This window comes from Opitutaceae bacterium (assembly GCA_041395105.1).
Taxonomy (GTDB): domain Bacteria; phylum Verrucomicrobiota; class Verrucomicrobiia; order Opitutales; family Opitutaceae; genus B12-G4.
Map to the genome: position 1 here is coordinate 57,190 of JAWLBB010000001.1, position 57,671 is coordinate 114,860.

The following is a 57,671-nucleotide window of genomic DNA, read 5'->3' on the forward strand; positions in this document are numbered from 1 at the left end:
CCGTCGCGTCAATCTCCCCTTTCATGGCGAGATGGATCACCTTTTCGATGTAGTCGTAACAGGCCTGGCCTGTTTCGGCCGAGATCGTCTTGTGGCGGATGGCGTCCCCATCGATGTTCTTCAGGTCGAGAACATCGATCGTCCCGGGTTCATAGATCCCCTGGTCCGGGCGATCGACCGGGTTGATTTTCAAATCCAGCCCGGAAAAGGCGACGGCATTCCGCATCATCGCCGATTCGGCCACCGCCAATGGGCGACACATCCGGTAGATCTCAGGGTCCGCCAGTGCTTTGGCCGTGATCTCCGGTCCGATTCCCGCCGGGTCTCCGACGCTGATTCCTATGATGGGTTTCATTTTCATGACTTACTTTTCAAAATCCAAATCCGGACCGCAAAGGGTTTCGCGCCGGCGGCATGGTCTCCGGTATCCGTCATACTTTGTGGTGAACCACCATCTGCGCGGCAACATGCACGGCCTCGATCATGCTTTCGGGATTGGCGATGCCCTTTCCGGCGATGTCGAAGGCTGTCCCGTGGTCGACGGATACGCGGATGATGGGAAGACCCGCCGTGATGTTGACTCCGGAGATCGAACCCCAAGCCCCGGTCTTCTCGTCAAAATGAAATCCCCTCAGCTTGGTCGGGATATGGCCCTGGTCATGATACATGACGACGACGATGTCGTACTGGCCTCCCGCCATCTTGGAAAAGACGGTGTCCCCGGGTATCGGACCCGTGGCCTCGATCCCTTCCTCACGGGCCCGTTCGATCGCCGGCAGGATTTCGTCGATCTCCTCCCGCCCGAACAGCCCGTTTTCTCCGGCGTGGGGATTGAGGCCACAGACCCCGATTCTCGGCCTCTCCATTCCCATCTTCTTCAGGGTCGAATCCGCCAGCCGGATGACTGAGAGCACCCGGTCCTTCTTGATGAGATCGCAGGCCTTTCTCAGGGAAACGTGGGTCGTCACGTGAATGACCCGGAAATCCTCATGAGCCAACATCATGGCGTAGTCTTTGGTCCCGGTGAGCTCGCCGAAGATCTCCGTGTGACCCGAATGGATGCAACCCGCGGCAAAGATCGCCTCCTTGTTGATCGGGCCGGTCACGGTCGCATCGATCTTTCCCGCCATGGCCAGCTCAATCACCCTGGCCACATATTCATAGGACGCCCGCCCGGTCTCCGCCGAAACCGTCTGGTGCGCAATCCGCCGTCCATCCACATTCTTGAGGTCCAGCACATTGATCCTCGTGCCGTCATAGACTCCTTGACCGGGCTCATCGATGGCGTGAACCGGCCGGGAGAGGCCCGAAAACAACACCGCCTCCCGCATCAATTCGGCTTCACCGACCGCAAACGGGCGACAGATCCGGTAAAGTCCCGGGTCGTCCAGTGCCTTGGCCGTGATCTCAGGGCCGATTCCGGCCGGATCGCCGACGCTGATGCCGATCAGGGGAAGGGGATTCTCTGTCATGCGCTTCGTGTGGGTGGAAACAATTGCCCCAAGAGAAGAACTCACGTTGCCCCAAAGGTGAATCTTTTTATTTCACTAGTTCATCTCATTTATTTCACTCTATTTCACCCATAAGGCCGGAGCATCGCCCCCGACCCGGACTCCACTTTACCGGAAAATGAAGATCCGCTGGCCGGAACCTGATCGTCGACCGAGAATCATCGCATGGCTTCCCCAAAACCCCGCGTCGGGATACCGACTCTTTTCGGGTTGTTCCTCTTTGTCGTGACTCTCCTGCCCGCCCGCGACCGGGTCATCATCCTGGCTGACATGGGCAACGAGCCCGATGAGGAGCAGCAGATGGTTCACCTGTTGATGTCATGCAACGCCTTCGATCTGGAGGGGCTCATTGCCGTCACCGGCAAGTACCTGCGGGAGGATCCCCGTCCGGAACTGTTTCATCATTTGATCGACGGATACTCCCGCGTGGTCGGGAATCTCGAACTTCACGCCGCCGGGTGGCCTTCCCCGGAGCATCTCCACGCCATCACCGCGGCCGGTCAGCCCGGATACGGCATCGGCGACACCGGACCCGGCCGGGCCAGTGCGGGATCGGCTCTCATCGCCAAAGCACTGCTCAAGGAAGATCCCCGGCCGCTCTACGTGGTCGTCAATGCCGGTTCGAACACACTCGCGCAGGCCCTTATCGATCTACAGGCCGGACAAAGCCCTGACCAGATGGCCCGCGTGGTGGAGCGATTACGGGTGTTCGAGAATGGGTCCCAGGACAATGCGGGAGCCTGGATCTGCCATGAGTTTCCCGAAATCCACTGGGTGCGCAGCAATTACCAGACCTACAGTTACGGCGGCCCGGGCAATGACGGCGGTCCGGACGGAAAGCAGCTCGGTCCGCATACCTGGGAACCCTACGCCTACAGCACCGTCGGGCAGCACCAATGGCTCCTGGAAAATGTCATCGCCGGCCACGGCCCCCTGGGGAAGCTCTACCCGCTGAGGCTGTTCCGGATGGGTGGCCTCGGCTTCCAGGAGGGCGGCGGCACCATCCCGTGGATCGGACTGCTGCATCCCGGACTCTCCGACATCAACCATCCCTCCTGGGGTGGATGGAGCGGCCGCTACAGCCGGGAAAAGTCTGCAAATCCCTGGTCGCGTCACCCCGACATCCGGCCCGACGAGGAGACTTACGGAGGCTTCGCGGCCTTCATCGACGACGCCGACACCTGGACGGACCCGAAAACAGGAATCGGCATGACGAATTCCTACGCCCCGGTCTGGCGCTTTCGCCAGGCCATGTTCAACGATCAGCTCTGCCGGATGGACTGGTGCGGGAAGCCCTTTGAGCAGGCCAATCATCATCCTGTCGCCGTCTTCAACGGCGATGCCACGCCCACCATCGTCCGGATGAGAGCCACCGCCGGAGACGTCCTGGGCCTGGATGCCGGGGGCTCGAGCGATCCTGACGGCGACCCGCTCGCGGTATCCTGGTGGATCTATCCGGAGGCCGGCACTTATCCGGGGGCAATCGCGGTCCCGGAACCCTCTTCCGCAAGGACGTGTCTGGTCATTCCCGGTGATGCGGCCGGGACCCAGATCCACCTGGTCCTCGAAGTCGCCGATCTGAACAAGATCGCTTCCCTCTGCGCCTACCGCCGCATTGTCATCGACGTCCTTTGAATCGAATGTGTCTCCATAATCTCCTGACGCCAATCCCTGCCCTGCGCGACTGCCTCCTCATTGCCGGCGGAATCCTGATGATCGCGGTCGCTCCCGGGCTCCGGGCAGAGGCCCGACCCAATATCGTCCTGATCATGGCCGACGACATGGGCTATTCGGATATCGGATGCTACGGAGGTGAAATCCCGACTCCCAACCTCGATCAACTCGCCGCCGGCGGCCTGCGCTTCACCCAGTTCACCAACACCGCCCGTTGCTCCCAGACCCGGGCGGCGCTGCTGACCGGGCTTCACCCGCACCAGACCGGTGTGGGGATCCTGGCCGAGGATCCCAACCAGACCGCACCCCCTGATGCCGGACCCGGCTATATCCGCTACCTGAACCGCAACTGTGTCACCCTGGCGGAAGTCCTCGGCTGTGCCGGCTACCACACCTACATGGCCGGAAAATGGCACCTCGGGTACCATGATCGCGAAAAGTGGCCACGGCAGCGCGGATTTGACCGCTTCTACGGTATCATCTCCGGAGCCAGCAGCTATTTCCAACCCAGACCGCCCCGCGGATTGACCCTCGACAACGAACCGGTCCCGCCACCCGAGGACCCCGAGTACTACACGACCGACGCCTTCGCCGACTACGCGGTCGAGTTCATCCGCGACCAGGAGGATGATCGTCCGTTTTTCCTCTACCTCGCCTTCAACGCCCCGCATTGGCCGCTCCATGCCCGCGACGAGGATATCGCCAAGTTCGTCGGCCGGTATCGGATGGGCTGGGACAGGTTGCGGGAAGAGCGTTGGGCAAAACAGGTGCAGATGGGTGTCGTGAAAAGGGAATGGGGCCTTTCTCCCCGCGACGACGGGGCCCGCGCCTGGGATGAACTGACCCTCAGCGCACAGGTCCAACTGGATTTCCGCATGGCCGTCTACGCGGCCCAGATCCACCGCATGGACTGGAATATCGGTCGGGTCATCGCGACATTGAAAGAACGCGGCGTCTTTGAGAACACCCTCGTTTTCTTCCTCTCGGACAACGGAGGATGCGCGGAACCATACAGTGATCTGGGTGGTGGCACCTTCGAGGCAATCAACAAGCCCCACGCCGGCGGAGCCGGCGGGCCGGCTCACCCGGAAGACGGATCCTCCTATGGGACCGGTTGGGCCAACGCCTCCAACACGCCATTCCGACGCTACAAGGCCCGGCTGAATGAAGGAGGGATCGCGACTCCGCTGATCGTCAGCTGGCCGGCCGGACTGAAGACAGCCCCGGGCTCGCTGACCGGGGCCCCCGGCTACCTGGCCGACATCATGGCCACGGTCCTCGAGGTCACCGGCGCGACCTATCCGTCATTCTTCCGCGGTGAGCCCATCACGCCACCGGCCGGCCACAGCCTCGTTCCCATTCTGGTGACGGGGGACCGGCCAACCCCCGAGTGGTTTTTCTGGGAACACTATGGCGAGCGGGCCGTTCGCCACGGCGACTGGAAAGCCCTCCGGGCGAAGTCCGGCGATAGATGGGAGCTCTACGATCTGGCCCGGGACCGGAACGAACTCCAGGATGCGGCGGCCACCCACCCGGACCTGCTGGCCGCCATGACCAACCAATGGGAGGCCTGGGCGGCGCAAAGCCAGGTCTACCCGCGAACGACCAACGAAGGTTCACCGACCCCGCCATGAGATTCCATCCACTCATCCTCAACCTGCCCTTCGTTCTTGCCTTCGGTTCGTCTGCTGCCTTGCAGGCGGCCCCCGATGCGCAGGAAAAGACGCCCGCTCAGCCCAACTTCCTCTTCATCGCGGTCGACGATCTCAATACCTGCGTCGGCTATCTCGCCAATGAGCCCGGCAATCTTCTGGGAACCCTCTTCCCGGACCCGGATCGGCGGAACGCCTTTGCCGCGTCCCTGACGCCCAACCTCAACCGCCTCGCTTCGGAAAGCCGCGTATTCAGCCGGTCCTTCACCGCCTCCCCCCTCTGCGGACCATCCCGCACCGCCCTCCTGACCGGCGTGCCGACCCACCGGTCCGGGTATTACCAGCATTCGGAGAGTTTCCGCGATTACCCGAATCTCAGGGAGGTCACCACCCTGCCCCAATACCTCCGGCAAAACGGCTACTTCACCGCCGGCGTCGGAAAGATCTTCCACAAACCGCGGCGTGAGTTCCGGGGCGACCGGGTCATCGACTGGCCCGACTCGACGCTGTCCTGGGACAGCTTTGTCTTCCGTCAACATGGGGTTCAGCGCCATCCCGACGATGTGGCTCCCCGCTACAGCCTGCCCTGGGACACCTATATCCACTACGGGAGGACCCTGACCCAGACCGAGGTGGCGGCGGATTACGTCAACGTCAGCCACATCGCGCGCCTCCTCGGTGAAGGCCGGTCGACCCTGATGGACGATGAGGGAATCGTCCGGGAGGTCACCCTTCCCACCGACCAACCCTTCTTCCTCGCGGCCGGCATCTTCCAGCCCCATCTTCCCTGGAAGACACCGACGGAATTCTTCGACCGGGTCCCGATCGAGGATCTTCAGGTGACCCGCGAATTGATGGATTCCTGGCTGGCCGATCTCGATGATGTCCCCGAAGCCGGGCGGGAGTGGACGACGGCATCGCCGACCGGTGGAAACGAATACCGGCGCTTCCTCGACCGGGCGGTCGCCATGGACGGTGCAGGCGCCGACCTCCAGACCCTGAGAGAGATGATCCAGGCTTACCTCGCCTGCGTGGCCTTTGCCGATCATTGCATCGGCGCCCTGATCGATGCCCTGAACTCCGGTCCCCATGCAGCGGATACAGTGGTCATCCTCTGGAGCGACCACGGCTACCATCTGGGCGAGAAGAGCCGGATGGGCAAGACCGCCCTCTGGGATGAGGCGGACCGGAACGTCCTGCTCATCCGTGATCCGCAGATCGGGGCGAACGACGGCCGCTTCTGCCGCTCCGCCGTTTCCCTCCAGGATCTCTACCCGACCGTTGTGGCCCGTGCCGGTCTGCCTCTTCCCATCCAGGTCTCCGGGGAGGACCTCGCGCCCCTCCTGCAGGACCCGCAGGCCCGGAGAAGGGAACCGGTCCTGACCACCTGGTTGCGGGGAAACCACGCGGTCCGCGACGACCGTTGGTGCCTGATTCACTACGTGAACGGGACGGAGGAATTCTACGATGATCTCAATGATCCGGATCAACACCTCAATCTGGTCGCGCGTTCCGATTACGCCGAAGAGATCGCCCGCCTGAGGAATTCCCTGCCGGATTACGATTCGGTTTCCATGGTGCCGGGGGAAGAGTAGTCTCAGGAAATGGACCTCCGTTCAATGCCCGCACTACCGGCCCGACGACTCGCCGTTGTCCTTCTTGCCCTCATGGCCATTTCCTCTTTCGCCTCAGCCCGGCAGCCGAATATCCTCTGGATCTCCAGCGAGGATCATGGTCCGCAGATGGGGTGCTACGGGGATACCTACGCGACGACCCCGAACATCGACCAACTGGCAAGCCGGGGACTCCGCTACACCCATGTCTGGTCCAATGCCCCGGTCTGTGCGCCGGCCCGGACCACGATCATCTCGGGACTCTATGCGACGTCGACCGGAGCCGAACAGATGCGCAGCGAAGTCGCCCTGCCGGAAGGTTTCCGCATGTTTCCGCAATACCTGCGCGAGGCCGGCTATTACTGCACGAACAACGCAAAGGAAGACTACAATCTGAGGAAGCCCGGGCAGGTCTGGGATGATTCTTCGGCCCAGGCCCATTGGAGGAATCGATCGGGCGACCAGCCCTTCTTTGCCGTCTTCAATTCCACGGTCAGCCATGAGAGCCGGCTCCGGGTCCGTCCCCACGAGGCGGTTCATGATCCGGCCCTGGTTCGCGTGCCCGCCTACCATCCGGATACCCCGGAAGTACGCCAGGACTGGGCACAGTATTATGATACCGTAACGCAGGCGGATGCGGTGGCCGGTGACCGGTTGAAAGAGCTCGAAGAGGCCGGGATGAGCGCGGACACCATTGTCTTCTACTGGGGCGACCACGGCAGCGGGATGCCCCGGAGCAAGCGCTTCGCGGGAAACTCCGGCCTCCAGGTGCCTCTCATCATCTATATCCCGGAAGCCTTTCGGGACCTGCGTCCACCCGAGTATGTCGCGGGCGGCGTTTCCGATCGCCTGGTCGCCTTCGTCGATTTCGCACCCACCGTGCTCAGCCTGGCCGGGATCCAACCACCCCCATGGATGCAGGGAGAAGCCTTTCTCGGACCGTGGCAGACGGACGGCCGCGAGTTCAACTACGGTTTCCGGGGCAGGATGGACGAGCGGATGGATCTGGTCAGGTCCGTGACCGACGGTCGATTTGTCTACCTGCGCAACTACCTTCCCCACCTGCCTCACGGTCAGCATGTCCGCTATCAATTCGAAACCCCGACCACCCGGATCTGGAAGGAACTCTTCGATCAGGGCGCCCTGACTCCCGCCCAGGTTGCGTTCTGGCAACCACGGCCCCCCGAGGAACTCTACGATCTGCAAAGCGATCCCGACGAAGTGATCAACCTGGCCGGATCACCCGCCCATCAGGAGGTGCTCAAGCGCTTCCAAAGGGCCCATCTCGATCAATTGCTTGAAATCCGGGATACCGGATTTCTGCCCGAAGGAGACCGTTTTGAGCGCGCCGTCAACGACTCGCCCTACGCCCTCGGGCACGACCCGGCCCGCTACCCGCTGAAACAGATTTACGACATGGCCGACCTTGCCTCGTCCCTCGATCCCGCGGCGGAACCCGGACTGGTCGAGGGACTGATGGATTCGCATAGCGCAATCCGCTATTGGGCGATCCTCGGTTTGACCATGCGCGGCGAGAACGCAGCCCGCCGCCATGCGGATTCGCTCAGGGTCGCCATCGATGATTTCTCCCCCTATGTGCGCATCGCGGCCGCCGAGGCACTCGGACTTTATGGCGACAGCGAGGATCGATCGACAGCCGTCGATCGGCTCCTCGCCCACGCCGACGGACAAAGTCAGAATCTCTTTGTCGTGTGCGCCGCCCTGAACAGTCTGACCGCCCTCGGGCCGGCGGTCTCCGACCGGGCCGACGCCATCGCCGCCCTCCCCGACGAAGCCGCTCTGCCCGCATCCCGTTACCAGGGGTATGTCGTCCGACTGAAAGAACACCTTCTGGAAACCCTCCAACCCCACCGCAAACACGCCGGTGCCGCCCATTGACTCCGGCCCTGCAACTGACGAATCTGAACCCAAAGTCTACCCCCCTTCCATCAAGAACATGAATCCAAAAACACTGATCGCATCCCTCCTCGCAGCCGCCGGGCTATCCATCGCTTCGGCCACTCCGGCCAGCATCACCCTGCAGTCCTTCGGTCGGACGACCGACGGCACGTCGGTTGAGCTCTACACCCTGAAAAACGCCAACGGCCTGCAAGCCGACATCACCAACTACGGTGGCATCGTTGTGCGGCTCCTCACTCCGGACCGCCTTGGCAACCTCGGTGACATCGTTCTCGGCTACAATTCGTTGGATGACTACATCGCGGAAACCCCCTACTTCGGGGCGATCATCGGCCGCTACGGCAACCGGATCGCCGGCGGAACCTTCACGCTCAACGGTGAGACCTACACCCTGGCCAAGAACAACGACCCGGGCGATATCCCCTGCCACCTTCACGGAGGCATCAGGGGATTCGACAAAGTCGTCTGGAAGGCAAAACCGTCCATCACCGACGGGGAAGCCACCCTTACCCTCCATTACCTGAGCGCCGACGGAGAGGAAGGTTATCCCGGCAACCTGAAGGTCAAGGTCACCTACACCCTGACCAACGACGACGCACTCCGGATCGACTACCACGCCACGACCGACAAGGCCACCCCGGTCAACCTGACCAATCACTCCTACTTCAACCTCAAGGGTGAAGGAGACGGCGACATCCTCGGTCACGTCCTCATGTTCACGGCTGATCGCTACACCCCCGTCAATGCCGGCCTGATCCCGACCGGCCAACTCGCCCCGGTTTCCGGAACCGCCTTCGACTTCACCACCCCCCACGCCATCGGTGAGCGGGTCGACTGGGAGAACGAACAGCTCAAATTCGGCGGCGGATACGATCACAACTGGGTCCTGAACAATCAGGACGGCTCCATGGCGCTGGCCGCCACCGTTTACGAGCCGGTCTCGGGCCGCACCATCGAAGTCCACACCACCGAACCCGGCCTGCAGTTCTACTGCGGCAACTTCCTCGACGGGACCTTGGTCGGCAAGAGCGGGCGCCCCTACCACTTCCGCAATGGTTTCTGCCTGGAAACCCAGCATTACCCGGACTCGCCGAACCAGCCCTTCTTTCCCTCGACCATCCTCAATCCGGGCGAGACCTACCAGACGACCACGATCTACCGTTTCGGCGCCCGCTGAGGCAAGCACCGGTGGCCATGCGATACCTGACAGCGTTTCTTCTGCTCATGTCCCTCACCTCCTCGCAATCCGTGGCCGCCGACCCGGCGGCGGCCGCTCCCGCGAAACGCCCGAACATCCTTCTGGCGGTGGCCGATGACTGGTCCTTCGGCCATGCCGGCGCCTATGGCTGCCAATGGGTGAAGACGCCGGCCTTCGACCGGATCGCGCGGGAAGGCCTCCTCTTCACCCGGGCCTTCACTCCGAATGCGAAATGCGCCCCGTCGCGGGCCGCGGTCCTGACCGGGCGCAACTCCTGGCAACTGAAGGAGGCGGCCAACCACATGTGCTACTTTCCGCCCGAGTTCAAAGTCTATCCTGAGGTCCTGGCCGAGCACGGCTATCATGTCGGTTCAACCGCCAAGGGATGGGCCCCGGGAGTCGCCGTGACCGCGTCGGGCGAACCGCGCGAACTCGCCGGGAAGCCCTGGAACGATCACCATCGGGAACCGCCGACCCCGCACATCTCGAACAACGACTACGCGCGGAATTTCGAGGCCTTCGTCGACGCAGCGCCGGAGGGAAAACCCTGGTGTTTCTGGTACGGGTCCCTTGAGCCGCATCGGGCTTACGAATACGGATCCGGTGCCCGCCTCGCCGGAAAGAAGCCGGATGACATCGACCGTGTCCCCGGCTTCTGGCCGGACAATGAAACCGTGCGCAACGACATGCTCGACTACGCCTACGAGACCGAGCATTTCGACACCCATCTCGGAGGGATGATCGCCCTGCTCGAAGAGCGCGGGGAACTGGACAATACCCTGATCATCGTCACCTCCGACAACGGCATGCCCTTCCCGCGCGCCAAAGGTCAGGGCTACGAATTCTCCAACCACCTGCCCCTGGCCATCCGCTGGCCGGCCGGCATCCCCCATCCCGGGCGCCAAGTCGACGCTTACGTCAGTTTCATCGATTTCGCCCCCACCCTGATCGAAGTGGCCGGATTGAGTTGGGAGGAGACCGGGATGGCCCCCGCCTCCGGCCGCAGCCTGCTCGACCTTCTGGGCGCCGCGCCCGATCAGGCTTTCCCGGAACGCGATCATGTCCTGATCGGGAAGGAACGCCACGATGTCGGCCGACCCGACGATCAGGGCTATCCCATCCGCGGCCTGATCAAGAACGACCTGCTCTTCCTGACCAACTACGAGATCGATCGGTGGCCGGTCGGCAATCCGGAAACCGGTTACCTCAACTGCGACGGCAGCCCGACCAAGACCGAGATCCTCAAGCTGCGCCAGGATTCCGAGAAAAAGCGTTTCTGGGACCTGAGCTTCGGCAAGCGACCCCGGGAAGAGTTCTACAACCTGGCCGTCGACCCCGACTGCCTGGTCAACCTCGCGGAGGACCCCGCCCACCGCGCAACGACCGACCAAATGCGGGCTCAGATGATCGCCGAGCTGACCGCCCAGGAGGATCCGCGGATGCGGGGCGAGGGTGCCGTCTTCGACCACTACAGGGTGGCCAACGAGCAGAACCGGGATTTCTACAATCGCTACAAGGCCGGTGAGATCGGTGTTCCCGGCTGGGTCAACGCCACGGATTTCGAGAACTGGCCGGAGGATTAGTTCCGGCGGTTCAACCGGATTCCCGAACCGCAGGAGAGGCATGCCATCAGCCTGCCGATTCACCCGCGATGGGTTATTCTCCCACATGACGGTCCTGAGAAAAAACGGGGACCGTCATGACATCAGGCTGGATTCCCGCCCGGGATCCGCCCAAGATTCCGCGTTCTTCCGGGCTGACAGCCGGATTTCCCCGACCCCACCGTTCCCCGAATCATGCAATTCATCGACTGGTTCTTCGTCGCCGCCTACTTCATTCTCCTGATCACCATCGTCTGGTGGTCCTCAAGGAAGGTAAAGACTTCGACCGACTACTTTCTTGCCGGTCGCGAGATCAGCTGGTTCGTCGTGGGGTGCTCGCTCCTCGCCTCCAACATCGGCTCCGAGCATATTGTCGGCCTGGCCGGCAACGGTGCTTCCAGCGGCATGGCCATGGCCCATTGGGAACTGCACGCCTGGATCATGCTGATGCTCGGCTGGGTCTTTGTTCCCTTCTACTACCGTTCCGGTGTCTTCACCATGCCGGAGTTTCTGGAACAACGCTTCAGCAGTGCGACGCGCTGGGTCCTCTCAATCGTCTCCCTCGTCGCCTACGTCTTCACCAAGGTCTCGGTTACGGTCTACGCCGGCGCCATCGTCTTCCGGACCCTGCTGCCCGACACCTTCGGCAGCCCGGAAAACGCCTTCTGGGTCGGCGCCCTCACCACCGTCATCCTGACCGGGATCTACACTGTCTTCGGGGGACTTCGGGCGGTCGTCTACACCGAAGTCGCCCAGACCGGCCTCCTCCTCTTCGGCTCGGTCTTCATCACCATCTTCGGTCTGGCGCAACTCGGCGGGTGGGGCGAACTCCAGACCATCGCGTCCGAAAATGCCCGCAGTTTTGCCCTATGGCGTCCGCTCTCCGATCCCGATTTCCCCTGGCTCGGCGTCATGATCGCCTCGCCCATCATCGGCATCTGGTATTGGTGTACGGACCAGTACATCGTGCAACGCACCCTCGCCGCCAAAAGCCTCAGGGACGCACGGCGTGGCGCCATCTTCGGTGGATTCCTCAAGGTTCTTCCCGTATTCATTTTCCTGATTCCCGGAATGATCGGCTACGCTCTCCATCAGAAAGGCATCATCCACATCCCGTCCAAGCTCGACGGTGACCTCGACGGCGACATGGTCTTCCCGACCATGGTGGCCTCACTCCTGCCGGCCGGCCTTCGGGGTATCGTGGTGGCCGGCCTCATGTCCGCCCTGATGAGTTCTCTCGCCTCCCTTTTCAATTCCTGCGCCACCCTCTTCACGGTCGACATCTACGAGAAGTTGCGTCCCGGAAAGTCCGAGGCCCACCTCGTCACGGTCGGACGGTTCGCCACCGGGGTTGTCGTCATCTTCGGGATTCTCTGGATTCCCATCATGCCGATGGTTTCGCAGGGTGGCCTCTACCAGTATCTGCAGTCGGTCCAGGGCTACTTGGCCCCGCCGATCACAGCGGTCTTTCTGCTCGGCCTCTTCTTCAAGCGGATCAACGCCCGCGGCGCCCTCACCGGTCTGCTCGTCGGCTTTGTCCTCGGCATGATCAAACTGGTAGTCCAGGCCCTCGTCGGCGGCGGAGCCATCGCCGGACCGGCCTTCTTCGTCTGGCTCGGAGAATTCAATTTCCTTTATGCCTCAGGCCTCCTCTTCGCCGTCAGCGTGATCATCATCGTGGTGGCCTCGCTGACCGCACCCCAGCAGTCGGACGAAGAGATCTCGGGGCTGACCTACACGGCCATCACCCCCGAACAACGGGCGGAGAACCGGGCCAGTTGGGGCATGCCCGAAGTCGTCGGCTCCTTCGGCGTCCTTGCCCTCGTCATCGGTATCTACCTCTATTTCAGTTTCTGGCTCTGACCGGACGTCGCACCTTGCGTCAGGATCCTTTTTTTCAGACAGGAAAGGCTTTGCGACCGGCTCCGTATTACTGTTCGGGAGGCCGCGCTTGGCCCGTAGACTGGGCAAACCGGGGCGGTTGATCCCAAACCCGTTGGCCGGGCGGGTGCCCGGTCAGGACCGGTCGATCGTTTCGGAAGGGCTCGATCTTAAGCCCGGAAACGTTACCGTAATGGAATTCTCTCGTTCAACCCGTCCCATCCTCAACCCAGGATACCATCGTGTTTACCCTTGGAATTGATTACGGTACCAACTCCGTCCGCTGCCTGATCGTCCGGGCCGCCGACGGTCGCGAAATCAGCAGCTGCGTCGTCAACTACCCGAGCGGCCAGCAGGGCATTCTCCTCGATCCGAAGGACCACAATCTCGCCCGGCAGAGCCCCGCCGACCACCTCTACGGACTCGAGGCGAGCATCAAGGGAGCGCTCAGGAGCGCCGGCCGCAGGAATGGCTTTTCACCGAAGAAGGTCATCGGCATCGGGGTCGACACGACGGGTTCCAGCCCGATCCCGGTTGATCGGACGAACCGTCCGCTCGCCCTCGATCGGAAATGGAAGAAGAACCTCGCCGCCCAGTGCTGGCTCTGGAAAGACCACACCGGCTGGCGCGAAGCGGCCCGGATCACCGAACTGGCCGCCGAGATCCGTCCCCAATACATCGCCAAATGCGGCAACACCTATTCCTCCGAGTGGTTCTGGTCGAAGATCTGGCACTGCCTCAAAACCTCACCCGAGGTCTTTGAGGCGGCTTTTTCCTGGGTCGAATTGAGCGACTGGATTCCCGCCGTCCTCGCCGGGGTGACCGATCCGCTCGCGGTCAAGCGAGGCATCTGCGCCGCCGGCCACAAGGCCCTTTACTGCGATGAATGGGGCGGACTTCCCGACAGGGAATTCCTTGCCAAGCTGGACCCCAAGCTGGCCGACCTGCGCGACCGCCTTTACGAAAAGGCCCATGACGCCACCGAGTCGGCCGGGGTTCTCTCGTCCGAGTGGGCGAAGAAGACCGGCCTGCCCGCCGGCATCCCCATCACCGTCGGCGAGTTCGACGTCCATTACGGCGCGATCGGCTGCGGAGTGGCCGAGGGTGTCCTCGTCAAGGTGATCGGGACTTCGACCTGCGACTGCAGCGTCATCTCCGCCAGAAAGACCGTGGCCGACATCCCCGGGATCTGTGGCATTGTCAAGGGTGCCATCCTTCCCGGTTTCTATGGAATCGAAGCCGGCCAATCCGCGGTCGGCGACATCTTCAAATGGTGGGTCGAGGTCGTCTGTCAGGGGGACGAGAAACTCCATGCCAGGCTGACCCGCCAGGCAGCCAGACTGAAGCCGGGGCAGTCCGGTCTGCTCGCCCTCGACTGGAACAACGGCAACCGCACCATCCTCGTCGATCCCATGCTCTCCGGCCTGCTCATGGGCCAGACCCTGCACACCTCCCAGGCCGAGATCTACCGGACCCTGATCGAGGCGACCGCCTTCGGTGCAAGGGCCATCATCGAACGTTTGAAGGAATACGGCGTCCCGGTCCGCCGGGTGGTCTGCGCCGGCGGTATTGCCGAAAAGAACCCGATGCTCATGCAGATTTACGCCGACGTGACCGGGTGCACCATGCAGGTGGCCGGCTCCAGCCAGGCCTGTGCCCTCGGTTCGGCTGTGGCGGCCGCCGTCCTCGCAGGGAAAGCCAAAGGCGGACACGCCTCGTTCAAGTCCGCCCAGAAGGCCATGACCTCGATCAAGGCCATCGAATACAAGCCGATCAAGGCCAACCAGGCCGTCTACAACCAGCTCTATGGCCTCTACCGCCGGATGCACGACGCCCTTGGCGGGGTCGATGCCACCAGCAACCTCGGCACGGTCATGAAAGATCTGCTCGCCATCAAGGAAGCCGCCTCCTCCTGAAGAACCCGAAAGATGTCGCTTTCTTTCCCCGCAGGTCCGAAGCGCCGGCACAGCAGCGTTGCCGGGCAAAGGCACCGGAGAATCCGGTTGTCGCCGCCACGCCGGGTCGCGGTGCCAATCTCCAAGAACAAATGTTTTCCACCTTCCGCTCCTCACAAAATCCATGATCAAACACCTCGCCTCACCTGAAATCTGGTTCGTCACCGGCAGCCAGCACCTCTACGGACCCGAAGCCCTCAAGCAGGTTGCCGCCAACGCGGCGAAAATCGCGGACTCGCTGTCCGCCTCGAAAAGGATTCCCCTCAAGGTCGTTTTCAAGCCGATCGTGACCCGGACCGAGGAAGTCCGCGCCCGTTGCCTTGAGGCGAACAACGACCCGCAATGCGCCGGTCTCGTCCTCTGGATGCACACCTTTTCGCCCTCGAAAATGTGGATCACCGGCCTGGCCTCTCTGGACAAACCCTTCGTCCACCTCCACACCCAGTTCGGCCGGGATCTGCCCTGGGGCACGATCGACATGGACTTTATGAACCTCAACCAGTCCGCCCACGGGGACCGGGAGGCCGGCTTCATCCATTCCCGGATGCGGATCGAGCGCAAGGTGGTCGTCGGCCACCACGGCGACCCCGAGGTGCAGGACCGCCTCGGGGCCTGGATGCGGGCCGCCCGCGCCCACCATGACATGCAGGGCGCGCGGATCGCCCGGATCGGCGACAATATGCGGGAGGTCGCCGTGACCGACGGCGACAAGGTTGCGGCCGAGCTCCGTTTCGGGTATTCTGTTAATGGATACGGCGTGGGTGACGTGGTCGCCCACGTCGAGGCGGCGTCTCCGAATGCCGTGACGGCTCTCTGCCAGGAATACGAAGCCAGCTACAAGATGGCCAAGGACCTGAGGAAGGGCGGCAGGCGGCACGCCTCCGTCCGCGAAGCGGCCCGGATCGAGCTGGGACTGCGTTCCTTCCTCAACGAGGGCGGCTTCAAGGGGTTCACCACCACGTTTGAAGACCTGCACGGCCTGAAGCAACTGCCCGGCCTGGCCGTCCAGCGGTTGATGGCCGACGGCTACGGCTTCGGAGCGGAGGGGGACTGGAAGACCTGTGCCCTCCTGCGCTCGATGAAGGTGATCGGGGCCGACCTCAAGGGCGGCACTTCCTTCATGGAGGACTACACCTATCATCTCGATCCCAAGGGTCACCTCGTTCTCGGGGCCCACATGCTGGAAATCTGCGAATCGATCGCCGCGGGCAAGCCGTCCCTCGAGGTCCATCCCCTCGGCATCGGCGGGAAGGCCGATCCGGCGCGACTGGTCTTCAACGCACCGGCGGGCCCCGCCCTCAACGCCTCGATGGTGGACCTGGGCAACCGGTTCCGCCTCATTGTCAACGAAGTCACCGCGGTCGTCCCGCCGAAGCCACTGCCCAAGCTCCCGGTGGCCCGGGCCCTCTGGGCCTGCCAGCCCGATTTCAAGACGGCCTGCGCGGCCTGGATCCATGCCGGCGGCGCCCACCATACCGGTTACAGCTACGCCGTCACGACCGAGCATCTGGAAGATTTCGCCGCCATGTCCGGGATCGAGATCGTGGTCATCAACGCGGAGACAAAACTCTCCGAATTCAAGAAGGAACTGCGCTGGAATGACATTGCCTATCACCTTTCCCAGGGCCTGGGGCGGTTGTAGGCATTTTCCTGCAGTGGAGGGTCCATCCCTCGAAAACCGCTGACCTGAATTGCGTTCCAAATCGAGGCGTAAAGCCTCTCCTGCCGATCAACCGATGAGTTCTGCCAATCCGGATGCAACCATCCTGCCGCGTCGAAGTGCCTCCTGCTTCAGAAACGCCGACACAACGGCGTTGCGACACTTCCGATTTGATGGAGCCACTTCGCTGTGCGAAGTTCTGAATCGAGGCGTAAAGCCTCTCCTACCGATCAACCGATGAGTTCTGACAGTCCGGATGCAATATTCCTGCCGTGTCGAAGTGCCCGTAATGACGAACCACCCTCTCACCCGCCATGCTTGAAGAACTGAAACGCGAAGCCTTCGAAGCCAACCTGCTCCTGCCCAGGCTGGGGCTGATCAACCTGACCTTCGGCAATGCCAGCGCGCTTGATCGAAAACGCGGCATCTTTGCGATCAAGCCGAGCGGGGTCGACTACGACGTGCTCAAGGTCGGGGACATGGTCCTGGTCGATCTGGATGGCAAGGTGGTCGAGGGCACGATGAATCCGTCCTCCGACACCCCGACCCACCGCCGCCTCTACCTCGGGTTCGACTCGATCGGCGGAGTGGTTCACACCCATTCCTCCGGCGCCACCGCCTTCGCCCAGGCCGGACGCGCCGTGCCCATCTTCGGGACGACCCACGCCGACTATTTCTACGGGGAGATCCCGGTTACCCGGAAGATGACGGCGGAGGAGATCTCCGGCGCCTACGAGTGGGAGACGGGCAATGTCATTCTCGAGCGTTTCAAGGACATCGATCCACTCGACCGGCCGGCCGTGCTGGTCAACCGTCACGGCCCCTTCACCTGGGGACCGACCGTGGCCAAGGCGGTCGAGGTGGCGGTGGCGGCCGAATGCTGCGCCGACCTGGCCCGGATGTCCCTCCAGCTTGCGCCCGACCTGACCGAGATCGAGCCCGAGCTGCTGAACAAGCACTTCAAGCGCAAGCACGGCCCCGGTGCCTATTACGGCCAGAAGGGTTGACGGACGAAAACAATACGTAGTATAGACCGTAGGGTTTTGAGGGAGAAAACCAAACGTAGCCTGCTACGTAGGGTTCTGCGAACAGACCGATACAGCGGACTGCGGCATGACCTCGTTCTCCATCCGGTCGATTCTCTCCGACCGGGAACGGCTGGAGGCACCCGGCAGGAACTCAGCCCACTCTGGCCGTGGCTGCTTTCCGGGCCAGGCGTTCGGCCTGGAAGCGCGGATCCCTCAGGGTCATGGCGAGAACGGTGGCGGTGACCCCGGCGCCAAAGGCGATGGGAAAGATCATCCGGTAGTCGTTGCCGAGCAGCTTGATCAGGTAGCCTCCTCCGGCCGCCGCCAATGTGCGTCCGACGGCGAAGCAGATATTGTAGGTGCCCGCCACCTGCCCGATGATGTCCCTTGGGATGAACTCGGTGAAGAAGGGTTTCTGGGTCAGGTTGCAGATGAGCATCCCGAAGCCAAAGGCCACGGCGAGTATGGTCAGATCATTCCCGTCGGCCGCGAAGTAGCCGAAGGCGCATCCGGCCAGGCCCAACCCATAGCCGGCGACCAGGGCCCATTGCTTGGGCAGGTACTTTTCCACCGCCAGCCCCATCGGGATGGCGAGAAAGAGCGAAAGCAGGGGAAGGATACTCCAGCTGTTGCCGAAATCGGAAGTGGTGAGGCCGACGGACTCGACGGCGAAGAGAACCACAAAGGTGGTGATCACGCTGAAGAAGAAGGCCTGGAAGAAGGCAGGAAATCCGAATTTTCTCAGGATCCGGTCGCCGAAGAAATCCTTGAAGTAGCGCAGCGGGGTCAGTCGCGGCCGTTCGCTCACTTCGGGACGCTTTTCCTTGAGAAAAAAGGCCGCACCGGCCACGAGGAGGACCTGGGCGAAGGCGGCGATGTAGTAGAGGATTTCGGCCCCGAGATCGTCGCCGGCGACCGCCAGGAGCCAGCCCATCCCTTTCTTCAGGAAAAAGAAGCTGACCACCTGCGAGGAGGTCAGGATGAGGGCGTTGGCCAGAATGCGCTGCCGCGGTGGCACCAGATCGGCCAGCAGGGGATGATCCGACCCCCATAGGATGTCCTGGGAGAACTGGTAAATCACAACCAGAACCACGAAGAACCAGAAAATCCGGGTTTCGGGGATCAGGACCAGGCAGAACGCGACCATCGGCGCACCGACGATGAGAAAGAAGGCCCTTCGCCCGAGCGGCGTCCAGATGCGATCCCCCAGGATGCCGACCAGCGGCTGGGCGATGAATCCGAAAAACGGATTCAGGGCAAGGATCAGGCCGATGACAAAGGGATCGTTGGTAAAACCCTTGATCGTCAGCGGAAGGATACTGGCCGAGATGCCCTCGGTGATGACGAGTCCACTCCAGATCGAACAGAGAATGACAAAGACGGAGATCGGCGCTTTCTCCGGTCGCGGCTTCTGAACGGAGGGGGTGGATTCAGTCATCGGGGGGGGATTGGGTCATGCCGGCGGCGCCGGGGAGGGCGAAGTGGAGCTCTCCAGGCGAGGAGGCTTCATCGGGTCAGAATGGCGGGTCCCGCGGGGCGGGAAACAGCTTTGCGGCTTTACCGTTCTGCGTCCCCCGGGCGATCATTCGATGTCGGGGCGGATCGCACCACAACCTCGGCCCGCCGCACTCCGTCACCATGGCGGTCCCGAACGGTCTTCCCGTGCTTCCAATTGGCGCCAATAAGGGTGGCCCGGGGAAAATCCGGAATACCGGATTCGTTGTTGTGGATCTGACTGATGACCATGTCGACCGCCGCTTCGCCCGCGACGTCATTGTGCTGGTGCATGCCCGCAATTTCCGGTCGGGCGGCCCGCCACTCCAGCTGGATCAGTCCGATATCCTCAGGAATCCGCATCGGGCGATCTTCGAGCCAGTGAAGCACCTGGTTGTAGAGAGTGAAGACCACATCGGGCTGGTGATGGTCGAGCCACCGGTAGAAGACCGACGGATCGGCGCCGGCTTCATCAAAGGCGGTGAAGGCGGGAACCCGCCGTCTCTTGGGCAGGGATTCCTGTCCGATAAGGATGCCCGCGGAAAACCGGCATTCCACCAGCCGGTCAATGATCTCGTCCAGAACCAGGGCCGGTCGCCGATAACCCAGTTCGAGGGCTTTCTCAAAGGCGGCGAGCGAGAGATTGTGATGGTCGACACAACTGAAGGAGAGGGACGGATCACGGGTCCGGACGCCTGTCACCACGGTCGGGAACGCCTCCCAGACCGGTTTCAGGTGCGCCGGCAACCGATTGCGGTCCATCAACCCGACGACCACAATTCCCTTGATTCCCCGAGCCCGCAGAATCCGGATCCAACTCGACGCCTTCAGCTCGGGATCATGCATCCAGAAAGAGTCGAAACTGTAGCCCAGCTTCGCCGCCCGGCGCCGGCAGCCTTCGACGTAGACGGGGATGGTCGGGTGGTCGCTGAACGCCTTCGGATCCAGATTGGCATTCACCAATGCCAGTTTGGCCTGGAACCGGGGGGTCTGGCTGGCCCGGAGTTGCGCCATCAGATGGGAGATGACGGCATTGGGCTGGTAACCGAGATTCTCGGCTGCAGCCTGGATTTTCTCGCGGGTGGCAACCGGTATCTGGGCATCGCCCCGCAGCGCCAGGGATACCGTGTTCTTCGAATAGCCGACGACTGCGGCGACGTCGCTCAGGGTGACCCGTGCCATTGCCTGCATGACTACTTTACCGTCAAGAGACCGGCAAGGCGAATCTCGGGAACGGATCCGGCCGTTTCCCGCTATTCCATCATCTCTTCGATGGATTGAAAGTAGCCGGCATAAAACTGAAGGACCTGCCACGCCATGAAGAGGGCGACGATCAGAAAGAGCAGCTTGGGATACCAGAAAGCAGCCGAGGCCAGGGAGCCGGCCGCCTTGTGCTCGTATTCATCCTGAAGGTAACGAAGCGATTCCTCGAGTTTGCCGGTCTCCTCGCCGGTGCGGTAGACCTCGACAAATTCGGGGGGAAAGAGCCCGAGCTCACCCAGAACACTCGACGGAGGCGATCCTGCCTGGACGGTGGCGGCACAGCGCACTCCCGCCGCAATATAGCGACGGCGGCCGGTGGCCGCACAAGCCCCATACCAGGCCTCGTCCAGCCGGCAACCTGCACTCAGAAAAGCACGAAGGACCAGACAGATGTCGCGAAAAGCCCCGTAGCGTCGGTAGCCCCGGATTCCCGGCAGCCAGTCGCCCAATCCCTCGAGAATGCGGATCCGCGCGCGGACTCCTATGACCAGGAGGGTGATCACCGCCCAGAGGGGAACAAGAAGGTTGAAGACCGAGCGGAAGTAATCGACCGGGCTTCCGGTCATCAATTGTCCGGCCGGAAGCACCAGCACCGCGAAATGGAGGACAAAGAGCGGGTAAACGCAGGCTCCGATCACCGCCCGGATCGCCCTTTGCTTGGATTGGTGTTGACCGGCCAGTTGTCGCAGGATTTCCGGGAGGTTGCCCGAGCCGTGACCCGCGGAGATCAACTGGCGATCGGTTTCCGAAAGCCAGGAAGGAGCGGCCCCGAGGACGGAGTCGAGCCCGTTGCCCGAAGCAAGATTGTCGGCCAGACGTTCCCGGTCCCGCCGGGGAGGACCCTCGATCGTCCGAATGCCCTGAACGAGGGAAAGTCCGGCATCGAGGTGACGGGAGAGGGACAGGTACCAACGGGCCAGTGTGCCGTGACTGGATGAGGACATCTGGTAGGAAGGAACGACTCCGGAAGGGCAATTCTTGAGAAAGGGAAGGGATGAAGGGCAGGAGACAGCGGGTTTCACGGCCGATTCGGCCCGAAACGAACGGAGAAGACCGGATCCGGATCATGGATTTCCCGGGTTCTGACGGCAAGAGGGTTGACAAGCGGATCGGAATAGGTGAATTCGTGTCCCCTTTTCAACATGACTGAAACAAGCGACACGCCCAAAGGGAAGAGCATGACTCCCCAGGAGATGAACCTTCAACACGTTCAGCTCTTCGGCCGCTACGTGACGGATACCGGCAAGATTCTTCCCCGAAAACTCACGGGGCTGAACGCCAAGCAGCAGCGTCACATCACGCGGGTAATCAAGCAGGCTCGGAACATGCTGCTGATGCAGTAGTCCGGTCGCCGGCCGCCTTCCGGCGGTGGCAGCGCACGACCGTGGCTGAAATCCTCGACGATTCTCCGGCGAACATCGAACGCCTGGCCAAGGCGTTGCTGGCGGATCGTCTTGTTGCTGTACCGACGGAAACAGTCTACGGTCTGGCCGGAAACGCCCTGAGTGCGGAAGCCTGCGCCGCGATCTTTGAAGCCAAAGGCCGGCCGGCTCACGATCCGTTGATCGTTCACCTCTCGGATCTGGACATGCTCGGGGAAGTGGCGGTGCCGGACCCTCTGACCCGAACCCTCGCCGAGGCTTTCTGGCCCGGCCCGCTGACCCTCATCCTCAAGAAACGCCCGAAGGTTCCCTCCCTGGTGACCTCCGGTTTGGAGACGGTGGCGGTCCGGATTCCGGCCCATCAGGTCTTCCAAAAACTGATCGCGGCCGCCCGGATACCTCTGGCCGCCCCGAGTGCCAATCCTTTCGGCTACATCAGCCCGACCACCAGCGCCCATGTGGCCGCCCAATTGGGAGACCGGATTGGTTTTATCCTCGAGGGCGGACCCTGTCGGATCGGCATCGAGTCCACCATCCTCGATCTGGTCACTGGGTCGCTTCCCAGAATACTGAGACCCGGCGCTGTATCCGAGGATCAGATACGCGCGGTGCTCGGGCCGATCCAGAAGGGGCCATTCGCGGTCGCCTCCCCTTCCGAAACCCAAGGGCTCATCGCCCCCGGCCTTCTGGATCGTCACTACAGTCCAGGCACACCGCTGGTGCTGAGGACCCGGCCATTTGCGTCCGAGGAACTCATGAATCTTCCGACTGATGTGGCCGCGCTTTGCATCCAAAAACCAGGAGATGCACGGCCCAACATATTCTGGCTATCGGAAGACGGTGATCCACGCGAAGTTGCGCGAAGGCTTTTCTCGATGCTCCGCGACCTCGACCGGGCCGGATTTGGTTCAATTGAGGCAGAGCCCATGACGGACGAGGCTGACTTGGGGCGAGCCATTAATGACCGTCTGCGCCGCGCCGCCGGCCGAGGGAATCAGGTTCGGTGAGTGCGACCGACGCCCGCGTGTCGCATGCCAGAGGTCTTGCGCCTCGACCAACCATCCCAATCGAGGCGTAAAGCCTCTCCTACACATTGGGAACCGGAAAGCCGAGCCGTCCTCTGTCTCTCAATAACGGGCATTGACCGAGAAAGACACGACGTTGCTGTCGAATTCCGCCAACTGCAGGGTCGACGTGTTCATCCGGAAGATATACCCGGCTGACATCGACATGAATTGATTCGGGGAATAACTGACGTCGATATTCCCGGTCCAATAATTGTCGACCCGCGCCGAATCCACATAATCCGCGATCTCGTAGCTAAGGCCCGCCGCGGCGTTCCAACGCTCGGCAAAGCCATAACTCATGTTCAGTCCGACCAGAGTCTGCAGATAGGAAGTACCGGCAATGGCCGAGTTGCCGAAATCGCGGCGGGCGATCGCCGAATAGATCATCCGGGGAGTGGCCACCCAGGTGAGGACACCGTTGACCGGAATGATCGTGCCGCTTTCACCATTGGCCAGTTGCCGGTTGGTCAGGCCCACCTCGATATCGCCTGAGAGAGTCGGCGTGATCTCCCGGGACGTCCCGATTGAGACCGTGTGGTCGACCGAGTCCTGATCCTCAAAGCCACTGATCATGGTAGCCCGGTAAGTGTAACCGGCCCGGACATCCGTCTTGGCCGTTACCTCATACATCACGCGGACCGGCACCGTGATTGACGATTGATTCGAATAACCGTCGGTGCTGTATTCGGTCGTGCTGTAGGTGATACCTCCACTCAGCCGGGTCTTGCCGGTCAGGGCGTAGGTACCGTCGATCGATGCGGTGTAGTTCGTGCTCTTGACCAGCCGACCCAGGCCGATGGCGTCGCGGGAATTGTATTCCGACGGGGTGACCGAGGCCGCGACGGTGACCGAACTCTGTGCCCCGGCCAGAGTCGCACTGCCCGAGAACGCCATATTGTCGGTGTTGTTCTCCGACCGGCTGTTGTAGAAAACGTAGTTCTTGCGGAACATGACATTGGCGCTGTTCCGGGTATCGGGACTGCCAAACTCCATCTGGACGCCCGCAGTCACCGTGGTGACGATGTCGCTCTGCGTATTCAACCGTGACAAATAAAGGTTGTCATCGTAACGAACCGAAAGGCCGCCGAGCAGATAGACATGGATATTTTCACCCACTGCGGCGAAGGGCATCGCCGCTGCCCTGGGGGTCGAGAAAACGGCAGACAGGACCACACCTGCGAGGACAGGAAGGAAAAACCGTCGATTCTGCAGCCGCGCCATCATGAAAAAGTCGATTTCGGGAGCTTTCCCGACTTCCCGAATCTATTTGTAAAAAAGCCTGCTGACAAGAGAAGGTCAGGCAGGGTGGCCTCGATTGAGCCCTAGTGGATTCCCCCATCCCGTGGGGTATTTTACCTATGCCCGCAGCGACCGGAGAAATCCCGGCCCCTTTCAAGCGCTCGGTCCGCCCGGCGGGAGAGGATCAACCGATCGACTCCGACAGGTCGGCCGGGAAGCAAAGCCACTCGACGGGCTCGGGGCATGTCTCTCGTGCACCCGCAAGCAAGATACAGAGTCCCCGGCACCTGGAATGTCCGCCGCAACCGATCAACTGACCCCGAGCCCGTCCTCCATCGCTTCGGGAGACGGCAGCACGGTGACCTCGGTGCTCAGAACCCGGCGTTCGTCCACCTCCCGCACCAGGATCTGCAGCCTCCCCAGGACGACCGTTTCGTTGGCCAGGGGAATCCGGCCGAGTTCGGAGGTGATCAATCCACCGAAGGTCGAAACATCCTCGGCATCGATCGGGATATCCAGAATATCACTGACATCATGGACCGGAGCCAGGCCGTCCACCTGAAACCGATCGTCCCCCAGCACCTGAATGAGGGATTCCTCACGATCAAACTCGTCCTGAATTTCGCCGACCAGTTCCTCGAGGATGTCTTCAAGAGTGATCGCGCCGACCGTGCCGCCGAATTCGTCGGTCACCAGGGCGAAGTGACTCTTCTGTCGGAGGAAACGCTGGAGAACGATCTCCAGGGGCTCATCGGCCGGGAACCTGAGGATCTCGCGCCGCACCGAACGCAGATCGACCAGCTTGTCCGGTCGCGAGGCACGGAAGATATCCTTGATGTGCACAAGGCCGATGCAGTGATCGAGATCGCCCTCGCAAAGGGGAAAACGGGTGTGACCCGTTCTCCTGGTCAGCGCGATATTCTCCGCCGGATCGTCCTCGAGATCGATGAACTGAATCTGGTTGCGGGGAAGCAGGATGTCCTGAGCCACGCGACGTCTCAGCTCGAGAACGTTCTGGAGCATCTTCTCGGCCAACGCCGGCATCGCTTCACCATCGCTGATCTCGGAGCGGATCTGGGCCTCGACATCGATAAGGTTCAAATCGAGCCGGGAAGTCTGGCCGAGGATCCGCAGGACGAGATTCGAGGCCAGACCCAACACCATCAGAAACGGCGCGACAAAGAATGCGGTGATCCGGACCGGCCAGGTCGTCAGCCGGAGGGCCTGAACCGGATACTGGAGGGCGATGGTCCGGGGAACGAGTTCGCCGAGCACAAAATGCAGGGCGACCGCTACAACGAAACTGATGACGAAGGCGCCGCGCACTTCCCACCGGCCCAGGGGCGCATCCAGGGATCCAAGAAGATGGAGGGTGAGCGGCAGAAGGACAAAACCAAGGCCGATCGTGCAAACCGTCACGCCGAGTCGGACCACCTTGAGCGTGGTACCCATTTCATCGAGCATCCTGGCGACCATCGGGTTCTTGCGGGCACGGTCGAGGGCATCGGTCCCGAACCGGGTGAATCGCAGTTTGACCAGACTGAACTCGGTCGCCACAAACAGCGCGTTCAACGCGAGGAGGGCGACCACAACCAGAAAGGTGGTCAGTATTTCGGAGAGCGACAGGTTCACAATGGCAATCGACCGGAGGTCAGGCTACCCGTCCCGGTCCGGCGGGTCAATCCTGCCAATTCGTCGAGAAACCTCTGATTCTCCGGGAGAGTCCCCACCGAGACACGAATCCACTCCCCCATCCCGTATCCGGCCATTGGACGGACGATCACCCCGGCGGCCTGGAGAGCCCGGAAAACGCCGGCCCCATCCCCCACCCTTACAGTGATGAAGTTGGCGACGCTCGGGATGAACTCCAGCCCGAGTCGGGTCAAACCGGCGGCGAGGAACCGCAATCCATCCGCGTTCGATCGGCGGCAACGCTCGACATGCGCGCGGTCGCCGATGGCCGCGATGGCAGCCGCCTGGGCGACGGCGTTCAGATTGAACGGCTGGCGGACCCGATTGAGCAGGGCAATGAGTTCCGGGGCGGCGTAGCCATACCCCACGCGGAGTCCGGCGAGTCCGTGGATCTTGGAAAAGGTCCGGGTGCCGATCACCTTGCGGCCCGCGGCAATCAGCGGGCGCAGGTCGGGCGGGTTCTCCAGATACTCCGCATAGGCTTCGTCAAAGATGAAGACCACGGACTCCGGCAGATCGCGGACAAAGGCCTCGATCTCCGCCTGGGAATTGGCCGTTCCGGTGGGGTTGTTCGGGCTGGGCAGGTAAACCAGCCTGGTCCGCTCGGTCACCGCCGCCGCCAGCCGCGCAAGGTCATGCCGGTGGTCAACCAGGGGCACCTCGACCGGTCGGGCGCCAAAGAGAAGCGTGACCAGCTTGCAGACAACAAAGGCCGGCCACCCCGAAACGACTTCATCCCCGGGTTGGAGAAAAACGTGGCCGAGCAGTTCAAAGATCTCATTGGAACCGTTGCCCAGGATGAACTGATCCGTGCCAAGACCATGCAGTTCGGCCAACCGGTCCCGCAGCGCGCAGCCGCCGCCATCGGGATAGAGGCGGATTTTCTCGAGAGCGCGCCGGCCCGCTTCGACCGCCGCCGGTGAAGGACCCAGCGGATTCTCGTTCGAGGCCAGCTTGATCACGGTGGCCGGGTCCAGACCCAGCTCGCGAGCGACGTCGTCGATCGGCTTGCCCGGCTCGTAAAAGGGCTGGCTGAGGGCCTCGGGACGCGCCAGGTCCGCATAGGTGGGCGCTGTGGTATCGCTGCGCATAGTCGCTGATTGGAAAACCGTCATTAACGCAGACAATTCTCGCCTGTAAAGGAATTCGGTTCTACGCCTGTCCACCGTGAGAACGCTTGTGCTGATTCTTCCGCTCCTGCTTCCACCCATTCTCCACCCGGCTGCGGACGATTTTACAGTCATCGACGGAGTCCTTGACGGGGCGCCCTATCAGATCGCGATTCCCGCCCGGATCAACGGCAACGTCCTGATTCATGCCCATGGTTTCCGCCCTGTGGAAGAACCGCTTGTCGCGGAACTGGAACTCGAGAACACCGCCCATCGTCGATTCCTCGACAATGGGTGGATCATCGCCATGAGCGCCTACCGACGAAACGGGATGATCGTCGAAGACGCGATGACCGATCTACTGAATCTGCGGGACCGGATCGAGGAGGACCAGGGCCCCCTCGCCATGGTTGTGCTGGAAGGACAATCGATGGGCGGAGCGATCGTCACCCACCTTGCCGAGTCCCATCAGGATCGATTTCACGGCGCCCTCGCCCTCGGCGCGGCCCTGGGTGTCACCGATCCCGGACAACCCCTCTCCCTGAGCCATCGTCCCAGGATCCCGCTGCTGTTTGTATCCAACCGGTCCGAGATGGCGGATCCGCTCGACTATGTGGCCGCCGCCGCCGATGCCTCGGTCAGGCCCGTTCTCTGGACGGTTGATCGCGATGGGCACGTCAACCTCAACGAGGACGAGCGATTGATCGCCCTGGACGCACTCGTGGCCTGGATCAGCACCGGCATGATCGATCCCGACCGGGACATCACCGTCGAACACGTCCCGGAGGTTTCGGAAGTCGTCCTTGAGAACGGGACCGGCATCGGCCGGGTCATCAGGATCACGTCGACCCACGGCAACGTTTTCATCAATTTCAACGACCGCGACTTCCGCCGGCTCTCGATCAGTCCCGGAGACGACTTCCGGCTTACGATTGGAGAAACCTCTGTGACTGTCCGCTTCGGGACCACCTTTTCAGACGTGCCCGTCGGGGCGTGGATTGCCTTCCCCACGGCGGACGGAGACACCATCGTGGCGATCAACCGCGGCAACGCCTTCAATCATCTGCAGCCCGGGATCGGCGACCCCGTCAGGATCACCCCGCTGGATCAATAGCCGACTGCCATCGAACGCGGATTCCTCGGGTCGGCCGCCCCCTGGCGGGTTCCCGTGGCGGGATCGACAAGGATGGCCGCGGCGTCACCCCAATACCGCTTGTCACGGGGAGGATCATCAACGAACGGAGACAAGCGGTGACCCCGGGCCTCAAGGGCCCGAGCAACATCGGGAGCCAACGCAAAAGGCTCGAAGCGGATCTCGTCGGGCATCCATTGATGATGGAACCGGGGAAGATCGACCGCCTGCTGGATATTCATGCCGTGGTCGACCACGTTGACCAGGACCTGGAAGACGATATTGATGATCTTTGGCCCCCCCGGACTGCCCAGAACCATGAAAAGCTCATTGTCCCGTAGGACAATCGACGGTGTCATCGAGGAGAGCGGCCGCTTTCCCCCGGCAATGGCATTGGCCTCCCCCTGAATCAACCCGAAGGAATTGGTTATCCCCGGCTTTGAGGTGAAGTCATCCATCTCGTTGTTCAGCAGAACCCCCGTTCCGGGGACGGTCACATTGCAGCCGTATTGCCGGTTCAGCGTGTAGGTGGTCGACACCGCACCACCTTCTTCGTCCACGATCGAGAAATGGGTGGTTTCGGGCGATTCGTAGCCGACGGGCCGGCCGGGGGAGACGGCCTCGCTCTTCGTGGCACGCTCCGGTTCGAAATCGGCCATCCGGTCGACGGCGTAATCCCGGGAAACCAACCCGTCAACCGGAACATCGACAAAGGCGGGATCGCCGGGAAACTGGGCTCGGTCGCGAAAGGCCCGGCGCATCGCCTCCGTCATCAGATGAATCGTTTCCGATCCGCCGAAGCCGAGTGCGCCGAGGTCGTGGGGCTCGACCATCTGGAGCATCTGCAGCAGACAGATCCCGCCCGAACTCGGAGGCGGCATGGTGAGGATTTCCAGACCGCGGTAACGGCCGCGCAGCGGTGCGCGCTCGACCGGACGATAGGCGGCGAGATCCTCCCGGGTGATGAGTCCACCATTCGCCGTCATTGACTCCGCGATCAACCGGGCGGTCTCGCCGGCATAAAACCCTTCCCGTCCGGATTGCTGAATGCGCTCGATCGTCGCGGCGAGATCACTCTGCACAAAACGGTCACCCGCATTCCAATACAAACCGTCGCGCAGGAAAATCCGGCGCGTTTCGGGAAACTGCCCGAGAGCCTCGGCGTGGGTCCGCAGCTTCGCGGCCATCGCCCCGGACATGACAAAACCCTCCGCGGCCAGTCGTCGCGCCGGCTCGAGGACAACGGACCGGTCCAGACGCCCGTACTTTTCGAGCGCCAGCAGGAGACCGGCCACGGTTCCGGGAACCCCGGCCGCCCGGTAACCGTAGAGGGACGCCATGGGAATGACCTGGCCATCCTCATCAAGGTAAAGATCACGTCCCGCGGCCGCCGGGGCGACCTCCCGGAAATCAATCGCGGTGGAACTTCCGTCGGCCATCCGGATCACCATGAAACCGCCTCCGCCTAGATTGCCGGCGATCGGGAAAGTCACGGCCAGCGCAAAGCCGACTCCGACCGCCGCATCCACGGCGTTGCCGCCCTGTCGCAGGATGTCCACCCCGACTTGCGAGGCCAGGGCATCGGCCGCCACCACCATGCCCCGGCGACCTTCGACCGGAAGCCGCTGCGCCCCGCCGGAAGCGGCGAGGAGGACCCAAATGGATACGAAAACGATCGACCGAGGCAACACCATCGGAAAAACGATCAGCGAGAGCCGCGATAGAGGCGGCTCTTGAAGACATTCTTGGGGGGTTCCTCCTGCTGCGCAAAGACAGCCGAGTAGGCGTAGTCGAAATCCTCGAGCTTCTTTCGCTCGATTGATCGACCGATGAAGTGTTCGATGATCTTGGCGTACTTGGTCTCGTCTTCGGCCAGCAGAGTGAAGGCATCGCCCTCGTTCAGGGCTCGCCCGGTCCGTCCGATCCGATGCACGTAATCTTCGGGATGAAGCGGAACATCGTAGTTGACCACATGGCTGATACCCGCGATGTCGAGGCCGCGCGAGGCCACGTCGGTCGCCACGAGAACCTCGTACTTGCCCGACTTGAAGCCGGTCAGTGCTTCCGTCCGCTCCGATTGGGAGCGGTTGGAATGCATGACGGCGACCGGATGGCCCAGCCGCTCCAACTGACGCGAGATCATGTCGGCCCCGATCTTCGTCCGGCAGAATATGAGCACGCTCTCGTAGTTCGTCCGCTCGAGCAGGGCGATCAGGAGATCGAACTTCTGCTTCTGCACGACCGGATAGAACGCATGAGAGACCGTTTCCGCGGGTGACCGGCGACTGATCTCGATGATCTCGGGATCGCGCACCACCCAGGTGGTCAACTGGGCGATGGCCGGAGGGATGGTGGCGGAGAAGAAGAGGGTCTGGCGCTCCTTGCGGACTTTGGAAACGATCCGCTTGACGTCGGGCAGGAAGCCCATGTCGAGCATGCGATCAACCTCGTCGAGACCGAGAATCTCCACTGTATCCAGGTTGATGGTACCCTGTTCCATGTGATCGAGCAAGCGACCCGGTGTTGCCACCACGATATCGGCACCGGCGGCCAGCTCGCTCTTCTGCCGCCCGTATCCGACCCCGCCATAGATCACGCAGATCCGCAGATCGGTGAATTTCGAGTAGGCGACCAGCGCCTCCTCGACCTGGAGCGCAAGTTCCCGGGTCGGCTCCAGGATGAGGCAACGCATGGAACCGTGGGTTTGCAGCTTGTGAATGATGGGCAGGCCGAAGGCGGCCGTCTTGCCCGTTCCCGTCTGGGCCGAACCGATGACGTCCCGGTCGGCCATAATCACGGGGATGGCCTCAGACTGGATCGGGGTCGGCTGTTCAAAACCCAATTCCTGGACCGCCGCCACCACAAAAGGGGCCAGACCCATCAGGGAAAACTCATGGTCCGGGGAGACTTCAGGTATCTCCGCCGCCACCCGGGCGGCTACCGGCCGGATTTCATCATCCCGCGGTTCAGTCCGTTTCTCCGGCTCACGGCGGCGGTCGGAACAGCCGCGACGATCGGAATCCCCTCGACGGCCCCGGCCTTCCCGACGGCCATCGGAATCGCCACGGCGCCCCGATTCGGAGCGACGGGGCGGACGGGAGCGGTGCCCGGAGTCACCGGACGACTCCCGGGGGCGCTCGGTCGACTCCGGACGGTCCGTCCGGTTGTCCCGAACAGCGGATTCACCGGAGGAACCGGGGCGGCTTCGTGACCGGCGACGGCGGCGTTTCGGCCGATCGCCGGGAGAACCGGGAGAAGCATCGCGGGCCGCGGTATCGCCCGGCTTGGCGGGCGAGTCGCCGGATCTCCGGGTCCGCGGTGAGGAAGAGCGCCTCGTGGCCGGCGCGGACTGACTGCCGCCCCCGGGGGAATCCGGGGTGGCTTTCGGCGGCGAGGATTTGGCGGTGCCGCCGATGAGTTTGCCTATGAGTTTCTTGAACATGCGTTGACGGGGTCAGACGGCGGCCGGCCCGGCCCGGAAGGGGCACTTGGGTTTCGGCCCGATCCTGTCCCGGTTATTCGGGAAAGGGGCCTCGGCGACTGCTGACATCTCCATATGGGTCCTTGACGGATTCTTCGTTGGTGACGCCAGGCGTCCGAACCGGATGAGGAGCGGAACTTTGGATCGCCAATCACCTGAAACGAACGGCCGCCCGGCAACCGCCGGACTGGGACCCACGCGGTGGCGTCAGTCCAATACGTCCTCTTCTGTCTGCCCGTCCCCGGTACGGGTGTCAACGGTTTCTAAAGACCGGTCAGAACGACTCTTCCGGTCGGCGATCGCGGCGTGGTCGATGATTCCTCCGTGATGAAGAAGGACAGGTTCTGTGATTGGATCAGATCGGCGGCGGAATCGGTCAGATCGAAGAAAAACATCCCGCCGTCCGATTCGCCGACCGGAATAATCCCGGCCCAGACCGGGGCCTCTCCGGGCTGTCCGTTGGCCCAGATGTGGTAAGAGCGGTTGGGTTTCATCTCCGGCAGGTCATCCAGGGCGATGACTCCGATCCGCAACTCGCGGTCAAAGACGGTGAATCCTTCCGAGCGATTCTCGGTGGCTTCACGCGAGCGCAACCTGGCATCGGCCAGGAGGGCACGGGCGCCACCCCCGGAATCCTCCCCCAGGCGGGAACTCCAGAAAGCCTCGGCCAGATTGGCGAGTTCGAGCACGCGCAGTTCCACCCCGCCGGACGCCGGTCGCGACAGCACGGTCTCAGCCGGGGCGGAGGTCAATTGCGGCCGTGCGGTCGTGAGTTCCGATACGATGATGGAGGAACCGCCGGTTGCCGGTTGGAAGGTTGGCGCAGGAACCAACGGGTTCCGGGCGCGGGTGATGAAGAACGCCACGGCAAAACAGGCGGCGAGGCCCCAGCCCGCCCAGCCGAGGAAAGGAACAATCCTTGATCGACTCGTTGCCGGCTCGACCTCCCCAAAGGCCAGCTGTTCGAGGATGCCGGAGTAGCCGTCGACCGGAGGCGCGGCCGGAGGCGACTCCCGGGCATCCCATTCATTGATCTGCTGGTACTCACTGACCAGATCCTGCAGTTCACCGTCGACCCGGAGTTGGGACTCGAAGTCGGGGACCTGCTTCTTCGGGAGAATGCCAAGGGCATACTGCATGGCCAAATCATTTGTCACTTCGTCAATCATGGCGGGTCGCGAGCATCTCACGCAGGCGTTTGGTTCCCCGGTGCATCGCGGTTTTCACGGTGCCGACGGGGATGTTGAGGGTCGACGCGATTTCGCTCTGGGTCAGTCCACGGTGAATGGCCAACTCAAGGCTCTCGCGTTGGGGAAAAGGGAGGGAAGCCACCAGGTCGTGAAGCATCCCGTAGTCATCACTCTGCCGCAATTGATCGGCGGGATTGGCTGAATCGACCGCTTCCGGAGGCCTCTCGTCCTCCCGAACCAGTTCCGTTTCCGAGACAACCGGCGGTCGGCGGCGGCGCAGGCGATCGAGGCAGAGCCGTTTGGTAATCAGAACCGCCCAGCTGAAAGGCCGTGAAAGGCGCAGGTCGTAGGATCGCGCGTGTTTCCAGATCCTGACAAATGCATCCTGGAGCACCTCCTCGGCCAGCATCCGGTCGCGGACCATGCGCAGGGCGTAGGACATCAGGGGCTGGGAATACATGGAATAAACCCTTTCGAAAGCCGACCGATCACCCAGCGCGACCCGCCGGATCAGCTCCGCTTCAAAAGCCGCGTTGTCTGTGCCTTCGTCCACGGATCCGCTAGAAATTGATCTGCTCGTTCATCCGGTCGGCGAACCGGCTGGCCGCCTTGATCGCGGCCGACTGGTAATTGCGCTCCTCCATCGAACCTGAACCGGCCACAATGGCATTGTCGGTTCCGACAAAGACACCGAGGTTGACCTTCGAACCGGCTTTTTTCAGCTGCACGATGATGCGGGCTTCAATCTCGCCCATTACGTTCCGGTCCCAGCGCATCAGGGTCAGGGTTGCCGTGGTTGCCCCCTTCGGCACGTCGGCTCCCCACCGGACGATCTTGATATTGAGGGGCACTTCCCGTTGGGAGAAGGCCGTTTTGAGGGCGTCGGAAAACTTGAAGAATCGGTCGCTGCTCCCCGAATCCGACCAGCTGAAGCCCGGCTGATGGGTCACCGTGCTCTGAATGATCTCGACGTAAACGGTTTCTCCGGGGATCAGGACGATCGGCTCCTGTTGGGGCCGGCGCGCTTCGGCCGGATCCATCAGCCCGGTCATCACCAGGAAGCCGAGGAAAAGGAAGGCACGCCGATTACGAACGGGATTTCGAGGGTATTCCTGTAGGTTGCCCATGAGTCTCATTGTGGTGTCTGGCTGCGAATCCGTTCCGGTGCCGTCCCTGCGGCCCTATTGTCGGCTACACCACCTAATACGGGGGCCAGCAGAGAAAAGTTTCAGGGGATCCGCAAGCTTCGAAGGTCGGTGACCCGCAACGTGCCTTCAACTCCGACTCGCAAGAGTGACCGTTTCATGTATCTTCCCACCGATGATTGAAACGGAGACCCAGTCTCATCAGATGGACGGAACGACTGATCGGATCGATCCGGATGCGGTCCGGCGGGACTTTCCCATCCTCGATCTCCAGGTTGGGACCAAGCCCTTGATCTACCTCGACAGCGCGGCCACCGCCCAGAAGCCGCAGACCGTCATCGATGCCCTGCAGCGTTATTATATGCTGCAGAACGCCAACATCCACCGCGGCGTCCATTACCTCAGTCAGAGCGCCACCGATGCCTACGAGGAATCGCGACGGAAGATCAGCCGGTTCTTCAATGCCGCCTCCGAGAATGAGATCGTCTTCGTTCGAGGGGCGACCGAGGCGACCAACCTGGTTGCCCGGACCTGGGGCCGACGCAACGTCGGGAAGGGAGACGAAATCCTCGTCACGACTCTGGAGCATCACGCCAATATCGTCCCCTGGCAGATGCTCTGCGAGGAAGTCGGGGCTCAACTTCGGGTCGTTCCCATCGACGACCGCTGCCGGCTGGATCTCGACGCATTCGAGCGACTCCTGACCGATCGGACCCGACTCCTCGCCGTCACCCATGTCTCCAATGCGGTCGGCACCGTCAACCCGATCGAATGGATGATCGGCAAGGCCCACGCCCGGGGCGCCGTTGTCCTGGTCGACGGAGCCCAGTCCGCGCCCCATATGCCGGTCGATCTTCAGGCTCTGGATTGCGATTTCTACGTCTGCTCGGGCCACAAACTCTATGGCCCGACCGGCATCGGAGTTCTCTACGGGAAATACGCCATCCTCGAGAAGATGCCCCCCTACCAGGGCGGTGGCGATATGATCCAGACGGTCACATTCGAGAAGACGACCTACAAGCCGCCTCCGGAGCGCTTCGAGGCGGGTACGCCCCACATCGCCGGAGTGGTCGGACTCGGCGCCGCCATCGACTATGTCACTGCCGTGGGCAGGAACCGCATTGCCCGGCATGAAGCCGACCTCATCGCCTACGCCGAAGAAAGGCTGATCGAGGTTCCGGGACTCAAGATCATCGGCCAGCCCCAGGAACGGGCCGGAGCACTCTCCTTCACCATCGAAGGGGCCCATCCGCATGACATCGGAACCATTCTGGACAGCGAGGGGATCGCCATCCGGGCCGGTCATCACTGTGCCCAACCCCTCATGCAGAGGCTCGGGCTCCCTTCCACCGCGCGCGCCTCATTCGCCTGCTACAACACCCGCGTCGAAATCGATGCGCTGGAGAAGGCCGCCCGCAAGGTCCACAAACTCTTCAACTAGTCATGTCAGAACTCAGCGACCTCTATCAGGAAATCATCCTCGACCATAATCGGCGGCCCCGCAATTACGGCAAGCTCGACCACCCCACCCACCAGGCCCAGGGGCATAACCCCCTCTGCGGCGACGAGATCTCGGTTTTCATCAAGTTGGCGGACGGCCGAATCACGGATATCACCTTCGATGGGCAAGGGTGCGCGATCTCCAAGGCTTCCGCCTCGCTCATGACCTCGCGTCTCAAGGGCAAGACCCTCGAAGAGGTCCGCTCAGTAGCCTCAGACGTGCGCCAATTGTTGACCGGCCCGGAAGGCGAAGCGGTCGACCTGGAGAAACTCGGCGACCTGGCCGCACTCGAAGGAGTCCGGAAATACGCGGTCCGGGTCAAGTGCGCCACCCTGGCCTGGCACGCGCTCGAAGCCGCGCTCGAGGGCAGTCAGGAAACCACGACAGAATGACTCAACGGACGGTCAGTTCCGACAGGACGAGAAGCACATAAGGTCGTCCCTGGTAACTCAAGGGCGCTGCGGACACAGTGAAATTCATCATTCGGTCCAGTCCGGATCGCTCAACCTGGATGGTCACCTGATTGGTGACGGCACGACCGTCGATCGAGGCCAGAACCGCGTTGATGGCGCCGCATTTGCGGCATTCCCGGTTCGTTCCGCAGCCACCGAGGGAATCATTGACCATATCGCAGCCGAGAATCTCGCCCAGACGGAACCCGAGTATCTCCGCCAGCTCCTTCTTTCCCGCGACCTCCGTCATCGCCCGGTTGGCGTAGACGACCTGGCGGCTACCGTTGAGAATCGCCACCGGTCCAGCCATGCTCTCCAGGATGGGAGGAACCAGTTCGGTCCCGGCGATTCTGGCCGAGTCCTGCTCGACCTCGCTGAAGGATGAGCGGTCCGCACTGGCAAAACCACTCCTCGGTGTTAGGCTGAAATCCCGGCTCATGGTGTTCCTCACGACCGAGTATCCCAGAGACTGGAAGATACCGCTCTGCGTCATTTGTCCATCGATCCGCGTAACTTGCCGCAATCTCCAGGGAACTGCCGGGGCCTTCCCCCGTCTTATTCCGCGGGCTCTCCATTTCACTTTCCCGATCAGGAAAGGCTGAAAACGGTTGCATGCCATCCGATAGGAGGTTTGCTGCCAGTGTCTCAAATTGTTCCCTGAGCCCACCGCCGGACAGAATCCCTTCAATTGATAGCCCAAGATGTCACATAAACTCCCTTTCGATCGCGTCAACTGGACCACCAGCGCATTCCTTATTTCGACCGCGATCATCTCGCTGACCGCCGTTCCGGTCTACCTTTGGAATTTCGGCCTCAACGCCTTCCAGGTCAGCCTCTTCCTCTTCTATTTCGCCGCCACCGGTTTCAGCATCACACTGGGTTACCACCGTCTGTTCTCCCATCTGGCCTTCAAGGCCAAATGGCCGGTCAAACTGGCCACCCTGATTTTTGGAGCGGCCGCTTTTGAGAACTCGACCATCGACTGGGTCTCCGACCACCGGAACCACCACAAGCATGTGGATCACGACGATGATCCCTACGACATCTCCAAAGGCTTCTTCCACGCCCATATCGGTTGGCTGCTCTTCAAGCTCCGTCCCGAGCCGCCGCTCGACAACGTGGCTGATCTGCAGCGGGATCCCCTGGTCATGTGGCAGCACCGCTGGTGCCACCTCATCGGACTGACGGTCGGTTTCATTCTTCCTGCCGTCCTCGGCTGGATCTACGGCGGCCCCATCCAGGCGCTGGGCGCCTTCCTGCTCGCCGGCGTCCTCCGGGTTTTCTTCGTCCAGCAGATGACCTTCTTCATCAACTCCCTCTGCCACACGATCGGCCGTCGGCCCTACTCGAGCGCGTGCAGCGCGCGTGACAGCGGATTGATGGCGATCTTCACCTTCGGCGAGGGTTACCACAACTATCACCATGAGTTCCAGCACGACTACCGCAACGGGGTGAAACCCTGGCAGTTCGATCCGACCAAGTGGTTGATCTGGACCCTTTCGAAAATCGGTCTCGCCTCAAACCTCCGCCGCGTTCCCGACGCCAAGATCCTCATGGCCGAAGCCCGCGAGGCCCAGCGCCTCCTCTCGGCCCACCTCGACACTCCCGCCCATCAACTCGCAGAACGGACCCGGCAGATGCTCCAGAACTCCCAGGACAAGCTGACAGAGCTTCTCCAGGCCTTGAGCGATCGCCGAGATCAGGCCATCCGGGCGACCGAGGCGCGCTTCGAATCTTCGAAGGAGCTTATCGCCGAATTGCGGCGTGAAATCCAGATCGCCCTTGAGCGATTGGAGAACGCGGGATCGATGACCCCCGTGCCGGCCTGAAGCCGCGCATCCAGCGCCCGTCGCTGCAGATTTCCCAAAAGAAAAAGGCCACCGGAAAAACGGTGGCCTTTTTCATGCCCTTGAGGCGTAAAGCGCGTCCGCCATCTGCCCAGAAGGTACACTTTACGAGGGGATAAGGACGAACAGACGGCGGACAGAAGTAGACCTAGAGAAAGATCCGGAAGCAAGTCCAGCCTATTTGACGGGAATGGTTCATCCAAGACCGGACTGGACGCTCCGCCGGTCATCAGTCCATATCGTTACATCACCGCCATGCCGCCCCAGAAATCAGAGATCCACCGCACCCGGGGCATCCTGCTCCTCCTACTGGCCGCGCTGCTCTGGAGTCTCGGCGGAGTGCTGATCAAGTCGGTCTCCTGGCATCCGTTGGCCATTGCCGGAGTCCGCAGCGCGTTCTGCGCCATCACGCTTGTCCTTCTCGGCGGACGAATCCCTTTCACCTGGTCACTCTGGGAAATCGGAGGAGGCGTCGCCTACGCAACGACGGTTCTGCTTCTCGTTCTGGCCACCAAGCTGACGACCGCGGCCAACGCCATTTTTCTTCAGTACACCGCCCCGATCTCGATCGCAATCCTCGCCCCATGGATCCTCAAGGAAAAGACCCGCGGGAGTGACTTCATCACCATCCTGATCGTTCTCGGGGGGATGGCCCTCTTCTTCGTCGACGAGGTGGATCTGTCCGGCTTTCTCGGCAATGCCGCCGGGATTGTCAGCGGAGTCAGCTTTGGCCTCATGACCGTTCTTCTGCGCCATCAGAGGGACGCCTCTCCGTTGGCCTCCCTCGTCATCGGCAATGTCCTCGCCGCCATCGTGGGTCTGGCCTTCGTTCGCGCTCCCTTTCCGGAGCCCGGTGCATGGCTCATCCTGGCGGTTCTCGGCGTGGTGCAGCTGGGCCTGCCCTACTTCATCCTGACCAAGGCCATCCGCCATGTCACCGCCATGGAGGCCTGCCTCATTCCCATGATCGAGCCGATTCTCAACCCACTCTGGGTCCTGCTCCTGATCGGCGAACGGCCGGGCCCCTATTCCCTGATCGGCGGAGCGGTCGTTCTCGGGGGCGTCACCCTGCGCGCGATTCTCGCGGTTCGGCGCGATCCGGTCCACCCACCCCTCCCGGCCCGGCCGACCACCGGCGCACCGCTCGATGCGGCTGTGGGGACCTCGTCAACCTCACCTTAGCCCATGCCTCCGCCCATCCGCTACCTCGCCGACGCCAACGTCGATCCCGTGACCGACCGGCAGATCCGGGACCTCCTGACCACCTGCTTCACCAAGGCTGAAGATGAGGTCTTCAAGCACCGCCGCTATTTCATCGAGCCCTATCCCCACCGCTGGATCATCCGGGATCCCGATCCGGCCGGCCCGATCATCGCCCATATCGGAGTCCATGACAGAACGATGCGGGTCGGTTCAGGAACCCGTCGCTTTGCCGGGATTGCCGAAGTCTGTGTTCATCCGGGGCATCGGAGCCGGGGTCATGTTCGATCGATGCTGGCCGTCATCCACCCCTGGCTGGCCGTTCACGGATTTCCTTTCTCGATACTCTTTGGCGACCCGAACGTTTATCGATCCAGCGGCTACCGCGTCATCGACACCATTCGGATGAACAGGGATCCGGCCGACCCGGACAGTCCGCGGAAAACGGTCACCGCCATGATCCGACCACTCACTGACGAGCCCTGGCCGGAAGAATCTGTTTACATTCCAGGCAACCCTTTCTGAGAGTCATCACGGGAACGGACCCGACGAACCGACCCACTTTCCATCAACCCGATCCGAGACCATGCCAACCACCCGCTATCCCACCCCTCTTGCCGGCCTCTGCACCCACGCCGATGGCGCCCGGGCCGGCCTCAGCGTGGACATCACCGTCAACCGGCTCCGGCGATACGTCTACCTCAAGAGCCAGCTTCTCTTTCTTCACGCCTCCCGCTTCAACGAGATACCGGAATGGGAGGTGAAGGGCGCCATTTCGCTGCATCTCTGGCAGGATGCCGAGCACGGCACGTGGTTTCGCAACCGGGTGACCGAGATGCGGACCCCCCCTCACAATCTGGACAAAGTGCCGGACCCCGCCCTCGCCGCTTTCATGGGCGAATTGATGCGTCCCGCTGACACAATTGAGTTTCTCTTCGGGATCTACGGCCTGCTCAAGCCCGCGCTCATCGCGGCCTTCCGGAATCATCTCGCCCAGGCTCACCCCATCGCCGATCAACCGACCCGCCGTCTCCTTCAATTCGTTCTCATCGAGGAGGAGGCTCAGCTGGCCTGGGGACAGGATGCCCTCGAAAAGCTCTTGCACAGTGCCGGCCGCTCGCTGACGGACACCTCTCTCGAAGCGTGGCGGAATCACCTGAATGACTACCTGGCCGCGGCCGGCGGCATCCATGGCGAAGACCCGAGACCGTCGGAGATACGATTGCCGCCCGCCAGGGCCGGCCAGCCTTCCACCCCGTCACCGACCCCCAGGAGGGACGCCCGATTCACGAATGTCTGGCGGTCCCGCGGTGTGGTCCCCGATTCCACCCGACCGGTGCACGAACGCCTCTGGTGGTTGATGAACGTGCGACTGAACGAGATGCACGTCTCCGAACTGATCGCCACCGTCATCGCCGAATGGAAGGATCAACCGTGGGAATTTTATCACGACCTCAGCCGACATCTGTGGGATGAAACGCGGCACTGCATGCTCGGCGAGGTGGCTTTCGCTTCCTCAGGGATCGATTTCACCGCGATCCCCACCCATATCGGCTTTGCGGAATATCCCAATCGGGAGCTCCCGCCCCCCGAGCGCTACGCCTTTCTCTGGGGGATCGAACAGGGCCTGATGGGCAAGACCGGCAAACCGGCCGAGGTCGCTCTCGCCCGCGCCGGTGGAGACGAACGCGCCACCGTCTTCCAGGATTTTGACTGGGCCGACGAAGTCCTCCATGCCGCCATCGGCCGCCGTTGGCTGGAGCCCCATTTCCAGAACCGCGAAGCGATGCTCGACGTCTACCAACGCATTCGACCGGCCTACGACCGGATGAAAGAGGACGACCTCAAGCTTCCGGGCCGTGACTGGTGGCCTGCCTTTTACCGGAAACATCTCGAACCGAAGGACCCCCGGCTTGGTCAGACGACCGAGATGAGCTGATCGTCCGAAACCGGGTTCCCGGGGCCGCCGGCAACGGCGATCTGCATGGGGATCGACGCCGGTCAGGAGAGTTCGCTCTTCAGCTGATCAAAGGCGCGACGCATCGACTCGAAAGCGATCTCTTCGCGCTTCACATTCTGCCACGGCACGACAACCACGGATTCGACTTCCTCAAGCGCCACTGCCCCGTCAAAGGAGGCTACCCGGCAGAGAAAGAAGAGATCGAGGGTCGGGTAGGTGATTCCGCGGTAGACATAGAGATTGGGAAAGGAACCCAGATAACCCGCGATCGTGACATCCAGGCCTGTCTCCTCCCGAATCTCCCGCACCACCGCCTCTTCACCGGTTTCCCCGAAATCCAGGAAACCGCCGGGCGGCGACAGCATGCCCTTGCCCGGATCCCGGGCCCGCCGCACCAGCAAGAGGCGGTCCGTCCCATCAAGGATGTACCCGGCCACGGCCGAAGCCGAATTGAGATAGAAGTGCAATCCGCAAGACCGGCAATCGAGCAATTTCCGGTCCTTGAGATCAAGGTCCTCCGAACCGCATTTGGGACAGAACCGGGCCTGCTCAGTGAGGAACATGAGGCAACTTATGACGGAAGAATCGCTTCTGGCGAGCGCTCCGATCGCCTCCCGGGCCGCGATTCGAACCTGTTCGCCCGGGATGCTGACAATGATGCTCGATTTCCGACGGCGAATCATCAGATTCTCCGACCATTCCCAAAGCCCACACGCCCGTGGGACGGACCGATCGAGAACCTCACCCCTGCCTCCATGCTGCCTCCGGAAAAATTCGCCCAATTCCACCAGAACGGATTTGTCAAAGGCACCCGCGTCCTGAACGAGGACCTTGTCGACCAGCTCCGCTCAGAGCTCGACCGCGTGATTCGCGAAAACGACCTGCCCGGTGAACGAAAAGCGGTCCATTGCAAGAACCTCAGCGGGGATGACTCGGCCCCCGTCTGGCAGATCGTCAATATCTGGGAGGCGAGCGACCCCTTCCACGACCTGATCCGCCATCCCACCATCACGGAGGAGATCGCCCAGCTGACCGGGGCGTCCGAGCTGCGCATCTGGCATGACCAGATCCAGTACAAGCCGGCCGCCCGCGGAGGCGTCAATATGTGGCATCAGGACGCGCCTCTCTGGCCGATTCTGACCCCAATGATCCAGGTGACCGCCTGGATTGCCCTCGACGAAGTGGACGTCGACAACGGGTGCATGAGCATGGTGCCCGGATCCCACCTTTGGGGTGACCACATGAACCATCTGCGAACCTGGAAAGACTACCGCGCGGATGTTCCCGCCACCTTCGATGGACATCAGGTTGAGGTGCGGGCCTGTCCCGTGGCCAAAGGCGAGGTTCATTATCATCACGGCCTGACCTGGCATGGCTCCCACGCCAACACCAGCGGCCGGCCCCGCCGGGCCATCGCCCTGCACTACATGCCCGGAGAGACCCGCTACGTCGCCTCCGGGAATCATGTGATGAAACAATTCGTCGAGGTGGCCGACGGCGAGCCGATGAGCGGCAAGCACTTCCCCAAGGTCTGGCCACGCTAGCCCCTCGGCGATCCGGGTGGTGCGTCCCGCCGTCGTCTGGTCGGCACCCCCTCTGTTTCAGGTTGCCGTAAGCCGCAGTTGGCTGGAAACTTACAACTAATCGAGAGTTTCTGCGACTCCTGACGCCGAAACCGTGTTCTGGTGGTTGATGAGATCAACTCACAGATCAGGGCCCAAAGCCAATGACCGACTCAGCCAAATTCGAAGCTTTCATGCGGAGCTATCAGGACATGGTCTTTACCAGCGCAGTGCGCCTGCTCGGGAATCACGCCGAAGCCCAGGACATCGCCCAGGAAGTCTTTTTGAAGGCCTACGACCGCTTCGCACAACTCAGGACGAGTCCGACCGTCGGAGGCTGGCTCAAGACCGTGACGAGGAATCTCTGCCTGAACCACCTGACGCGTTACCGCAAGAGATGGCGGGTATTTTCGGACATGCGGCGAGAGAGCTCCGAGGAAGAAACGCGGTCCTACGAAGAGACCCTGCCCGCCCCCGACCATTCCGATGCCGACGAACGCACCGCCCATCAACGGGAAATCCTGGAAGCCGCCCTGGCCGGGCTGCCCGAACCCCAAAGGGTGGCGCTCGTTCTCTATCACTACGAGGACATGCCCTACCAGGAAATCGCCGACCGCCTGAAACACTCTTTGAGCAAAGTGAAAACCGACATCGCCCGGGGACGAGAAACCCTGCGTAAGCGCCTGGAAACCCGCCGCCAAGAACTGGAGATCCCCTCGTGACCCCAAACCATCATCTGCCTGACGATCCCGAACTGCACCGGACCCTGCGGGAGCTTCCCTCCCTCCGGGCGCCCGAAGGCCTCATTCCCGGGGTCATGTCGGCGATTGCCCGGCGGCAGACCGCCTGGTACCGGCGTCCCGCCACCAGTTGGCCGCAATCCCTCCAGTTGGCCTTTGTCGCCCTCACTCTTCTGGTTCTCGGCGGAGCCCTCTGGATCGCCCTCCACCATCTTCCCGCCTTCCAGCCAGTCGACCTGCAGAGTCTCTTCGCTGCTCCGATCTCCAAGTTGATGGCCCTTTCCACCACCCTGGAGGCCCTTCTCAACGCCGGCAGCCTGGTTGGCCGGGTCGCCATCGGTCCAGCCCTGCTGATCATCGCCGCCGTCGCCAGCGTCTTCTACCTCGTCCTCTTCGGAATGGGCACAGCCCTCTGGCGAGCCACCCGACGCATCACAAACTGAACGTCATCCGAGACAATTCCAACCGAACAGCCCCGCCATGAACAAATCCACCCACCTGATTCTCCGGAAGCTTCTCCTCGTCCTTACCCTGCTCGCCATCCCGCCTCTGTTTGCCCAGGACGAGCCGGCGGTGAAGGACCCGGCGCCAGTCACCTCGGAAGAGATCGCCCCCGAGGCAGAAGCTGCGCCCGATATTGAAACGGTTTCTCCCGTCGACAAAGCCGCAAACCTGGTTTCGGACCCGATTCCCGAAATGTGGGATGAAAAGGCAGAGGAAGCAAACTCGGACGAAGCCGGGATTGACGAATCCACCTCCGGGGCTCCTTCGCCGCCGGCACCGCCATCAACCGAGGAAATTCGACGGACCGCGATCAATGAAGTCGTCAAGATCTTCGACGACGCCGTTGTCCAGGCCAACGAAGTCGCCAGCGATTTCGTCGTCGTCATCGGCGACGGCCGGGTCGACGGTATGGTCAAGGGGGATGCCGTGGTCGTCCTCGGCAACGCCACCGTCAATGGTCAGGTCCAGGGCGACCTGGTCAATGTCATGGGCACGGCCGTCCTCGGTCCCCAGGCTGTCGTCAACGGTGAGGTCGTCGTCATCGGAGGAAAACTCATCAAGGCCGATGGCGCCGCCATCAAGGGCGCCACCACTCAGGTCTCCTTCCTGCCAAGCTTCCGGGATGGACAATTCGAATGGCTCTCCATCTGGATCCACAAAGGACTTCTCATGGGCCGCCCCCTGCCCCACGATCAAGGCTGGGCCTGGATCACCGCTGGCATTCTCCTGCTCATCGCCCTCGTCATCGCCCTGGTCTTCCGGCGCGCCATCGATGCCACCGTGGCGGTGCTCGAGCACCGCCCCGCCGCCGCTCTCCTGACCGGTCTCCTCGTCTGCATTCTCTCCGGACCGCTCTTCTTTCTCCTGCTCGTCTCGGTCATCGGGATTCCGATCATACCGTTCCTGATCATCGGCGTGAAGATCGCAGCCGTCTTCGGGATCATCGCCCTCTATCGCCATGCCGGGCAGCAGTTCGGGCTGCGCTCGATGCCCGCACTGGCCCTCGTCGTCGGTGGAATTGTCTTCACCCTGCTTTACGCCGTTCCCGTCGTCGGCCTGCTCACCCTCCTGGTCGCCTCCATCCTCGGCACCGGCGCGACCTGCCTCGCCATGGTCCAGGGCCTCCGCCGCGAATCCACCGGGACATCCCCGGGATCGGCTCCAATGAGTCCGATCTCGCCGATCGCGAAAGCGGTCGCGACTCCGACAACGGCTGCATTGACCTCAACCGGGGAGGCAACCACCGGGCCGGGGACGGAAACGTTCGCCCCGGAAACCGACACCCCACTTCCGCTCGCGGCAGAAATCACCGAAGATCCCCTCATGGCGGTCCGGGTCGGTTTCTGGCCCCGCTTCGGCGCGACCGCCCTCGACTTCATCCTCATCGCCGGCCTGACCGCATTGACCGATCTTGACTGGATGCTGGGCTACCTCTGGCTCGGCTACCACCTGGTCTTCTGGGCCTGGCGGCAGACCACGATAGGCGGGATTGTCATGAACCTGAAGGTCGTGCGACTGGACGGGCAGAAACTCAGCTTCGGTGTCGTCGCGGTCCGCTCCCTCGCCAGCATCTTTTCCGGTCTCGTCGTCGGCCTCGGCTTCTTCTGGGCCAGCTGGGATGAAGAACGCCAGTCCTGGCACGACAAGATCGCCGGCACCACCATCGTCCGGGTTCCCAAGGGGACGTCGCTCCTGTAATCCCGACAGCCCCGTGGAGCCGAGGACTCCTGTCCGGCCAGAGGTTCCGTCTCGGCACCCGCCACTACAATCTACAAAGCCAGACCCTGTTCGCATACCCGCGCTTGACGTTATAACTTCTGTGCATACATTGCGGACATGGTCCTGGAATTGAAATTGCGGAAGATCGGCAATTCGGTCGGCGTTATTCTCCCGAAGGAAGCGCTTGCCCATCTCGGAGCGGCCGAAGGTGACACTGTTTCGGTCACAGAGGGACCGGAAGGCAGTCTGCGATTCAGTCCGACCCGGGCGGAGGTCAATCGCCAATTGGAGGCGGTTCAGCAGGTCATGAGGCGTTATCGGCAGACTCTGCGCGAGCTGGCCAAGTGAAAGAGCCCGAATGGCTTTTCCCGGAGGCAGTCGCTGCCGCTCATGAACAGTCTCTGGCCCAATTCGGCGGCCAACCAGGGATTCGAGACCCGGGTATGCTCGACTCGGCCCTCAATAAACCGATCCACCTCTTCGTTTACGGCAAGAGGGATCTCTTCGAACTCGCCGCTGCCTATGGCTTCGGCATCATCGCGAATCATCCGTTTATCGACGGCAACAAACGGACTGGTTTTCTCGCCGCAGTGGTCTTCCTCGAACGCAATGGATACCGTTTCCACGCAAATGAAGCAGCCGCTGCTGTTGAGACGCTCGCCCTGGCCGCAGGAGAAACCTCCGAGACGGCTTATGCGGCCTGGTTGAAGGCGAACGCGAGCCGGATCAATCCAGGAAAACGGAAACCCGGACGATGACCCGTCTTGATGACCCCAAGGGCACGTTCGTGCGGCAAGTTCGAAGCACCGAGGAGTCGCGGGCTCCTGTCCGCCCAGAGGTTCCGTCTTGGCACCCGTCAACCACAATCTACAAAGCCTGACCCTCTCCGTCCCTCCCGACCCTTTGGGATCCCCCTTTCGGTGACGTCGGCCACTGTCTTGATCCGGCCCATGCGATCGTAGGTGTAGGTCACGGCCAGGGTCATGAGCTCAGGGTCAAGGTTGTCGTCGAGGGTTGCCGCCAGGTTCCAGATTACACTAAATCGAGAGTTTCAACCAATGACCCCAGAAGGGCGAAAACCACCGGAATGAAAAAGGCAACTAAACAGCACATTCCCAAGGCAATTCCGAGATTCGCCATACTCTTGCCGGCTGGTTCGGTCGAATCTTGAAAGCGAAGTTTCGACAATCTGCCGAGTTGGATTGCGAGTATCGGCGGGAAAATCAGAATCGTTCCACCCAGAAGGCTAAAGAGACCTAGGATTAAGGACGCAACCGCCAGTGGCATTCCGTTTGGCGTTCCGGGATCCGGGGGAGCAAATATCCCATCCCGGGGAAGATTCCAGAGCCCCCAGGCGGAAATCAACAACGCGCCGACGGCGGTCAGGATCAACAGGCTGAAAACCACATCAAACGCACCATAGGCTGAAAGGGAGATGAAAAACCAAACGATCAGTCCGACGGCGAACAGCGAACCCGTTGCGGCTGTCTTCAGAATTTCCCTCCACTCAGTGATCGAGAGCACCCCTCTCTCGACTCCGCGACGGATCTGCCGGATTCCAAACCAGAACCCGCACCAGAGAATCGGGACCGAGAGCAGAACAACAGGCGATCTCACGCCATGAGCGAGTGACCGAAAAGTCATTTCTCGCGACCGGGTGACACGCTCCATCAGGGAACGTCGAGAAGGCCCATGGTTCCCATCCCTGATCTCCAAGAACGCGAACCAGCGGTCATCGCGCCCCCCAGCGCTGGCCTGTAGAATGACCCCGGTGTCCCATTTCCAGAGCCTGAGATCCCCTCCACATCGGTCCTTAATCCCGGGCTCGATCAGAGGTTCCCCATAGGTGGTTTTCTGCTCGAGACCAAGGGATTCAGCGATGGAGCATGCATCCATCTTGGGCAAATCCGGCGTGTATCCAACCACGGAAACAACGCGACCGTCTTCGTCGGCCTCGACGCTGTATCTCGAGAACCTTGGATCGCGACCGGGGGGCATTCCCCGGCTCCAGTGTCCCACAACGGTCTGCTCCCAACCACCAGAGTCGAAGATCTCTCCAAGGGTGATTCCAAAGAGCCCTTCCGGTGGCTCATATCTGATTTCTTCCGATTGCCCCGACAGAGCGACAAAGAGCAGAAATGCAGCGAATGGAGTTAATGGATGTTTCCTGAAGAAGCAGTTTTTCATGGAAGGGAGAAGGGGAAGGGGTCAGCCCTTACTTTTTGCCGCAAGCCGCTTCTTGTGATCCCTTGCTGTTTTCTGATCGGATCGACCAAATGATCCCGTAAGGCGAGAAACCATGGCCGGTGGGCCCATGTTGAGTTTTTCTCCCAACCACCGGTTGCCGACGCTGGTGCGTCTCTTCATCGACCACGCCAAGGCGGCCTTCCATTCTGCCGATTTCTTGTCGTCGCGGACGTCATCTGCGGTCTTGCCCAATGCTTTCATCTGATCGGTCAGCAGGAGGTCCCATTCGATTTCATTGAGCTCACGCAGTTCTTTACCCCCCCAGTCTTTTGCGAGATCCATCTTCTTGAAGTCCTCCCAGACGGCTCTTCGAAATGAATCCGTTCCCAGAATTGTTCCTTGGGACAGTCCATCGAAGGCTCTTCCCTTTTGGACAGGACTGAGACCATTGAGTTCGTCCAACAGTTTTCGATAACGACGCCAATCTGCAGGGGTGTCCGCCTGACTGGTGATTCCCGGCAACCAATCGCCACACTGCAGGAACGGCGGACGAGTCTTCTTTCGGAGGAACTTCGGGAAGCTGCTCCAGCTATGACTTTCCAGGTTGGCGACGGTGACCAGTCCTGCCCTTACGGGATTCAGGTGAATGTAATTGATCACCCGCAGCCAATGCTCGCCCGGTTCGACCAGGATTGCCTTGTAGCGGCCCTGAAAGACGTGTCCTTGTTCTTTGAAGTAGCTGTTGAACCGGTTGCCGAAGGTGCTCTGCAGCCACTGCATCCCCTCGACCAGATTTCCTTTCGGGGTCGCCAAAGCCAGATGGAAGTGGTTGCGCATGATGCAGTAGGCGCCCAACTCCCATCCACAGCGCTCACAAGTCTCGAAGAGAGTCTTCTCGAATGCCTGCGCCGTCCCGAGACCACTGAAAAGATCCTGTCGGAAGTTGCCCCTGTTGATCACATGATAGAGCGCTCCGGCAAATTGAATCCTTGGTTTGCGCGCCACGATCGAGGGGTAGGAGATAGACCCGATCGGGTCAACAGCAAAGAGTAAGGGCTGACCCCTTTTCTTTGGCCCCTTTTCTTTGGCCCCTGAGGTGCGGGTGAATCACCGAGTCGCCTCCCGGGCATGGCAGGCCCCAGTGGCCTGCCGGCTTGCGCCCGCCATCACTTGGGCACAGATTGATGGCATGAACTTCGACTTGAGGAGGCAGTTGACAGTGGCCCTCGAGAACGAGCCGGGGCGCCTCGCCGCGATCAGCCGGATCCTGGCCGAGGCCGGCCATTCCATCCACGGCCTCTGTGTGATCGACAACATCGAGCAGGGGGTTGTCCGCATGCTCGTCAGCGATCCCGGAAGCTGTGCCGACCTCCTCAACCACCACGGATTCTGCGTGGTTGAATCCGAGGTTCTCGCCATCTCCGTCCCCAATCTCAAGGGCGTCTTTGCCCGGGTGACCCGGGTCCTGGCCGAAAACCGGATCAATGTCGACTACGCCTATCTGACCGCGGGCGAAGGGAGCGACACCAGCCTCATGGTGATGAAAGTCTCCGATCTGGTGGCGGCCGAAAGTGTTCTTGTCGCGCTCAACGAATCCGGCGACGGATCGCCGGTGATCTGATCGGGCGGGCCGTCCGCTTCAGCTGATCCGAAGCACCGGCCACCGGGTCAGGGTATTACCGGCCGCACCCCGTCCCTTCACCCCGATGGTCGCGAAATCGAACTCGAACTCTTTGATCCGCGCCCGGCACCGGCCCGAGAGCCGCACCTTGACCACCGGAGGGCTGGCCTCCTCGCCGACTTCGAAGAAATGGATCTTTGAGCCCGCCTGGCCACGTGTCAGGTCGTAGACCTTGTCCCTGGTGACCCCGGAGATACTGAATCGCTTCACGAGGGTCTTGCCCGAGCCCCCGTCCAGATAAGCCATCGAATAGACCGGAGTCTCGTCCTTCTTGAAGAGGGCGACATGGATGATCTCCTTTCCCATGAAAACCTTGTCGCCGACCCGTGATACCCGGAAGGTGCCGTCCGCCATGAAGCAGACGACATCGTCGAGCGTGGAACAGTCACAGACGAATTCATCCTTGCGCAGACCGGTCCCGATAAAGCCCTCTGCCCGGTTGACGTAGAGCTTCTCCGTCGCGAGGGCGATCTCCGCCGCCGCCACCGCCTCGATTGTCTCGATTTTCGTCCGGCGCTCACAGTTCTTTCCGTACTTCTCCTTCAGACCGGCAAACCAGGCGATGGCGTAGTCGGTCAACTGCCGGAGATTGCGCTTCACATCCTTGATCTCCTTCTCGATCCCCTTGATGTGCTCCTCCGCCTGGAAACGGTTGTAGGCCGAGATCCGTTTGATCCGGATTTCGGTCAGGCGCACGATGTCCTCCTCCGTCACCGGCCGGCGCAGGCGGTCGAGGAAAGGTTCGAGGCCGATCCGGATCTCCTCCAGGACACTTTCCCATGTCTTTGATTTCTCGATACGCCGGTAGATCCGCTCCTCGATGAAGATCCGTTCCAGGGATTCCGCATGCCAGCGATCCTCGAGCTCCCCGAGACGGATCTCCAGTTCCTGTTTGAGCAGGCCCACGGTGCGGGCTGTGCTGCGACGGACGATCTCGCTCACCGTGGTGAAGAACGGCTTGTCGTTGTCGATCACGCAGGCGTTCGGAGCCAGGCTGACCTCGCAGTCGGTGAAGACATAGAGCTGGTCAATCGCGTTCGAAGTGTCGGTCCCCGGCGGAAGATGGACAAGAATCTCGACCTTCTCCGAGGTGTTGTCGTCGATGTGGCGGATCTTGATCTTGCCCTTGGCCGAGGCACTGATGATCGAATCGATCAGCGAGGTGGTCGTCGTGCCGAAGGGAAGCTCGGTAATGGCGAGGACATACTTGGAAGGCTGTTCAATCCGCGCCCGCACCCGCACCCGGGATCCGCGCAGTCCGTCATTGTAGGCTGCGAAATCGGCGAGGCCTCCGCTCGGGAAGTCGGGAAGAAGCTGGAAGGGCTCGCCCCGCAGGCAGGCGATCGAGGCATCGATCAATTCGTTGAAATTGTGTGGAAGAACGCGGGTCGAGAGGCCGACCGCGATCCCTTCGGCACCGTCGACGAGAAGGAGGGGGAACTTGGCGGGCAGGGTGACCGGCTCCTTCTTGCGTCCGTCGTAGGAAGCCTGCCAGACCGTGGTCTTGGGATTGAAGAGCACGTCCTTGGCAAAGGCCGTCAGCCGGGCCTCAATGTAGCGGGAGGCGGCCGCTCCGTCCCCGGTCAGCGAATTGCCGAAATTGCCCTGGGGATCGATGAGCAGACCCCGCTGACCCATCGCGACGAGGGCCGCGCAGATTGATGCATCTCCGTGAGGGTGGAGCGCCATGGCCTGTCCCACGATATTGGCCACCTTGTGAAAGCGGCCGTCGTCCATCTCGAAGAGGGTCTGCAGGATGCGCCGCTGGACCGGCTTCAGGCCGTCATCCAGGTGCGGGACCGCCCGGTCGAGGATGACGTAGCTGGCATACTGGAGAAACCAGTTGCGGTACTGCCCGGCCAAGAGGGCGCCCCCGGTCCCGGTCCCTCCCCGGTCCGCGACCGGGCCATCGTCCTCCCCCGAGAGGTCAGACACCTCCTCCTCCTCACCCGGAAAATCGGTCGGGATGGGCTGATCCGACGCTTCCGGCGGAGCCTGGCCGTCTCCGAAGGGCAACTCGAGCGATTCCTCCCCTTTCTTCGTCCGCTTCCGCTTCATGCGTTGATCAGATCCTTCTCCACCATGAGATTCTCAATGATGAATTCCTGCCGCTCGGCGGAGTTCTTGCCCATGTAGAAGGCGAGCAACCGGTCGACATCATGAACCTGGGCAAGGGTGACCGGGTCGAGTCGGATGTTCTCGCCGATGAAATCCTTGAATTCGCCCGAGGAGATTTCGCCCAGACCCTTGAACCGGGTCACTTCAGCCGTCTTGCCCAAGGCCTCCAGCGCCCGGTCGCGCTCGGTTTCGTTGTAACAGTAAAGCGTCTTCTTCCGGTTGCGGACTCGAAAGAGGGGGGTCTGCAGGATTGAGAGATGACCGTTGCGGATCAGGTCCGGAAAGAACTGGACGAAGAACGAAATCAGGAGCAGCCGGATATGCATGCCGTCGACATCGGCGTCCGTCGCGATGATCACCTTGTTGTAACGCAATGTCTCGAGACCATCCTCGATGTTCAGGGCGGCCTGAAGGAGATTGAACTCCTCGTTCTCGTAGCAGACCCGCTTGCTCAGCCCGTAGGTGTTGAGCGGTTTGCCCTTCAGGGCGAAAACGGCCTGGGTCGCCACATCGCGACAGGCGGTCAGGGAACCTGCAGCCGAATCGCCCTCCACGATGAAGATCGAGGATTCTTCCGCCTTCTTGTCCCTGGTATTCAGGTGAACCCGGCAGTCGCGCAGCTTCTTGTTGTGCAGATTGGCCTTCTTGGCCCGATCCCGGGCGATGTCACGGATCCCGGCCAATTCCTTGCGCTCCCGCTCGGAGGTCTGGATCTTCTTCTGCAGGGCCTCCGCGGTGGCGGGATTACGGTGGAGGTAATTGTCCAGTTCGCTCTTGAGGAAACTGACCACGAAGTTGCGCACACTCGGGCCGCCCGGTCCCATCTCGGCCGACCCGAGCTTGACCTTGGTCTGCGACTCAAAGACCGGCTCCTGAACCCGGATGGAGACCGCGGCCACAATCGAGGCCCGCACATCGGCCGCGTCGTAGTCCTTCTTGAAGAACTCCCTGACCGTCTTGACGATGCCCTCGCGGAATGCCGCCAGATGGGTGCCGCCCTGCGTCGTGTTCTGTCCGTTGACGAAGGAGGCGATGTCCTCGCCGTAGTGGCTTCCGTGGGAGAAGGCGATCTCGATGTCATCCCCCTTGAGGTGGATGGCCGGATAGAGCAGATCACCCGTTTGGTTGTGCTCGAGATAATCGAGAAGGCCGCGCTCCGAACGGAAAGTCTTCCCGTTGAAGACCAGGGTCAGTCCCGTATTGAGGAAGGCGTAGTTCCAGAGCATTTCCTCGATGTATTCACGCTTGTAACTGAAAGGACCGAAAAGCGCCTCGTCCGGGACGAAGGAAATGCAGGTGCCGTCCCGCTCCTTGGTCGGGGCCAGCCGGTGTTCCCGCACCAGGCGCCCTTCCGAGAATTCGGCCTGCTTGACCTTGCCGTCCCGGAAGGATTCGGCCTGGAAACGGGCGGAGAGCGCATTGACCGCCTTGGTCCCGACCCCGTTCAGCCCGACCGATTTCTGAAAGGTCTCGGAATCGTACTTCGCCCCGGTGTTCATCCGGGAGACCGCGTCGACCAGCTTGCCTTGGGGAATTCCCCGTCCGAAATCACGGATGGTCACGGTCTTGTCTGTAAGTGAAATTTCGATACGTTTTCCAAAACCCATGGCGTACTCGTCGATCGAGTTGTCGACCACTTCCTTCAGAAGGACATAGATGCCGTCATCCGGGCTGGTCCCGTCGCCCAGCTTGCCGACATACATGCCGGGACGCAGGCGGATGTGCTCGTGCGATTCGAGGGTTCGGATGCTTTTCTCGTTGTAGGCGTTCGCCATGGATCAATGGAAAGCGAAAAGCCATAACCCACAAGGAAGAACCGGGGACCCGTCAAGCGTTCTCCTGCGAAGTCCCCCTTTCCTCCCTGAGGCGATCACCCCAGTCCAAGGGAGCCTTTTCGACCGATCGATGCGCAACCTGGCCGACCGGTTCATCAGGCCGGTGTTTAGAAATACTGATTCCGAATATTCGTTCATCTTGCGGCAGTCTCCCGCCGATAGGCTCCGGGAAAGGGAGATCTGCACCATGGTATTGACACAAGACACGAAGAAAGACCCGGCCGGCCAGACCTGCGGCCGAACCGAATCCTGCAACGGCCAGTGCCGCTGTCGCCGCCACACGGCGGAGCCGGCCCCCGACAGACCGGCGCCGGCCGACCGGAGGGATTTCCTCGAAATGGCTTTGAAGGCGAGTCTCCTGAGCCTGCCCGTGGTCGGGCTGCTCAACCAACGGGCCGCGGCGGCTGAACTCCCCCCCATTCCCAAAGGACTGGTGCCCATGCGCTCCCCGGCCCACCGGCAGGCTTTCAGTGAAACCCGGGAGGCCACGCCGACCGCGTTCGCCCACCCGATGGCCGCAGCCGAACCCGGCGGCTCCGGGAACAGCGGGAATCCGCCGTCCCTGGCGGTCATCGCACTGAACCGGATGGGCTTTGGCCCCCGGGACGGGGATGTCGCCGCTTTCAACGCGCTCGGTTCGACCGATGAACAACGCCTCGCCGCTTACGTCGATCAGCAGCTCAACCCCGCCTCGATCGACGACAGCGCCCTGGAAACCCGTCTCGAGGAGGCCGGATACACCACCCTGAAAAAGCCCCACCCCCAACTCTGGGCGGATCACTTCGGGAAGGACTACAACATCCGGCAGCTTCCCTTCTGGGAAACCGAACGGGCCGCTTTTACACGCGCCATCTTCTCGAAACGACAGCTTTCCGAGGTTCTCGCGGATTTCTGGCACAACCACTTCAATATCTACGCCGACAATTCCCAGATTGCCCCCGGTTGGGTCAGCTACGACCGTGACGTCATCCGCGGTCATATGCTCGGCAATTTCCGCCAGATGCTCGAGGCGGTCGGCACCCATCCGGCCATGCTCTATTACCTCGACAACTTCAAGAGCACCAATGCCGGACCAAACGAGAACTACGCCCGGGAACTCTTCGAACTGCACGGTCTCGGCGTGGCCCACTATTACGGTGTCGGCCGGCAGGCGGACGTCCCCAAGGATGGCAGCGGCCGCCCGCTCGGCTACTGCGATGACGACGTTTACGAAGCCACCCGGGCCTTCACGGGATGGACCATTGATTTCGACACCGGAACCCTTCTCTACCGCGCGGACCGGCATGACCGCTTCCAGAAGACGGTTCTCGGACAGATGATGCCGGCCGATCAGGCGCCGCTCCGCGACGGCGAATTGGTCTACGACCTCATCGCCCGCCATCCCGGCACCGCCCGCCACATCGCCCGCAAACTGTGCAAGCGCCTGATCGCCGACAACCCGCCCGAAGACGTTGTCGCCGAAGCCGCGGCCGTTTTTTCCGCCAACATCGACGCACCCGATCAACTCAAACGCGTCACCCGGGCGATCCTGCTTTCCCAGGCCTTCCGCAATACCTGGGGCCAGAAGTCCAAAAGGCCGTTTGAAACGATCTGCTCCACCCTGCGGGCCTGCGGCCTGAGCCATACCATCCGGATGGATGATCGCTTCAGCAACGATCTCACCTACTACGCCCGGATCACCGGGCACCCGATCTTCCGATGGCAGACCCCCGACGGCTTTCCGGACAACCGCGAGGACTGGCTGAGTTCCTCGTCTCTCATCATGTCCTGGCGCGCCCTCAACCGCTTTTCGGAGTCGAGGCATGACGACAACACACTCGTCCTTGACGTTCTCGGCGCAACCCCGACCGGCGCCCGCAGTGCCAACCAACTGGCCGACTACTGGATCAACCGGATTCTCGGCCGACCGATGTCGGCCGCGGGACGCGACGAGATCGTCACCTTCATGGGAGCGGGCACCAACCCCGATCTCGCCCTCAAACTCGATCCCGACTCCGGCACCCATGAGCGCCTCCGAGCCATGATCGCCCTCATCACCATGGCACCGGAATTCCTCCGCCGCTGAACGACCGATCAACCTTTCCAACCCACCACCATCATGTACGTTTCACGTCGAGGTTTTATTCAAGGCTGCTGCTCCGGGATCGCCGCCATGTCCGGAGCCAGATTGGGCTATGCCGCCATCGCCGCCCCGGACGAACCCGGTTACAATGAGGAGGTCCTCATCGTCGTCTTCCTGCGCGGCGGACTTGATGGCCTGAGCCTGGTCGGACCGATGGATGGCCCGGACCGCGCGCATTACGAGTCCTACCGGCCGAATCTGAAGCTCGCCACCACCGGTGACAACAAGGCCCTGCCACTCGATGCCCCATGGGGTCTCAACCCCCAGGCCGCGGCCCTCCACCCCATCTACCAGGACGGCAAGCTCGCCTTCATCCAGGCCATCGGCATGGCGAACGGCACCCGCAGCCATTTCGACGCCCAGGAATTCATGGAACTGGGCACTCCCGGCCTGAAAACGGCCCGCGACGGCTGGCTGACCCGGCACCTGAAGACCGCCGACAATATCCCTCCGGAAATCCTCATGCCCTCGATGTCGGTCAGCAGTATCCAGCCGACCTCCCTTCGGGGCGACAGGGACACCCTGACTTTCGATGGCCTGAACAGCTTTGGGATCAACTCCGGTCATTGGTTCTATGTCGACCGGCAGAAGACCAGCCTGCGCCGCCTCTTCAATCTCGAAGACAGCCGCATCCACGATGCCGGCGTCCAGGCCCTCAATGCCGCCGATATCATCGGGACCTACCTCGACGGCGCCTACGCCCCGTCGAACGGGGCTGTTTATCCGAACAACAGTTTCGGCCGCCAACTCCAGAATATCGCCCAGATGATCAAGATCCAGGTCGGCCTTCGGGTCGTCACCGTTGATCTGGGAGGCTGGGACACCCACGAGGAACAGGGTAACGACGGCGGCGGCTACATCGGTGGTCAGCTGAACACTCTTTGCAGCGGTCTGGCTGCCCTCTATCAGGACCTGAACGGCGAAGGGGCTGCCAATTTCATGGGCAAGACCACCGTCGTTGTTCAAAGCGAGTTCGGGCGGCGCATCCGTGAAAACGCCAGCCGGGGGACCGACCACGGCACCGGAAATCTCATGATGGTGATGGGAGGCAACGTCATCGGGGGCGTTCACGGCGACTGGCCCGGTCTTCACCCCGACCAGCTTTACGATAATGCCGACCTCGCCCCGACCAATGACTACCGGCGCATCCTCAGCGAAATCGTCATCCGCCGTCTCGAGAATCCAAGGCTCGGTCAAATCTTCCCGGGCTTCGACGACTACGCCCCACTCGGCGTGGTCACCGGTGAGGATATCCCGCCCGACTTCAACGGCGCGGCCCCCTCCAACGACCTCCTTCCCTTCAAGGGACTGACCACTCTGGGAGGCGGCTGGAAGAATTCACCCTGGTTCGGTGCCTTTCGCGACGATCGGGCTCCCTGGATCTACCACCGCGAACACGGGTTCCTCTATGTCAAGGGAACCGATGAGAAGAACCTATGGCTCTACCAGCCTTCGCTCGGATGGGTCCATACCGGCCAAGGCATCTACCCCCATCTCTACTCCCGCAACCGTGAGTCGTGGATCTTCCACGAAGCCGGCAGCCGGGAACCCCGCCATTTCTACGACTTCTCCACCCAGGAGTGGTTCGCCATCTCCAACTGATCCTCTTTTACTGCCATGCACGCGCTCCGCCCGTCCAAATCCGCCGCTTCGCTGCTCCTCGCCTGGCTTCTCGCCGCGACCGCCCTCTTCGCAGGTCCCCTTCCGGATTTCACCCCGGGCGACCCGCCCGCCTACATTCCGACCGATGCGCCGGACTTCATTCCTGATTTTCCGTTCGGTGATGTGGTCAGCCCCTACGTCGACTCCAAACCCGGTGCCCAATCCGTGAATACCGGCGAATCGGTCACCCTCCGGGTCGATGTGGCCGAGTTCGGCGGGACCGCTTACCAGTGGCTCAAGGACGGCGTCGCCATCAACGGCGCCACTGGCCCAACCTATGTTCTCGGCTCGGTTGATCAGACCGATACCGGCACCTACTCCGTCCGCATCACCATCGGTGAGACCACCCAGCTGACCTCGACCGCCTATTTCTCGGTCAGTTCGCCGACCATCGGCGACGGGAACCTCCTGAATATCTCCACCCGGGGTCTCATCGGTTCCGGGGAGACAGTCATGATCGGCGGTTTCGTCATCGCCGGCACCGGTCCCCGGACCGTCGCCATCATCGCCAAGGGCCCCAGCCTTACGGAATTCGGCATCACCAACGCCATCAGCGATCCGAAAATCGCCCTCTACCAGGGACAAACCGTCATCGGGACGAACGATTCACTTGCGGAACTTGATGCAGTCGAGCGCGATGCCCTCGTCGGCACCGGGATTGCTCCGGGCGACCCGGCCGAGCCGGGCATGGCCG

At 61.9% G+C, this 57,671-nt stretch carries 49 protein-coding genes (2 of these 49 only partly in view); 30 read left to right on the top strand and 19 right to left on the bottom strand.

The window, feature by feature from the left end:
• Nucleotides 1-355, bottom strand: the start of a protein-coding gene (gene pdxA / locus R3F07_00255) for a 4-hydroxythreonine-4-phosphate dehydrogenase PdxA (GenBank protein ID MEZ5274790.1). Its footprint begins 671 nt before the window's first position; 355 of the gene's 1,026 nt are visible here — the first part of the coding sequence; the start codon lies at nucleotides 353-355; its stop codon lies beyond the left edge, outside the window.
• A 76-nt stretch (nucleotides 356-431) separates the two neighbouring features.
• Entirely contained in the window at nucleotides 432-1,472 is a 1,041-nt protein-coding gene (gene pdxA / locus R3F07_00260) for a 4-hydroxythreonine-4-phosphate dehydrogenase PdxA (protein MEZ5274791.1), read from the bottom strand.
• A 204-nt stretch (nucleotides 1,473-1,676) separates the two neighbouring features.
• Here pdxA (R3F07_00260) and R3F07_00265 point away from each other — a divergent pair, with 204 nt between their 5' ends.
• The 10 genes from R3F07_00265 to araD all read left to right on the top strand — a co-directional run bounded on the left by R3F07_00265 (nucleotide 1,677) and on the right by araD (nucleotide 17,672).
• Nucleotides 1,677-3,146, top strand: a complete 1,470-nt coding sequence (locus R3F07_00265) for a DUF1593 domain-containing protein (protein ID MEZ5274792.1) — start codon at nucleotides 1,677-1,679, stop codon at nucleotides 3,144-3,146.
• A gap of 5 nt (nucleotides 3,147-3,151) precedes the next feature.
• The gene (locus R3F07_00270) at nucleotides 3,152-4,819 is read left to right on the top strand and encodes an arylsulfatase (GenBank protein MEZ5274793.1); all 1,668 of its coding nucleotides are present in this window, start codon (nucleotides 3,152-3,154) and stop codon (nucleotides 4,817-4,819) included.
• On the top strand, nucleotides 4,816-6,432 hold the full coding sequence (locus R3F07_00275) for a sulfatase (protein ID MEZ5274794.1): 1,617 nt from the start codon (nucleotides 4,816-4,818) through the stop codon (nucleotides 6,430-6,432). Before R3F07_00270 ends, R3F07_00275 begins: the two co-directional genes overlap by 4 nt.
• A gap of 24 nt (nucleotides 6,433-6,456) precedes the next feature.
• Complete coding sequence (locus tag R3F07_00280; protein MEZ5274795.1) at nucleotides 6,457-8,349, top strand: sulfatase-like hydrolase/transferase; 1,893 nt, start codon at nucleotides 6,457-6,459, stop codon at nucleotides 8,347-8,349.
• A gap of 58 nt (nucleotides 8,350-8,407) precedes the next feature.
• Nucleotides 8,408-9,547: an aldose epimerase family protein gene (locus R3F07_00285; GenBank protein ID MEZ5274796.1), complete on the top strand. Its 1,140-nt coding sequence runs from the start codon at nucleotides 8,408-8,410 to the stop codon at nucleotides 9,545-9,547.
• A 17-nt stretch (nucleotides 9,548-9,564) separates the two neighbouring features.
• A complete protein-coding gene (locus R3F07_00290) occupies nucleotides 9,565-11,151 on the top strand; it encodes a sulfatase (protein MEZ5274797.1) in 1,587 nt (528 codons plus the stop codon).
• 213 nt (nucleotides 11,152-11,364) lie between these two features.
• Nucleotides 11,365-13,032 carry a sodium:solute symporter gene (locus tag R3F07_00295; GenBank protein MEZ5274798.1) on the top strand — a complete coding sequence of 556 codons (1,668 nt, stop codon included), beginning with the start codon at nucleotides 11,365-11,367 and terminating at the stop codon, nucleotides 13,030-13,032.
• Between the two features lie 260 nt (nucleotides 13,033-13,292).
• A complete protein-coding gene (locus R3F07_00300; GenBank protein ID MEZ5274799.1) occupies nucleotides 13,293-14,966 on the top strand; it encodes a ribulokinase in 1,674 nt (557 codons plus the stop codon).
• A gap of 163 nt (nucleotides 14,967-15,129) precedes the next feature.
• A complete protein-coding gene (gene araA / locus R3F07_00305) occupies nucleotides 15,130-16,647 on the top strand; it encodes an L-arabinose isomerase (GenBank protein MEZ5274800.1) in 1,518 nt (505 codons plus the stop codon).
• 332 nt (nucleotides 16,648-16,979) lie between these two features.
• A complete protein-coding gene (araD, locus tag R3F07_00310; GenBank protein ID MEZ5274801.1) occupies nucleotides 16,980-17,672 on the top strand; it encodes an L-ribulose-5-phosphate 4-epimerase AraD in 693 nt (230 codons plus the stop codon).
• A 172-nt stretch (nucleotides 17,673-17,844) separates the two neighbouring features.
• On the opposite strand, the gene R3F07_00315 is transcribed toward araD, so the two are convergent.
• From R3F07_00315 to R3F07_00325, 3 genes are all read right to left on the bottom strand, one after another.
• Nucleotides 17,845-19,131 carry an MFS transporter gene (locus R3F07_00315; protein ID MEZ5274802.1) on the bottom strand — a complete coding sequence of 429 codons (1,287 nt, stop codon included), beginning with the start codon at nucleotides 19,129-19,131 and terminating at the stop codon, nucleotides 17,845-17,847.
• Nucleotides 19,132-19,250: 119 nt separating this feature from the next.
• Nucleotides 19,251-20,378 carry a LacI family DNA-binding transcriptional regulator gene (locus R3F07_00320; GenBank protein MEZ5274803.1) on the bottom strand — a complete coding sequence of 376 codons (1,128 nt, stop codon included), beginning with the start codon at nucleotides 20,376-20,378 and terminating at the stop codon, nucleotides 19,251-19,253.
• A gap of 62 nt (nucleotides 20,379-20,440) precedes the next feature.
• Complete coding sequence (locus R3F07_00325; GenBank protein MEZ5274804.1) at nucleotides 20,441-21,394, bottom strand: type II secretion system F family protein; 954 nt, start codon at nucleotides 21,392-21,394, stop codon at nucleotides 20,441-20,443.
• 198 nt (nucleotides 21,395-21,592) lie between these two features.
• On the opposite strand from R3F07_00325, the gene rpsR reads away from it, so the two are divergent.
• Together rpsR and R3F07_00335 are read left to right on the top strand one after the other, a co-directional pair.
• The gene (gene rpsR, locus R3F07_00330) at nucleotides 21,593-21,793 is read left to right on the top strand and encodes a 30S ribosomal protein S18 (GenBank protein MEZ5274805.1); all 201 of its coding nucleotides are present in this window, start codon (nucleotides 21,593-21,595) and stop codon (nucleotides 21,791-21,793) included.
• A 41-nt stretch (nucleotides 21,794-21,834) separates the two neighbouring features.
• Nucleotides 21,835-22,839, top strand: a complete 1,005-nt coding sequence (locus tag R3F07_00335; GenBank protein MEZ5274806.1) for an L-threonylcarbamoyladenylate synthase — start codon at nucleotides 21,835-21,837, stop codon at nucleotides 22,837-22,839.
• A gap of 120 nt (nucleotides 22,840-22,959) precedes the next feature.
• On the opposite strand, the gene R3F07_00340 is transcribed toward R3F07_00335, so the two are convergent.
• From R3F07_00340 to hisC, 3 genes are all read right to left on the bottom strand, one after another.
• Nucleotides 22,960-24,123, bottom strand: coding sequence for an outer membrane beta-barrel protein (locus R3F07_00340; protein MEZ5274807.1), 1,164 nt, complete (start codon nucleotides 24,121-24,123; stop codon nucleotides 22,960-22,962).
• Between the two features lie 324 nt (nucleotides 24,124-24,447).
• A complete protein-coding gene (locus R3F07_00345; GenBank protein ID MEZ5274808.1) occupies nucleotides 24,448-25,770 on the bottom strand; it encodes a hemolysin family protein in 1,323 nt (440 codons plus the stop codon).
• Nucleotides 25,767-26,921, bottom strand: a complete 1,155-nt coding sequence (gene hisC / locus R3F07_00350) for a histidinol-phosphate transaminase (GenBank protein ID MEZ5274809.1) — start codon at nucleotides 26,919-26,921, stop codon at nucleotides 25,767-25,769. The genes R3F07_00345 and hisC overlap by 4 nt, the downstream gene beginning before the upstream one ends.
• A 76-nt stretch (nucleotides 26,922-26,997) precedes the next feature.
• On the opposite strand from hisC, the gene R3F07_00355 reads away from it, so the two are divergent.
• Nucleotides 26,998-28,053 carry an SAM hydroxide adenosyltransferase gene (locus R3F07_00355; GenBank protein MEZ5274810.1) on the top strand — a complete coding sequence of 352 codons (1,056 nt, stop codon included), beginning with the start codon at nucleotides 26,998-27,000 and terminating at the stop codon, nucleotides 28,051-28,053.
• On the opposite strand, the gene ggt is transcribed toward R3F07_00355, so the two are convergent.
• Together ggt and R3F07_00365 are read right to left on the bottom strand one after the other, a co-directional pair.
• Nucleotides 28,047-29,765 (bottom strand): gamma-glutamyltransferase, encoded by a 1,719-nt coding sequence (gene ggt / locus R3F07_00360; protein MEZ5274811.1) that lies wholly within the window; start codon nucleotides 29,763-29,765, stop codon nucleotides 28,047-28,049. The two genes, R3F07_00355 and ggt, sit on opposite strands and share 7 nt — an antisense overlap.
• An 11-nt stretch (nucleotides 29,766-29,776) precedes the next feature.
• Complete coding sequence (locus R3F07_00365; protein ID MEZ5274812.1) at nucleotides 29,777-30,952, bottom strand: DEAD/DEAH box helicase; 1,176 nt, start codon at nucleotides 30,950-30,952, stop codon at nucleotides 29,777-29,779.
• 12 nt (nucleotides 30,953-30,964) lie between these two features.
• Between R3F07_00365 and R3F07_00370 the strand changes: the two genes are divergently transcribed.
• Complete coding sequence (locus tag R3F07_00370; protein MEZ5274813.1) at nucleotides 30,965-31,282, top strand: hypothetical protein; 318 nt, start codon at nucleotides 30,965-30,967, stop codon at nucleotides 31,280-31,282.
• 533 nt (nucleotides 31,283-31,815) lie between these two features.
• Here R3F07_00370 and R3F07_00375 read toward each other — a convergent pair.
• Genes R3F07_00375 through R3F07_00385 form a run of 3 tightly spaced genes read right to left on the bottom strand, consistent with a single transcriptional unit; the run spans nucleotide 31,816 to nucleotide 33,869 of the window.
• Nucleotides 31,816-32,721 carry a hypothetical protein gene (locus tag R3F07_00375; GenBank protein ID MEZ5274814.1) on the bottom strand — a complete coding sequence of 302 codons (906 nt, stop codon included), beginning with the start codon at nucleotides 32,719-32,721 and terminating at the stop codon, nucleotides 31,816-31,818.
• Complete coding sequence (locus R3F07_00380; GenBank protein ID MEZ5274815.1) at nucleotides 32,714-33,295, bottom strand: sigma-70 family RNA polymerase sigma factor; 582 nt, start codon at nucleotides 33,293-33,295, stop codon at nucleotides 32,714-32,716. Before R3F07_00380 ends, R3F07_00375 begins: the two co-directional genes overlap by 8 nt.
• A gap of 7 nt (nucleotides 33,296-33,302) precedes the next feature.
• Nucleotides 33,303-33,869, bottom strand: coding sequence for a hypothetical protein (locus tag R3F07_00385; GenBank protein MEZ5274816.1), 567 nt, complete (start codon nucleotides 33,867-33,869; stop codon nucleotides 33,303-33,305).
• Between the two features lie 193 nt (nucleotides 33,870-34,062).
• Here R3F07_00385 and R3F07_00390 point away from each other — a divergent pair, with 193 nt between their 5' ends.
• Nucleotides 34,063-35,328 (top strand): cysteine desulfurase, encoded by a 1,266-nt coding sequence (locus R3F07_00390; protein MEZ5274817.1) that lies wholly within the window; start codon nucleotides 34,063-34,065, stop codon nucleotides 35,326-35,328.
• Between the two features lie 2 nt (nucleotides 35,329-35,330).
• Nucleotides 35,331-35,780 (top strand): SUF system NifU family Fe-S cluster assembly protein, encoded by a 450-nt coding sequence (locus R3F07_00395; GenBank protein MEZ5274818.1) that lies wholly within the window; start codon nucleotides 35,331-35,333, stop codon nucleotides 35,778-35,780.
• 1 nt (nucleotide 35,781) lies between these two features.
• On the opposite strand, the gene R3F07_00400 is transcribed toward R3F07_00395, so the two are convergent.
• Nucleotides 35,782-36,279, bottom strand: coding sequence for a hypothetical protein (locus tag R3F07_00400; GenBank protein MEZ5274819.1), 498 nt, complete (start codon nucleotides 36,277-36,279; stop codon nucleotides 35,782-35,784).
• Between the two features lie 262 nt (nucleotides 36,280-36,541).
• On the opposite strand from R3F07_00400, the gene R3F07_00405 reads away from it, so the two are divergent.
• The 4 genes from R3F07_00405 to R3F07_00420 all read left to right on the top strand — a co-directional run bounded on the left by R3F07_00405 (nucleotide 36,542) and on the right by R3F07_00420 (nucleotide 40,826).
• Nucleotides 36,542-37,669 (top strand): fatty acid desaturase, encoded by a 1,128-nt coding sequence (locus R3F07_00405; GenBank protein ID MEZ5274820.1) that lies wholly within the window; start codon nucleotides 36,542-36,544, stop codon nucleotides 37,667-37,669.
• 273 nt (nucleotides 37,670-37,942) lie between these two features.
• The gene (locus R3F07_00410; GenBank protein ID MEZ5274821.1) at nucleotides 37,943-38,869 is read left to right on the top strand and encodes an EamA family transporter; all 927 of its coding nucleotides are present in this window, start codon (nucleotides 37,943-37,945) and stop codon (nucleotides 38,867-38,869) included.
• 3 nt (nucleotides 38,870-38,872) lie between these two features.
• A complete protein-coding gene (locus R3F07_00415; protein MEZ5274822.1) occupies nucleotides 38,873-39,412 on the top strand; it encodes a GNAT family N-acetyltransferase in 540 nt (179 codons plus the stop codon).
• Between the two features lie 61 nt (nucleotides 39,413-39,473).
• Nucleotides 39,474-40,826 (top strand): hypothetical protein, encoded by a 1,353-nt coding sequence (locus R3F07_00420; protein ID MEZ5274823.1) that lies wholly within the window; start codon nucleotides 39,474-39,476, stop codon nucleotides 40,824-40,826.
• A gap of 62 nt (nucleotides 40,827-40,888) precedes the next feature.
• Here R3F07_00420 and R3F07_00425 read toward each other — a convergent pair whose 3' ends face one another.
• The gene (locus R3F07_00425; GenBank protein MEZ5274824.1) at nucleotides 40,889-41,530 is read right to left on the bottom strand and encodes an NUDIX domain-containing protein; all 642 of its coding nucleotides are present in this window, start codon (nucleotides 41,528-41,530) and stop codon (nucleotides 40,889-40,891) included.
• Nucleotides 41,531-41,602: 72 nt separating this feature from the next.
• On the opposite strand from R3F07_00425, the gene R3F07_00430 reads away from it, so the two are divergent.
• The 6 genes from R3F07_00430 (at nucleotide 41,603) to R3F07_00455 (ending at nucleotide 46,130) form a co-directional block, all read left to right on the top strand.
• Nucleotides 41,603-42,391, top strand: a complete 789-nt coding sequence (locus R3F07_00430; GenBank protein MEZ5274825.1) for a phytanoyl-CoA dioxygenase family protein — start codon at nucleotides 41,603-41,605, stop codon at nucleotides 42,389-42,391.
• Between the two features lie 182 nt (nucleotides 42,392-42,573).
• The gene (locus R3F07_00435) at nucleotides 42,574-43,131 is read left to right on the top strand and encodes an RNA polymerase sigma factor (protein MEZ5274826.1); all 558 of its coding nucleotides are present in this window, start codon (nucleotides 42,574-42,576) and stop codon (nucleotides 43,129-43,131) included.
• On the top strand, nucleotides 43,128-43,592 hold the full coding sequence (locus R3F07_00440; protein MEZ5274827.1) for a hypothetical protein: 465 nt from the start codon (nucleotides 43,128-43,130) through the stop codon (nucleotides 43,590-43,592). Before R3F07_00435 ends, R3F07_00440 begins: the two co-directional genes overlap by 4 nt.
• A 37-nt stretch (nucleotides 43,593-43,629) precedes the next feature.
• On the top strand, nucleotides 43,630-45,351 hold the full coding sequence (locus tag R3F07_00445; GenBank protein ID MEZ5274828.1) for an RDD family protein: 1,722 nt from the start codon (nucleotides 43,630-43,632) through the stop codon (nucleotides 45,349-45,351).
• A gap of 138 nt (nucleotides 45,352-45,489) precedes the next feature.
• A complete protein-coding gene (locus R3F07_00450; protein MEZ5274829.1) occupies nucleotides 45,490-45,720 on the top strand; it encodes a hypothetical protein in 231 nt (76 codons plus the stop codon).
• Nucleotides 45,717-46,130, top strand: coding sequence for a type II toxin-antitoxin system death-on-curing family toxin (locus R3F07_00455; protein ID MEZ5274830.1), 414 nt, complete (start codon nucleotides 45,717-45,719; stop codon nucleotides 46,128-46,130). Before R3F07_00450 ends, R3F07_00455 begins: the two co-directional genes overlap by 4 nt.
• Before the next feature lie 274 nt (nucleotides 46,131-46,404).
• On the opposite strand, the gene R3F07_00460 is transcribed toward R3F07_00455, so the two are convergent.
• Complete coding sequence (locus R3F07_00460; GenBank protein MEZ5274831.1) at nucleotides 46,405-47,559, bottom strand: DUF4190 domain-containing protein; 1,155 nt, start codon at nucleotides 47,557-47,559, stop codon at nucleotides 46,405-46,407.
• Nucleotides 47,560-47,580: 21 nt separating this feature from the next.
• Nucleotides 47,581-48,564, bottom strand: a complete 984-nt coding sequence (locus R3F07_00465; protein MEZ5274832.1) for a transposase — start codon at nucleotides 48,562-48,564, stop codon at nucleotides 47,581-47,583.
• A 184-nt stretch (nucleotides 48,565-48,748) separates the two neighbouring features.
• Here R3F07_00465 and R3F07_00470 point away from each other — a divergent pair, with 184 nt between their 5' ends.
• Nucleotides 48,749-49,180: an ACT domain-containing protein gene (locus tag R3F07_00470; protein MEZ5274833.1), complete on the top strand. Its 432-nt coding sequence runs from the start codon at nucleotides 48,749-48,751 to the stop codon at nucleotides 49,178-49,180.
• Between the two features lie 18 nt (nucleotides 49,181-49,198).
• Here the strand turns inward: R3F07_00470 and R3F07_00475 are convergent, their stop codons facing one another.
• Entirely contained in the window at nucleotides 49,199-51,298 is a 2,100-nt protein-coding gene (locus R3F07_00475) for a DNA gyrase/topoisomerase IV subunit A (GenBank protein ID MEZ5274834.1), read from the bottom strand.
• Entirely contained in the window at nucleotides 51,295-53,133 is a 1,839-nt protein-coding gene (locus R3F07_00480; GenBank protein MEZ5274835.1) for a DNA topoisomerase IV subunit B, read from the bottom strand. Before R3F07_00480 ends, R3F07_00475 begins: the two co-directional genes overlap by 4 nt.
• Nucleotides 53,134-53,380: 247 nt before the next feature.
• On the opposite strand from R3F07_00480, the gene R3F07_00485 reads away from it, so the two are divergent.
• The 3 genes in view from R3F07_00485 to R3F07_00495 are tightly spaced (at most 33 nt apart) and all read left to right on the top strand, a layout consistent with a single transcriptional unit that may run on beyond the window.
• Entirely contained in the window at nucleotides 53,381-55,258 is a 1,878-nt protein-coding gene (locus tag R3F07_00485) for a DUF1800 domain-containing protein (protein ID MEZ5274836.1), read from the top strand.
• 33 nt (nucleotides 55,259-55,291) lie between these two features.
• Nucleotides 55,292-56,917, top strand: a complete 1,626-nt coding sequence (locus tag R3F07_00490; protein ID MEZ5274837.1) for a DUF1501 domain-containing protein — start codon at nucleotides 55,292-55,294, stop codon at nucleotides 56,915-56,917.
• A 15-nt stretch (nucleotides 56,918-56,932) separates the two neighbouring features.
• Nucleotides 56,933-57,671, top strand: partial view of an immunoglobulin domain-containing protein gene (locus tag R3F07_00495; protein MEZ5274838.1) — the 5' portion only. The gene runs 518 nt beyond the window's last position; only the first 739 of its 1,257 coding nucleotides appear in the window; it begins with the start codon at nucleotides 56,933-56,935; its stop codon lies beyond the right edge, outside the window.

Excerpts from the sequence above, each read along its gene's own strand:
- pdxA (MEZ5274791.1), bottom strand. The coding sequence starts at position 1,472 with ATGACAGAGAATCCCCTTCCCCTGATCGGCATCAGCGTCGGCGATCCG.
- R3F07_00265 (MEZ5274792.1), top strand. The coding sequence starts at position 1,677 with ATGGCTTCCCCAAAACCCCGCGTCGGGATACCGACTCTTTTCGGGTTG.
- R3F07_00270 (MEZ5274793.1), top strand. The coding sequence starts at position 3,152 with ATGTGTCTCCATAATCTCCTGACGCCAATCCCTGCCCTGCGCGACTGC.
- R3F07_00275 (MEZ5274794.1), top strand. The coding sequence starts at position 4,816 with ATGAGATTCCATCCACTCATCCTCAACCTGCCCTTCGTTCTTGCCTTC.
- R3F07_00280 (MEZ5274795.1), top strand. The coding sequence starts at position 6,457 with ATGCCCGCACTACCGGCCCGACGACTCGCCGTTGTCCTTCTTGCCCTC.
- R3F07_00285 (MEZ5274796.1), top strand. The coding sequence starts at position 8,408 with ATGAATCCAAAAACACTGATCGCATCCCTCCTCGCAGCCGCCGGGCTA.
- R3F07_00290 (MEZ5274797.1), top strand. The coding sequence starts at position 9,565 with ATGCGATACCTGACAGCGTTTCTTCTGCTCATGTCCCTCACCTCCTCG.
- R3F07_00295 (MEZ5274798.1), top strand. The coding sequence starts at position 11,365 with ATGCAATTCATCGACTGGTTCTTCGTCGCCGCCTACTTCATTCTCCTG.
- araA (MEZ5274800.1), top strand. The coding sequence starts at position 15,130 with ATGATCAAACACCTCGCCTCACCTGAAATCTGGTTCGTCACCGGCAGC.
- araD (MEZ5274801.1), top strand. The coding sequence starts at position 16,980 with ATGCTTGAAGAACTGAAACGCGAAGCCTTCGAAGCCAACCTGCTCCTG.
- R3F07_00315 (MEZ5274802.1), bottom strand. The coding sequence starts at position 19,131 with ATGACTGAATCCACCCCCTCCGTTCAGAAGCCGCGACCGGAGAAAGCG.
- R3F07_00320 (MEZ5274803.1), bottom strand. The coding sequence starts at position 20,378 with ATGCAGGCAATGGCACGGGTCACCCTGAGCGACGTCGCCGCAGTCGTC.
- R3F07_00325 (MEZ5274804.1), bottom strand. The coding sequence starts at position 21,394 with ATGTCCTCATCCAGTCACGGCACACTGGCCCGTTGGTACCTGTCCCTC.
- rpsR (MEZ5274805.1), top strand. The coding sequence starts at position 21,593 with ATGACTGAAACAAGCGACACGCCCAAAGGGAAGAGCATGACTCCCCAG.
- R3F07_00340 (MEZ5274807.1), bottom strand. The coding sequence starts at position 24,123 with ATGATGGCGCGGCTGCAGAATCGACGGTTTTTCCTTCCTGTCCTCGCA.
- hisC (MEZ5274809.1), bottom strand. The coding sequence starts at position 26,921 with ATGCGCAGCGATACCACAGCGCCCACCTATGCGGACCTGGCGCGTCCC.
- ggt (MEZ5274811.1), bottom strand. The coding sequence starts at position 29,765 with ATGGTGTTGCCTCGGTCGATCGTTTTCGTATCCATTTGGGTCCTCCTC.
- R3F07_00365 (MEZ5274812.1), bottom strand. The coding sequence starts at position 30,952 with ATGGGTCTGGCCCCTTTTGTGGTGGCGGCGGTCCAGGAATTGGGTTTT.
- R3F07_00370 (MEZ5274813.1), top strand. The coding sequence starts at position 30,965 with ATGGTCCGGGGAGACTTCAGGTATCTCCGCCGCCACCCGGGCGGCTAC.
- R3F07_00375 (MEZ5274814.1), bottom strand. The coding sequence starts at position 32,721 with ATGATTGACGAAGTGACAAATGATTTGGCCATGCAGTATGCCCTTGGC.
- R3F07_00385 (MEZ5274816.1), bottom strand. The coding sequence starts at position 33,869 with ATGGGCAACCTACAGGAATACCCTCGAAATCCCGTTCGTAATCGGCGT.
- R3F07_00390 (MEZ5274817.1), top strand. The coding sequence starts at position 34,063 with ATGATTGAAACGGAGACCCAGTCTCATCAGATGGACGGAACGACTGAT.
- R3F07_00395 (MEZ5274818.1), top strand. The coding sequence starts at position 35,331 with ATGTCAGAACTCAGCGACCTCTATCAGGAAATCATCCTCGACCATAAT.
- R3F07_00400 (MEZ5274819.1), bottom strand. The coding sequence starts at position 36,279 with ATGAGCCGGGATTTCAGCCTAACACCGAGGAGTGGTTTTGCCAGTGCG.
- R3F07_00405 (MEZ5274820.1), top strand. The coding sequence starts at position 36,542 with ATGTCACATAAACTCCCTTTCGATCGCGTCAACTGGACCACCAGCGCA.
- R3F07_00410 (MEZ5274821.1), top strand. The coding sequence starts at position 37,943 with ATGCCGCCCCAGAAATCAGAGATCCACCGCACCCGGGGCATCCTGCTC.
- R3F07_00415 (MEZ5274822.1), top strand. The coding sequence starts at position 38,873 with ATGCCTCCGCCCATCCGCTACCTCGCCGACGCCAACGTCGATCCCGTG.
- R3F07_00420 (MEZ5274823.1), top strand. The coding sequence starts at position 39,474 with ATGCCAACCACCCGCTATCCCACCCCTCTTGCCGGCCTCTGCACCCAC.
- R3F07_00425 (MEZ5274824.1), bottom strand. The coding sequence starts at position 41,530 with ATGATTCGCCGTCGGAAATCGAGCATCATTGTCAGCATCCCGGGCGAA.
- R3F07_00430 (MEZ5274825.1), top strand. The coding sequence starts at position 41,603 with ATGCTGCCTCCGGAAAAATTCGCCCAATTCCACCAGAACGGATTTGTC.
- R3F07_00435 (MEZ5274826.1), top strand. The coding sequence starts at position 42,574 with ATGACCGACTCAGCCAAATTCGAAGCTTTCATGCGGAGCTATCAGGAC.
- R3F07_00445 (MEZ5274828.1), top strand. The coding sequence starts at position 43,630 with ATGAACAAATCCACCCACCTGATTCTCCGGAAGCTTCTCCTCGTCCTT.
- R3F07_00450 (MEZ5274829.1), top strand. The coding sequence starts at position 45,490 with ATGGTCCTGGAATTGAAATTGCGGAAGATCGGCAATTCGGTCGGCGTT.
- R3F07_00460 (MEZ5274831.1), bottom strand. The coding sequence starts at position 47,559 with ATGAAAAACTGCTTCTTCAGGAAACATCCATTAACTCCATTCGCTGCA.
- R3F07_00470 (MEZ5274833.1), top strand. The coding sequence starts at position 48,749 with ATGAACTTCGACTTGAGGAGGCAGTTGACAGTGGCCCTCGAGAACGAG.
- R3F07_00475 (MEZ5274834.1), bottom strand. The coding sequence starts at position 51,298 with ATGAAGCGGAAGCGGACGAAGAAAGGGGAGGAATCGCTCGAGTTGCCC.
- R3F07_00480 (MEZ5274835.1), bottom strand. The coding sequence starts at position 53,133 with ATGGCGAACGCCTACAACGAGAAAAGCATCCGAACCCTCGAATCGCAC.
- R3F07_00485 (MEZ5274836.1), top strand. The coding sequence starts at position 53,381 with ATGGTATTGACACAAGACACGAAGAAAGACCCGGCCGGCCAGACCTGC.
- R3F07_00490 (MEZ5274837.1), top strand. The coding sequence starts at position 55,292 with ATGTACGTTTCACGTCGAGGTTTTATTCAAGGCTGCTGCTCCGGGATC.